The sequence below is a fragment of the Corynebacterium aurimucosum genome, from assembly GCF_046895345.1.
Lineage (GTDB): Bacteria > Actinomycetota > Actinomycetes > Mycobacteriales > Mycobacteriaceae > Corynebacterium > Corynebacterium aurimucosum_G.
Genome location: NZ_CP160096.1, coordinates 1,027,403 through 1,083,194, shown reverse-complemented (window position 1 = coordinate 1,083,194; position 55,792 = coordinate 1,027,403). Strand labels below are relative to the sequence as shown.

Sequence of the window (55,792 nt, the reverse complement as noted above, 5' to 3'; positions counted from 1 at the left end):
TACGGCAAGGTCACGATGGTTACTGAGGCCCTCGCGCTGCAGGCCATTGGCCGCCCTGAGCAGAACCCGATTGATGATCTCGCCGGTTTGGCGGACACCGCAGCCAAGCTGCAGGGCCGTACCATCGCGCGCGTGACCACCGCGGGTGAGCTGAACGATAGCCAGCGGGCAGCACTCGCTGAAAAGCTGGGCAAAATTTATGGTCGTGCGATGTCCATCCACTCTGAGGTTGACACCAGCCTCCTCGGTGGTATGACCATCCGCGTCGGCGACGAAGTCATCGATGGCTCGACGGCAGGCAAAATCGCCCGCCTTCGCGCGCAGATGGCATAAGCCGAAACGACAGAAACGATTAAGTAATTGCTGGAAGATACTACCGAGAGCAGGAAGAACATGGCGGAGCTGACGATCTCCTCCGACGAGATCCGTAGCGCGATTGCGAACTACACCTCGAGCTACTCCGCGGAGGCCTCCCGTGAGGAGGTCGGCGTGGTCATTTCGGCAGCTGACGGTATTGCGCAGGTTTCGGGCCTGCCGTCCGTCATGGCGAATGAGCTGCTCGAGTTCCCGGGCGGCGTGATTGGCGTCGCACAGAACCTTGACACCAACTCCATCGGTGTCGTGGTCCTGGGCAACTTCGAGTCGCTGAAAGAAGGCGACGAGGTCAAGAGGACCGGCGAGGTTCTCTCCATCCCTGTGGGCGAGGAATTCCTCGGCCGCGTAATTAACCCCCTGGGCCAGCCGATTGACGGCATGGGCCCGATCACCGGTGAAGAGGACCGCGTCCTCGAGCTGCAGGCACCGTCCGTGCTGCAGCGTCAGCCGGTGGAAGAGCCGATGCAGACCGGCATCAAGGCTATTGACGCGATGACCCCGATTGGTCGCGGTCAGCGTCAGTTGATCATTGGTGACCGTAAGACGGGTAAGACCGCTGTCTGTATCGACACCATCCTGAACCAGAAGGCTAACTGGGAATCCGGCGACAAGAACAAGCAGGTCCGCTGCATCTATGTCGCCATCGGTCAGAAGGGCTCCACCATCGCTGGTGTGCGCCACACCCTGGAGCAGCACGGCGCTCTGGAGTACACCACCATCGTGGCGGCTCCGGCATCCGACGCCGCCGGCTTCAAGTGGCTGGCACCGTTCTCCGGTGCAGCTCTGGGTCAGCACTGGATGTACCAGGGCAACCACGTCCTGATCATTTACGATGATCTGACCAAGCAGGCTGAGGCCTACCGTGCGATTTCCCTTCTGCTGCGCCGTCCGCCGGGCCGCGAGGCTTACCCGGGCGACGTCTTCTACCTCCACTCCCGTCTGTTGGAGCGTGCTGCAAAGCTCTCCGACGACATGGGTGCAGGTTCCATGACCGCACTGCCGATCATCGAGACCAAGGCGAACGACGTCTCCGCCTTCATTCCGACCAACGTTATTTCTATTACCGACGGCCAGGTCTTCCTGGAGTCCGACCTGTTCAACCAGGGCGTCCGTCCGGCAATTAACGTCGGTGTGTCCGTCTCCCGTGTTGGTGGTGCTGCGCAAACCAAGGGTATGAAGAAGGTTGCCGGTAACCTGCGTCTTGAGCTGGCTGCCTACCGTGACCTGCAGGCCTTCGCGGCCTTCGCATCCGACCTGGATCCGGCCTCCAAGGCTCAGCTGGAGCGCGGTGAGCGCCTCGTCGAGCTGCTCAAGCAGTCCGAGTCCTCCCCGCAGCCTGTCGAGTACCAGATGGTGTCCATCTTCCTCGCAGACCAGGGCATCTTCGACGTCGTTCCCGTCGAGGACGTACGCCGCTTCGAGAAGGAGCTGCACGATCACCTCAACTCTGCAACCCCGCAGGTGTTCGAGCAGATCCAGGGCGGTACCGCTCTGACCGACGAGTCCAAGGATGCACTTGTTGCAGCAGCTAAGGACTTCATTCCGTCATTCCGCACGACCGAGGGCAACAACCTCGGTACCGAGGCTCCGGTTGACCCGCTCGCCGCAGATGACGTGAACAAGACCGAGCTCAACGTCTCCCGCAAGACGGCCAAATAGAGTTTCGCACGCTCTAAGAATTAACCGTCTAGAAAAAGAAGGGAGGAGCGAACACCATGGCTAATCTTCGTGAACTGCGTGACCGTATCCGGTCCGTCAATTCCACTAAGAAGATCACCAAGGCACAGGAGCTCATTGCTACCTCGCGCATTACCAAGGCTCAGGCCAGGGTAGAAGCGGCACAGCCTTATGCACGTGAACTATCCAGCGTGCTCAACAAGCTGGCGGCGCACACGTCCCTGGATCACCCGATGCTCCGGGAACGCGAAGATGCCAAGGTAGCCGCCATTCTCGTGGTTTCTTCTGACCGCGGTATGTGCGGTGGCTACAACAACAACATCTTCAAGAAGGCGGCCGAGCTGGAAGCCCTGCTGAAGGGCGAGGGTTTCGAGACCGTCCGTTACGTGACCGGCAACAAGGGCGTTGGCTTCTACAAGTTCCGTGAGGCCGAGGTCGCAGGCAGCTGGACTGGGTTCTCGCAGGATCCAACCTGGGAGAAGACGCACGACGTGCGCCGCCACATCATCGACGGCTTCGTCGCCGGTTCGAATGGCCAGGCCAAGACCCGCGAGGGTATTCACGTGGAAGGCGAGACCGTTCGCGGTTTCGACCAGGTACACGTTGTGTACACCGAGTTCGAGTCCATGCTGACCCAGACCGCGCGTGTGCAGCAGCTGCTGCCGGTGGTACCGGTTATTGAGGAAGAGGACTACAACCTGGGTGAGTCCGCGCTTTCCGACGCCGAATCGACTAATCAGATCACTCCTGATTACGACTTCGAGCCGGATGCGGACACCCTGATGGAAGCGCTGCTTCCGCAGTACGTTTCTCGCCTCCTGTTTGCGATGTTCTTGGAGTCCTCGGCCTCCGAGTCCGCCGCACGCCGTACCGCAATGAAGTCTGCAACCGACAACGCTACCGAGCTGGTCAAGGACCTCTCGCGCGTGGCCAACCAGGCCCGTCAGGCGCAGATTACCCAAGAAATCACAGAGATCGTCGGTGGCGCTGGGGCGCTCGCCGAAAGCGCAGAAAGTGACTAGATTATGACTACAGCTCTGCAAGAGCAGAACACACAGTCGTCGGCTACCGCCGGCCGTGTGGTGCGTGTCATCGGTCCGGTCGTCGACGTGGAGTTTCCGCGTGGCGGGCTGCCGGCACTGTACAACGCACTGACCGTCGAGGTGACCCTCGAGGCTGTTGCAAAGACCGTCACCCTTGAGGTCGCTCAGCACCTCGGTGACAACCTCGTCCGTGCCGTGTCCATGGCTCCGACCGACGGCCTCGTCCGCGGTGCAGCCGTGACCGACACCGGCAAGCCGATTTCCGTCCCGGTGGGCGATGTGGTCAAGGGCCACGTCTTCAACGCCCTCGGTGACTGCCTTGACCAGCCGGGTCTGGGCCGCGATGGCGAGCAGTGGGGCATCCACCGTGAGCCGCCGGCATTCGACCAGCTGGAGGGTAAGACCGAGATCCTGGAGACCGGTATTAAGGTCATCGACCTGCTGACCCCCTACGTGAAGGGCGGCAAGATCGGCCTCTTCGGTGGTGCAGGTGTGGGTAAGACCGTTCTTATCCAGGAGATGATTACTCGTATCGCACGCGAGTTCTCCGGTACCTCCGTCTTCGCAGGCGTCGGCGAGCGTACCCGTGAGGGCACCGACCTCTTCCTCGAGATGGAAGAGATGGGCGTTCTCCAGGACACCGCACTTGTCTTCGGCCAGATGGATGAGCCGCCAGGAGTCCGTATGCGCGTGGCTCTGTCCGGCCTGACCATGGCGGAGTACTTCCGTGATGTGCAGAACCAGGACGTGCTGCTGTTCATCGACAACATCTTCCGTTTCACCCAGGCCGGTTCTGAGGTGTCGACCCTGCTGGGCCGTATGCCTTCCGCCGTGGGTTACCAGCCGACTCTGGCTGATGAGATGGGTGTGCTGCAGGAGCGTATTACCTCTACCAAGGGTAAGTCCATTACCTCTCTGCAGGCCGTCTACGTGCCGGCCGATGACTACACTGACCCGGCTCCGGCCACCACCTTCGCCCACCTCGACGCCACCACCGAGTTGGACCGTGGTATTGCTTCGAAGGGTATTTACCCGGCAGTGAACCCGCTGACCTCTACCTCTCGTATTCTGGAGCCGTCCATCGTGGGCGAGCGCCACTACGAGGTGGCACAGCGTGTCATCGGTATTCTGCAGAAGAACAAGGAGCTCCAGGACATCATCGCCATCCTTGGTATGGACGAGCTGTCTGAGGAAGACAAGATCACCGTTCAGCGTGCTCGTCGTATCGAGCGCTTCCTGGGCCAGAACTTCTTCGTCGCAGAGAAGTTCACCGGCCTGCCGGGCTCCTACGTGCCGCTGGCCGATACCATCGACGCTTTCGAGCGCATCTGCAACGGCGAATTCGACCACTACCCGGAGCAGGCTTTCAACGGCCTGGGTGGCTTGGACGACGTCGAGGCTGCGTACAAGAAGCTGACCGAGAAGAAGTAGGGAGAGGCACATGGCTGACATCACCGCCGAATTGGTTTCGGTCGAGCGCCTGCTGTGGACCGGAAAGGCCACCATGGTGACGGCTGAGACCACCGAGGGTGAGATCGGCGTGCTTCCTGGACATGAGCCCATGGTTGGTCAGTTGATCGACAATGGTGTTGTGACCATCCACCCGGTGGACGGCGAGCGTCTCGTCGCTGCCGTCCAGGGTGGCTTCCTCTCCGTGTCCGAGAACAAGATCACCGTCCTCGCTGACTGGTCCATCTGGGCCTCCGAGGTCGATGAAGCACAGGCACAGGAAGACCTGAAGTCTGAGCACGAGCTGACGAGGTCTCGTGGCGACGCCGCATTGCGCGCCGCCCGCCGCTTCAGCAGCTAACGGATGAGCGGAGAGGGAAACGACGGGCAGCAATGACCGCCCTTCCCACTCTCACCTAGGAACCCCACAACCTCGATAAGAGGCGGTGGGGTTCCTTCGTGATCTGAGCCAGGAGGGGTACCTCAGGGCTAGCAGGAACTGGCAAGAACTAGCATTGCCTGCTCCAACGGCGGTACAATCAACCCATGAATTCTCAGGTGCTTCAGGGGCTAACAATTCTTTTAGGTCTGTGTGCACTGGTCCTTCTGGTTCTCCTCATCCTGGCGGCGGTGCGCTTTTTCACCGTGCGCTCCCGCGGCACGAGCATCCTTTTGCGCCGACTCCCTTCGAAGGACTCTTATGCATGGCGTCATGGTCTCGTTCGCTATGACGGTGAGTATATGAAGTATTTTAAGCTTCGCTCTGTCATGCCCCGCGCCAACAAGCGCTTTAATCGCCTCGACATCGAACTGGGCAGCATCCGCCCTATGGACGATGACGAGGCTTCTTTTATGCCCTCCGGCCACCAGATCATCCAGATCAGCGTCGATGGGCAGGACTATGAGATTGCCTCCGATGCGCAGGGAATTATGGCGCTGAACGCCTGGGTGGAATCTGCTCCGTCGAAGCGCCAAGAAAAGTTGGACTATCACCAGATGCGCCAGCGGGCTACCCGTTTACCTAAGAAGTAGCGCTCAACGATAGGGTAGAGGGCATGCGTCTTGTCATCGCCCAATGCTCCGTAGACTACGTCGGTCGCCTCGACGCCCACCTTCCGATGGCGGATCGGCTCATCCTTATCAAGGCCGATGGTTCGGTGTCCATCCATGCGGATGATCGCGCCTACAAGCCTCTGAACTGGATGACACCACCATGCACCTTTGAAGAGTCGGCGATTGAGGATATCGACGGCGAAGACACAGGAGAAAAGCTGTGGCTGGTGGAGAACCCGAAGGGTGAGCAGCTACGCATCACCATTGCTGAGATCCACCAGGACATCACTATGGAGCTGGGGGAAGATCCGGGCCTAGTCAAGGATGGCGTGGAAGCGCACCTGCAGGAGCTTCTGGCCGAGCACATCGAAACGTTGGGGGAGAAGTACTCCCTCGTGCGCCGCGAGTACCCCACGGCTATCGGGCCGGTGGACATTATGGCCAAGAATGCCAAGAACGAGTTTGTCGCCGTTGAGGTCAAGCGTCGCGGGGGCATTGATGGCGTCGAGCAGCTTTCGCGCTACCTCGAGTTGCTGAATCGCGATGACCTGCTAGCACCCGTGCATGGCGTCTTCGCCGCGCAGGAAATCAAGCCCCAAGCACGGACCCTGGCAGAAGACCGCGGTATTCGTTGCGTTGTCCTGGATTACCAGGAGCTGCGCGGCATCGAATCCAACGAGCTGCGGTTGTTCTAGTGCCACGCCGCAATCGCAGAATCCGCGAAGAGCCGCGTTCGCTACCGCGCGATGGAAGTGCCTTCCTCGGATCGCAGACTGTACCTGGGCCGCGCTGGACTAATGGGGAGCCCTTCGTCATGAGGCACGTTGGCAGTGCCGCCGCGCAGAAGTATTACGTGTGCCCGGGATGTAACCAAAATATCCCTCCCGGGGTGGCTCATATCGTGGCCTGGCCACGGGACACCGGTGGGCGCGGTGAAGACCGCCGCCACTGGCACCGGCACTGCTGGGACCGGCGGTAGGATGGCGGGCATGATTGTTGCCTTTTCCGTAGCTCCCACCATCGTGGGGGATGAAAGCGCTGAAATGTCCGAGGCCGTCGCCGAGGCTGTGCGCGTCGTTCGCGCCTCTGGCCTGCCTAATGAGACCAACTCCATGTTCACCATCATCGAAGGTGAGTGGGACGAGGTCTTCGCGGTCATCAAGGAGGCCACCGATGCCGTGCGCGCCGTGTCGCCGCGCACGAGCTTGGTGATTAAGGCCGATATCCGCGAAGGCGTGAGCGGGCAGATAACCCAAAAAGTAGATTCCGTTAATCGTTACCTGGAGGAGAATAAGTGACTGGACCGTACGTAGGAGGAGCCCTCGACCTGGGCGCCATCAAGCAGCAGGCAGAGGCCAAGGCGAAAGCACAGGAACAGGGTACTACTGGTGCCTTGGCAGGTGTGCAGCCCTTCTTCGAGGTCACCGAGCAAAACTTTGAGAATGACCTGGTGCGCCGCTCTGCGGAGGTGCCAGTTATTGCTCTGATCGGCTCCCCGCGCTCGCCTGCCTCCGAGCAGCTCAAGAAAGACTTCGAGGAGATGGCGGCCGCCGGTGGGTGTCAGTTCATCGTGGGCTACATCAACGCCGATGTCGTGCCCCAGGTAGCGCAGGTCTTCGGTGTGCAGAATCTGCCTACCACCGTCGCCATCGCCGCCGGCCAGCCCGTTACCAATTTCGAGGGCGGGCAGCCGCGTGAGAACTTGGAACAGTGGGTAGCGGCGATCGTCGACAAGCTCGGCCCTCAGCTCAAGGGTCTGTCCGAGCAGGCTCAGGCAGGGGAGAGCCGCGAGGAAGAGACAGCGGACCCACGCCTGAGCATGGCGGAGGAAGCTCTCAACCGGGGTGATTTCGATTCCGCTATTGCTACCTACGAGGAGATCTTGGCAGCCGAGCCAGGCAACGTGGAAATCAAGCAGGCTCGTGATACCACGCTGCTGCTCAAGCGTTTAGACCCGGCGAACCGTAGCGAGGATCCTATCGCTGCGGCGGATGCCGCTCCGGAGGATATGTCCAAGCAGCTCGATGCCGCCGACGCCGAGGTTGTCGCCGGAGCTCCCGACCGCGCCTTCGAGCGCCTCATCGAGGCCATGAAGCGCACCGCCGGGGATGAGAAGGAACAGCTCAAGACCCGTCTGTTGGAGCTCTTCGGGCTCTTTGATTCTGGTGACCCGCGCGTGCTGGCCGCGCGCACGAAGCTGGCTAGTGCATTGTATTAATTGCCCTTCCGTGTGGAGTCCCACGAGCAGCTGTAGCCTTCACGGGCGCTTGTTGCACCTCACACTCAACCCTCAGGATTGACTGATTAAGTCCTCTCCTGAGGGTCTTTTTGCACCCACACCGGTGTGTGAGTTGTGTCATGCTAAATTGATGTGAGTGACATAACGCATACTTTGTTTTTAGCTCTTTCAGGAGGACTCTCATGCGCAAGCTCCTCGGCGTCATCGGCGCCGCCTCTCTTGTTTTTACCCTGACCGCCTGCGGAAGCGATAGCTCCGATAGCGCCGGTGGCGCGAACTACGTTCGCGTGCCCGGTACCGAGCCGCAGCAGGGCCTGATCCCCGCAATGACGAATGAGAATGGCGGCGGACGCATCGTCGACATGCTGTATTCCGGGTTGGTGTACTACGACGCCGAGGGCAACGTGCACAACGAGATGGCGGAGTCCATCGACAAGGAAGGGGAGAAGACCTACAAGGTCACGCTCAAGCCTGACCTGAAATTTTCCGACGGTTCCGCTGTGACCGCGGATACCTTCGTCGATACGTGGAACTACGCGGTGGCCAATGAGCAGCTCAACGAAAGCTTCTTCTCCTCCATCAAGGGATACGGGGAAGGCGTCAAGGAGATGGAGGGCCTTAAGGTTATCGATGAGCGCACCTTCACCATCGAGCTCACCCAGCCGGAGAGCGATTTCCCAAGCCGCTTAGGCTACAACGCCTACTTCCCGGTTCCAGCGGCTGCGCTGGGGGACCCCCAGGCTTTCGGCGAGACTCCAGTGTCCAATGGCCCCTACAAGATCAAGGAATGGAACCACAACCAGAACCTGATTATCGAGCCCAACCCGGAGTACAAGGGTGACCGTGCTGCACAAAACGACGGCATCGAGTTCACCTTCTACGCCGATTCCAACGCCGCGTACATGGACCTGTTGGCGAATAACCTCGATGTCCTCGAAGCCATTCCTTCGTCTGCCTTCGGAAGCTATGAGCAGGACTTGGGTGACCGCCAAGAAACCAAGCCGGCGGCAACCTATCTGGAGATGTCCATCCACATGGAGACCCCGCACTTTAGTGGGGAAGAAGGCGCGCTGCGCCGCAAAGCAATCTCGATGGCTATCAACCGCGAGGAAATCGCGGAGACCATTTTCCACGGCACCCGCACACCGGCCCGCGAGTTCACCTCACCGGTCCTGAATGGCTACAACGACAGCCTGCCCGGTTCGGAGAACCTAGACTATAACCCGGAGGAGGCGAAGAAGCTCTGGGCGGAGGCCGATAAGAAGTACGGTGCTTTTGAAGGCTCGTTCCCCATTAACTACAACACCGATGGCGACAACAAAGATTGGGCCGATGCCGTAGCCAACAACATCAGCAACGCGCTGGGAATTCAAGCCGTGGGGAACCCCTACCCGGACTTCAAGTCCTTCCGCGATGCCTACCGCAGCGAGCGTATGGACGGTGCCTACCGCACGGCGTGGTTCGCCGACTATCCCTCCATGGGCAACTTCCTAGGGCCGAACTTCACCACGGGTGTCGCCTCTAATGACTCGAAGTACTCCAACCCGGAGTTTGATGAGCTCATCGTCAAGGCCAACGGCGCCGCGAACCAGGAAGAGGCCGCGAAGCTCTACAACCAGGCGCAAGAGCTTCTGCTGCGTGACCTTCCTTCTATCCCGCTCTTCTACCCGAATGTGGTCGGCGGCTGGTCGGAGAACGTCGAGGACGTGACCTTCAACTGGAAGTCCTTGCCGGTGTATTACGCGGTGAAGAAGAACTAGCGCTCTGGTCTTATTGGCGCACTGTAATTCGATTAAAGTACGGAGGCATGACCTCTGTACTTTTTCTTTGTAACACCAACCGCGGTAAGTCCCAGATGGCGGCTGCCTTAGCCAGGAAGCATGCGCCCGATTGGGAAGTTCACTCCGCAGGAGTAAAGACCACTGAACAGCATCGTGAGCAGGGCGTTAATGCTGAGGCGCAAGCGTCGCTAACTAAGGTCGGCGCCGACATGGCAGGTACGCCGACGTTGATTGACCGCGACCTTGCGTCTTCAGTGGACCACGTCATCGTCGTCGGGGATGCCGACTATGACGGAGTGGCTGAGCGTTGGGAGATTGAGGACCCGTCCGTACGCGGCCTAGAAGGCGCGGAGCGAATGGATGCGCTTCGCGATGACATTGATGCTCGCGTACGAGCTTTCCTTGATGCACACGCGCAGGACTGAAAACCAAAACTGCCCGAGTTGCCAAAGATCCCCGCTGAGATTGAATCCCAGCTCTTACTTTTGGCAGATCGGGCAGTTGTGTCTCTCAGGCCTTGCTTGCGATGAGGGTGAGCACGCGCCGAGCCAGGCTCGGCACTGGGCCGCGCAGCTTAGCCGCGGTATGCGTACCACTGCACCGAGTTCGCCGGCAGGTGTAGCTGTACGTGGTTGCCTTCGGAGCGCACGCGGTGGGCAAGATCGTTGCCAGCACCCTGGTAGACGGCATCGTCGGTGTTGATGACCAGCTCCCATTCGCCGTCGCGCGGCACCCAGAGGTCATAGTTGGGCACCGAGCTGCCGGAGAAGTTGCACACCGCCAACAGCGCGGATCCATCCTTGCCGTAGCGCACATATCCGAGCATGTTGTTGTTAGCATCATCGGCCTTGACCCACTGGAAGCCGTCCTGGGTAAAGTCCTGCGTCCAGAGTGCCGGGTGCTGCTTGTACACCGCGTTGAGGTCGCGCACCAGGCGCTTAATGCCGTGGTGCCACTCGTTGCCCCAGCCCTCCAAGTTGGACCAATCCACGGAGTGGCCTTCGGCCCATTCGGTGGTCTGGCCAAATTCTTGGCCCATGAACATCAGCTGCTTGCCTGGATGGGAGAACATATAGCCGTACAGAGCACGCAGGCCTGCCGCCTTATTCCAGTCATCGCCCGGCATGCGCTCCCACAAGGAGCCCTTGCCGTGCACAACTTCGTCGTGGCTAAACGGCAGCACATAGCGCTCCGAGTAGGCGTAGACCATGGAGAAGGTGAGCTCGCCGTGGTGGTAGCGTCGGTGAATCGGCTCGTGCTTGAAGTACTCCAGGGTGTCGTTCATCCAGCCCATGTTCCACTTCAGACTAAAGCCTAGGCCGCCCTCATGCGTTGGGGCGGTCACGCCTGGCCAGGAGGTGGATTCTTCGGCGATGGTGAGTACGCCCGGGTGGGTGCGGTTCAGTGTGGCGTTGGTTTCCTGGAGAAACTGGACGGCCTCGAGGTTCTCGCGGCCGCCGTAGATATTGGGCAGCCACTCCTCGCGGGAGTAGTCCAGGTAGAGCATGGATGCCACGGCGTCGACACGCAGGCCGTCGATGTGGAACTCTTCCGCCCAGTAGAGGGCATTGGCCACGAGGAAGTTGCGCACCTCGTTGCGGCCGAAGTCGAAGACATACGTTCCCCAGTCGGCCTGCTCGCCGCGGCGCGGATCCGGGTGCTCGTAGAGTGCCTGACCATCAAACCGGCCCAGCGCCCACTCATCCTTGGGGAAGTGAGCTGGTACCCAGTCGACGAAGACGCCGATGCCGGCGTTATGCAGGTCGTCGATAAGCGCGCGCAGCTCATCCGGAGAGCCCCAGCGTGCCGAGGGAGCGTAGTAGCCGGAGACCTGATAGCCCCAGGAACCGCCGAAGGGGTGCTCGGCCACGGGCAGCAGCTCCACGTGGGTAAAGCCGTGTTCCAGCAGGTAGGGGATGAGCTCTTCGCGCAAGGTGTTGTAGTTGGCGCCCACTTTCCACGAGCCAACGTGCAGCTCGTAGACACTCATAGGGACGTCGAGGTCGCCGTTGCGGTTCTTCATCCACTCCTCATCGCTCCATTCGAAGCTGGAGCGAGCCACCACGGAGGCGGTCTCCGGCGGGGCGATGGTGCGCTTGGCCAGGGGATCTGCTTTATCAATGCGTGGGGAGTTCTTGCCGTGGACGGCAAACTTATAGCGCTCGCCTTCGCCCACGCCGGGGATGAAGACCTCCCAAATGCCCGTTGAGCCAAGGCAACGCATGGGGTATTGGGTAGGGTTCCAGCCGCAGAAGTCACCGACCACGGCCACACCTTCAGCATTGGGTGCCCACACAGCAAATGCGGTGCCTTCGACTACGCCCATGTCGGTGGTGTAGGTCTTGAGATTGGCGCCGAGCACTTCCCACAAGCGTTCGTGGCGGCCTTCGCCGATGAGGTGCTGATCCAGGGTGCCCAGAGTGGGCAGGAAGTGGTAGCCGTCTGCCACCTCGATGGCGGGCTGGCCCGGGTAGGTGATACGCAGGCGGTAGTCTGCTTCCTCTGCGAGTGGGGCCTCCCAGATATCATCCCCAACCGCGCGCATAGCAATCGTGTCGGTTGCGGTGACGAGCTCGACGGCTTCGGCACCGGGGCGGCGGGTGCGGACGGTTCCATCGTGCCAGCCATAGAAATTATGGGGCGCGTGGTGACGGCAGTGGTTAAGGCGTTCGAGGTCTGAGGCCGGGATGTTCATACAGACCAAATTACCGAACAACGACTGCCCGCGGGGCCTAAAAGAAGCCCCGCGCTACCCATGAAGGGGGTATGGGTTCAGCGCGGGGTGGTCAATGCTTCAAAAGCCTAGGGGCGGTAATCGTTGACACGGCGCCACGCAATGCGTTCCTGCAAGTCATGGTCGGCCGGGGGAAGGATGAAGACATGGGCGACGTCGCGAAGCGGCTCCAGACGCACGAAGTTGCGGTCGGACCACTCGTAGGCGGCACCACTGATGGTGTCCTGCACCGTGAAGTGATCGCCTGGGTGGCGGCCCACGGCAGCCAGGTCCACAAAGACCGTGGCCTCTTGTGCATTGCGCGGATCCAGGTTAACCACCACGAGCACCACGTTGCCGGTGGTGGGATCAGCCTTGGAGTAGGCGATGATGGCCTCGTTATCGGTGTTGTGGAAGCGCAGCGTGCGTAGCTGCTGGAGGGCCGGGTTCTCGCGGCGGATGAGGTTGAGCAGGCGGATATAGGATTCCAGGGAGTCACCGGACTTAACGGCGGCCTGGAAGTCGCGCGGGCGCAGTTCGTATTTCTCCGAGTCGAGATATTCCTCGCTGCCCGGCTTGACTGCTTGGTGCTCGTAGAGCTCGAAGCCCGAGTACACACCCCACAGCGGGGAGAGCGTGGCAGCCAAAGTGGCGCGGATGGCGAACATGGCGCGCCCGCCGGTCTGCAGGGATTCGTGGAGGATATCCGGGGTATTGACAAAGAGGTTGGGGCGGCAAATATCGGCCTGCTCTACGTGCATTTGCGCGAATTCAGTGAGCTCGTGCTTAGAGGTTTGCCACGTGAAGTACGTATAGGACTGCGTAAAGCCAGCCTTAGCCAGACCGAACAGGCGCGGGGCGCGGGTAAAGGCCTCGGAGAGGAAGATGACCTCCGGGTGGGTAACGTGCACCTTGGAAATCAGCCAATTCCAGAAGTTGGCCGGCTTGGTGTGGGGATTATCCACGCGGAAGGTGGTGACACCAGCCTCGATCCAGATCATGACGATGCGGTAAATCTCCGCGTAAATGGCATCCGGGTCGTTATCGAAGTTCAGGGGGTAGATGTCCTGGTACTTCTTCGGCGGGTTCTCCGCGTAGGCAATGGTGCCGTCAGCCAACACCGTGAAAAACTCCGGGTTGGTCTTAGCCCACGGGTGGTCTGGGGAGGCCTGTAGGGCTAGGTCCAGTGCTACCTCTAGGCCCAAGTCGGCTGCTTTCTTGACCAGCTCCTTGAAGTCCTCCATGGTGCCCAGGTCCGGGTGCGTGGTGGAGTGGTCCTGAATAGCCCAGGGGGAGCCCACATCACCGGGCTCAGCCACCACGGAGTTGTTGCGCCCCTTGCGGTGCACCTTGCCGATGGGGTGGATGGGCGGGAAATAGACGGTATCGAAACCCATGGCAGCCACGCGCTCGAGCGCCTGCGCTGTGGTCTTAAACGTACCGTGCACGGGGTTGCCCTCGTCATCCCAGCCGCCGGTCGAGCGCGGGAAGAGCTCGTACCAAGAGTTGTAGAGGGCCTCGGGGCGCTCTACCAGGACCTCGTGGATGTCACCTTCCACAAGTAGGTGGCGCAGCGGGTGGCGGTGGAGAATTTCTGCGGCCTTATCGGAGAGCGCGGTGCGCACGCGCTTATCGACGTCCACCGACTCATCCTTCAGCTCCTTCGCCGCCTGAAAGAGCAGCTCCGCCTTGTCACTCGGGCATTGGATTGCCGCTTCCTCGAAGAGTTCAGTCCCGTGCAGCAGGTCGTTGTTAAGTTCTTGCGCGGATTGGCCGGCCTCCATCTTCTTGACCACCGCGTTGCGCCAGGTGGACATCGGATCCGACCAGGCATCGATGCGGAAGAACCAACGCCCAGTGGTGGCTGGGCTAAATACGCCGTGGACTCGGTCTGGATTCTCCGGGTCCACCGTCATAGTAACGGCGGAGGTAGATGGGGATTCGGTGTTCCACACCGACAGCGTCGCGGCGACGGCATCGTGGCCCTCGCGCCACACCAGCGCGGTGACAGGAACGACCTCTCCGACCACGGCCTTCGAGGCTGCGTTACCGGAAAGGGAGGGGCGGACATCGTCGATACCAAGGCGTTGTGTCATGCCCATAGAATAATGCAGCTGTGTCAGTTTCACCGGGGAAGAAGGATTTCGGCCACAATGGTGCCTGTGAACACTCCAGAGCAAATGAGCCAGCAAGACCCTGAACTGATGGAAACCGACGAAGATTGGTTGATTGACTTCCGCGGCGTCGAACTCCGGCGTGGCGGCCGCACGCTCGTGGGGCCCATCGACTGGCAGGTGGAGCTTGATGAGCGCTGGGTCATCATCGGCCCCAACGGCGCGGGCAAGACCTCCTTGGTTCGAATGGCTGCCGCCGAAGAGTTCCCGTCCGCTGGTGTCGCTTTCCTCATGGGCGAGCGCTTGGGCAAGACAGATATGCGCGATCTGCGTGCCGCCATCGGTATTTCCTCCGCCGCCGTCCAACACCGCATCCCGGACAACGAGCGTGTGGATGATCTCGTTGTGTCTGCCGGCTATGCGGTCCTCGGCCGCTGGCGTGAGGATTACCAAGACATGGACTTCTCCCGTGCCGATGACATCTTGGAACAAGTCGGCGCCGCGCACCTAGCAGAGCGGACCTGGGGCACGCTCTCCGAAGGTGAGAAGAAGCGAGTCATCCTCGCCCGTGCGCTCATGGCCAACCCGGAGCTGCTCATCCTGGATGAGCCTTCCGCCGGTATGGACTTGGGTGGCCGTGAGGACCTCGTGGGCTACTTGGGGGACCTAGCACTCGATGCGGATGCCCCGGCAATTGTCATGATTACCCACCACGTCGAGGAAATCCCCTATGGATTTACCCATGCGATGCTCCTGGATGAGGGTAAGGTCGTGGCCAAAGGACTCATTAACTCTGTCCTGACGTCGGAAAACCTCTCCAAGGCCTTCCACCAACCCATCCAGGTGGATCGCATCGGGGAGAGGTACTTCGCCCGACGAGTCCGCTAACCCCTAGTACATAACTTTTAGTACAAAACCTCAGTACGCCTTCTCGACGTATACCTCTCGAATTCTGCCCCCCAGCCTGCAGACACGGAAAGTTGCATGAGTCAGTCCATCCACGACAGCCTTGACGCCATCGACCCTGGCGAAACAACGGGCTTTAACGGGGCACGTCTGGCCGCTACTGTCCTCTTATTGCGCGATACGACTGAAGGGTTGCGCGTGTGGATCCAAGAACGCGTACACACCATGCGTAACTACCCTGGCCACGTTGTTTTTCCCGGCGGCGGGGTAGACCCGCGTGACTTCCCACCGCGTTCCTGGGATTCCGGCGAACTGTGGGCAGGTCGCTCGGTAGTCTCCATGGCGCGGCGCATGGGCGTGACCAAGTACAAGGCGCATGCCCTTGTCTTCGCTGCTGCCCGGGAGCTTTTCGAAGAAGCCGGTACGCTGCTGGCCATCCGCGATGATGGCTTGGTTTCCGACGCCTCTCGCTACCACCGTGAGCGCGAGCTGTTAGAAACCCACGAGATTTCCTTCACCGACTTCCTCGAACACAACGGCATGCGTGTCGACGCCGACATGCTCTTGCCATGGTCGCGCTGGGCCGGGGAAGATAACAACCACTGGTTCGACACCTTCTTCTTCATCGGTGTGCTGCCCGAGGGCCAAGAACCCGATGGGGATACAGGCGAAGCCGACGACGCCGGCTGGTTCGACCCACAACTGGTCCTCGATGGCTGGCGCGCCGGGTTGGTGCGCCTAGCCATCCCCACGTGGGCGCAGCTCAAGCGTTTGACCTCCTACGCCACGGTCAAAGAGGTCTTAGATGATGCCTCCTTCTCCGACCTGCGTCCGATTATCGGCGACCCGCGCGATGACGAGCGCTACCGCGAATACTTCACCACGTTCCCCGTCGACCGCATTTAAGTCGGCCTCGGCCGCCATCAACCGATACAGAAGAATCCTGCATGAGCTACACCCTGGACGAAGTTGCCTTCCTACGCGCGAATGCCGCTGCGATCGACGCCGCCGCAGCAGACCTGGAAGGGACCAAGAAGGCGCACCTGAGGGACGTCGCCAAGCTGCAGGCCTACTTCGGTGACTATGGGCGTGCTGTGGCCGAACTCATCCAAGCCCGCAGCTCCGGCAAGCTGCCGGGCCAGTGGCTCATCGACCACGACTCCGCCCAGCAGGCCACGCCACCTGCGGTAGCTGCTTATCGCGCGCAGTTCCTTCAGGAACGCAACGTGGACGTGGTCCACGACCTCACCTGCTCCATCGGCACCGAAGGCCAGGCCTATCGCCCCGGCGCTTACGTGGGCAGCGACCTCGACGCCTCGCGCGTAGCCATGGCGCAGCACAACATTGAGCACCCAGTCTTTCGTGCAGACGCCCTGACCACCACAACCACCGCTCAGGTCTGCATCGCCGACCCCGCCCGGCGCCAAGGTGGCAAACGTATTACGCGCCTGGACCAGCTCCTGCCACCGCCGGCAGATCTGCTGGCCACCCACGGCGAGATGGCTATCAAGTGCGCGCCGGGAATCGATCACTCCGAATGGGAAGGCCTGGCTTGCGTGGTCAGCCTTGGCGGAGGGGTGAAGGAAACCTGCCTGTATACCCCGGGCCTGGGAACGGGGAAGAGGGCAGTGGTCCTCAACACCACGCCCGAAGGACTACACACGGACGTTATCGAGGATGACCGCAACGAAGACGAGCTGCCTGAGGCCGGGCCCATCGGGCGCTTCCTCATCGACCCCGACGGCGCCATCGTGCGCGCCGGGCTGGTACGCCACTACGCCGCGCGGGAAGACCTGCACCAGCTGGACCCGCGCATTGCCTACCTCACCGGTGACCGCCTGCCGCAAGGCACGTCCGGATTTGAATTCATCGAGATGGTCTCCATGAAGAAGCTCAAGGCGGCCATGGCGGCCCACGATGTCGGCTCGCTGGAAATCCTGGTACGCGGGCAAGACGTGAACCCGGACCAACTGCGTAAGAAGCTCAAACTGAAAGGCTCCACGGCCAAGACTCTCGTGGTCACGCGCATTGGAACGAAGGGAGTCGCGGTGTTGTGCGGACCGCGAGTAGTATCGACCAAAGGTAATTACGCACCCTAATAGTTTCAAAATTTACGGAAGGGGAAGTGCCCACATGCCAGTCATTGTGGCTCTGGTCAAGCACGTACCGGATACGTGGTCAACCAAGACCCTCGAGGCGGACCACACACTGGACCGCACTTCGGTGGATAACGTCATCGATGAGGTCAACGAGTACTCCGTCGAACAGGCACTGCGTCTGCGCGACGATAACGCCGATGCCGGCTACGAGGTCGTGGCCCTTACCATGGGCCCGGCCGCTGCCGATGAGGCTCTGCGCAAGGCTCTGGCCATGGGTGCGGACCACGCCGTGCACGTGACGGACGACGCCCTCGCCGGCGCCGACGCCCTGGCTACCGCCTGGGTTCTCAACGCCGCCATCAACCAGGTGGCGGAGAAGTTCGGCGAGGTCCAGGTCATCACCCTGGGAAATAACTCCTCGGATGCCTCCACCGGGCTCATCGCAGGTCTCTTGGCCGAGTACCGCCAGCTGCCCGCGCTCACGGAGCTCAAGGCGGCCTCCCTGGCTGGTGCTACCGCTAGCGGCACTCGCGAGGATGCTCACGGCCACTGGGAGCTATCCGCCAACCTGCCAGCCATCCTGTCCTTCACTGACAAGGCCGATAAGCCGCGCTTCCCGAACTTCAAGGGTCTAATGGCCGCCAAGAAGGCTGAGGTCACCACCCTCGCCGTGGCGGACCTGGGCATTGATGGCGTGCCGTCCACCACCACTGTGACCGCCTCCGCGCAGCGCCCGGCCCGCACCGCCGGTGAGGTCATCGTTGAAACTGATCCGACCGTGGCTGCCGCCAAGGTCGCGGACTTCCTGGCCGCCAAGAATCTCATCGAGGGTTAAGGAGAAAAGATATGTCTCACGTTTATGTCCTAGTTGAGCACGAAGCAGACCAGCTCAGCCCCGTTACCGGCGAGCTCATCACCGCCGCCCGCGCGCTCGGCACCGTCTCCGCCGTCGTCGTGGCCAAGGATGGCGCCACCGCCGCCTCCTTCGACGCCGAGCTGGGCAACCTCGGTGCAGCCCAGGTAGTCCAGGCCACCGCCGGGGACTATGAGCAGCGCATCGTCACCCCGGAGGTCGACGCCCTTCATGCCTTGGCCGCCAATAACCCGGCGCCCATCGTGCTGGCCGCCACCCCGACCAACAACGAGATCGCCGGCCGCCTTGCTGCGCGCCTGGGCTCGGGTGCCCTGGTCAACGTCGACGGCATCAATGCTGACGGCACCGCGCACCACACCATCTTCGGCGGCTCCTACGAGACCTCCTCCACGGCCACCGGCTCCGTGGTCTATACCCTGCGCCCAGGCTCCGTGGCCACTGAGCTGCAGCCGGTCACCGCAGCACCCGCGCCCTTCGAGCTGCCTGCCGCCACCGCGAAGGATGTCACCGTCACCTCCTTCACCCCGGCGGAGAAGACCGCTCGTCCGGAGTTGACCTCCGCCAAGGTCGTCGTGGCCGGTGGCCGCGGCGTGGGCGATAAGTTCGCTGATGTGGTGGAGCCGCTTGCCGACGTCCTCGGTGGCGCCGTCGGTGCCACCCGCGATGCCGTGGACGAGGGTTTCTACGACCCGGCCCACCAGATTGGCCAGACCGGTGCGACCGTCTCCCCGAAGCTCTACATCGGTCTCGGTATTTCCGGTGCCATCCAGCACACCTCCGGCATGCAGACCTCGGAGACCATCGTCGTGGTCAACCAAGACCAGGACGAGCCTTTCTTCCAAATCGCTGACCTCGGCGTGGTGGGCGACCTCCACGAGATCGCCCCGGCGCTGGTCACCGAGCTCGAGTCCCGCAAGGGGGCCGGCAACTAATGCCTCGCTACCTCGATTACGCGGCCACCCAACCCATGCGCCAGTGCGCCATTGAGGCGTGGACAAAGGCAGCCAGTTCCCTCAACCCGGGCGCGTCCTATGCCTCCGGGCGCAAGGCACGCTCCGTGCTGGACGACGCCCGCGAGACCGTCGCCGAGCTTCTCGGCTGCGAACCCATCGAGGTCATCTTCACCTCCTCCGGCACGGAGGCCGATAACATCGCCATTCAGGGCCTCTACCGCGCTGCGCAAAGCGCAGCACCGGAGGCGGAGAAACGAATCGTTTCGACCCCCATCGAGCACCCCGCCGTGCTCGAAACCGTGGAGAAGCTTCGCGCTGAGCACGGCGCCACCGTTGAGCTTCTCCCGGTTGATTCCACCGGCCACGTCAGCGATTTAAGCGCCCTGGATACCCCGGCCGCGGTGGCCACCTGCATGTGGGCCAACAACGAGACCGGTGCCATTCAGCCGGTCGCGGACATTGCGCAGCGCGCCGCTGCGCAGAACACTCCCGTGCACATCGATGCCGTGCAGGTTGCCGGCAAGCTGCCCATCAGCTTCCACGAGCTGGGCGCTACCACGCTCGCAGCCAGCGCTCACAAGTTCGGCGGTCCCCGCGGCATCGGCCTGCTGCTCGCACGCCGTACCCCAGCGCCACTGCCATTAGCCTTCGGTGGCGGACAAGAGCGCGGCATCCGCCCCGGCACCGTCGATGTCGCTAGTGCGAGCGCGCTCGCCGCAGCTCTGCGCGAGTCCGTCGCGGACATGGAGCAGGAGGATACCCGCCTGACTGCACTTCGCGACAAGCTCAAGGCCGGCATCGAGTCGAGCATCGACAACGTCATCATCAACTCCGCCGAGCCCACCTTGGCCTCCCACCTGCACGTGTCCTTCCCTGGCACGGATGGCGACAGCCTCATCATGCTTCTTGACGCCGCCGGCATCGAAGCCTCCGCCGGCTCCGCCTGCCACGCCGGTGTCAACCGCATGTCCCACGTACTCGAAGCCATGGGCATCGACGAGGAACACGGCCGCGGCAGCCTGCGCTTCAGCCTGGGGCGCCTCACCACCGACGAGGACATTGACGCCGTGTTGGCAGAGCTTCCTGAAATCATCCGCCGAGCACGCTCGGTCTAGGACACAACAGGTCTGGGCCTAGGCAAAAACGATCACCAATCACGAAGCGAACAGGCACATTTCGCAATCTTCGACGTTGTGCCACGGAGTGAATAGGCCGTCAGGTTTCTTCCTCCTAGTCGATGGTTAATCCGGTACGAAAGCGTTGTCCGACGTCGCCACCGACCGCGATCTCTTGCGGAGGAATCCGGTGGACTCGTGGCCGTCGCCCTACAGCTTGGAGGGCATGGTGGCGGCGGGGCGTCGAAAAGCATGCCTAAGTTGTACCCGACGCTCGGGCGACGTACCCCGATTCGACGCTGGTTGAAAACTACCTGTTGTGCTTTCACGCAACCCGTCTTATTCTGGGCGCAACGATTGGTTCAGACTCGCGGAGCCTAGTCAGCAATTACTGGAGATACTGATGACTTCCTCAATAACGTTGACCTCGCATGAAGGTGCTCAGTTCGCTTTACCGTTTGGCGAAGGGACTATCCGTTTCGGTGACAATGCTGAGCAGGTGGTAGCGGTCCTCGGGGAGCCGGAGAATCACCCGAGTGAAAGCCCCTTGTACTACTCCCAAGCAAATATTCAGGTTCACATCGGTGACAACGGTGTCGAGTTCATTGAGTTCGCAACCAACCCTGAAAAAGACGGTGTCACGGTGGAATGGGAAGGCCATACCCTCTCCCACATGAACGCCATCGAATGCGCCGAGCTGTTGAAGAGGCTCAACGACGGGGCTCGGCTTGACGATGATCAAGCTCCAGAGTCTTATGCTTTCGAGAAACTGGGGCTTAGCGTATGGCAACCGTACGCGCTTGCCGATGCTCTCGAGGAACTCGAGGAAGAGCGAGCTGGGGGCGCCGAGGGTGACGAACTCGAGTACTTTGAAGAAGAAGCCAAGATGGCAGAGTGCTTTGACGCGATCGGCCTGGGTTCTCGCGACTACATGAACCAGTACTTCTAGGCTCGCCTTTCTCCAGACCCGCGCCACGCTTCGCGGAGACGAGCGAGAGCGTAACAAATTATTGCCTCACCCGACATCGAACATACGGTTCCAGTGCGGGAACCCAATCTTGCGCTCGAGCACCTCTTGTCACGCGTCAAGCGAAATGAGCGACCACACGTCGTCGGGGGTGAGCTCGAAAGAGTAGCGGTGGGGGGCGTCGCCAAGCACTGCCCAAGTACTAGCAGTTGTAGCACGCGACAACGCAAGCCAGTGGCCCCTGCCTGTGAAGTGGGTGTGGTGGGGCCGGTGAGGGCACGTTGCGTAAGAAATGTGACAAACGAGTTGAATGTTGCGCGTGTTGCATCTGTGACTGATGTTGTTGAAACGGTAGTGTGGCGCGCATGAGCCATGTACGTCGCCTTGTTACCGCCGCCGTTACCGCAGTAGCGGCCGTTGCTTTATCCGTTTCCACTGCTGTTGCCATCCCGTCCTACGCACCTTCCGGTGTGGATGTCTCTGGCAATAACCACATGTCCCTGCGTGGGATCGACTGGGACGCCGTGAAGTCCGACGGCCAGTCCTATGCCTTTGTGAAGGCCACCGAGGGTGTTGGGTTTGTCAACAATCACTTCGTGCGCGATGCCAATGCCGCAGCAGCGGCTGGCTTGAAGGTCGGCGCTTACCACTACGCGCGCCCGGCTGGCGATGCCAAGCAGCAGGCGGCCAGTTTTGCCTCCCAAATCGCGCTGGTGCCGACGCAGACCCTGCCGCCGGTGCTCGACATCGAGGTTGATGAGGGCCTGAGCGCTAAGCAGCTGGAGGAGTGGATTGACACCTTCATGAAGGAGGTGAAGTCCCTGACCGGGCGCACGCCGATGCTGTACACCTACAAGTACTTCTGGATGGGCCAGATGGGTAATACCACGCGTTTCTCCGAGTACCCGCTGTGGTTGGCGGCCTACCAGGACACCGCGCCGGACCCGGTCGGTGGCTGGGACAAGCTGGCCTTCTGGCAGCGCTCGGGTTCTGGTCGCGTGGCCGGTATTGAGACCGATGTGGACATGAACCTCTTTAACGGTACTGAAGCCCAGCTGCACTCCTTCTCCGGTGGTAACTACATTGACTTCGGTGGCATCTTGAATGACCTGGTTATCCCAGGCGTGGACCTTGGTGATGACGCCGGCGTGCTGATTGCCGGAATCCTGGCCCTAGCAGCGGGCGCGGTAGCCGTTCCTGCCGTAGCGGATGCTGCGAAGGATGCGGGGTTGGACGTGGATCCGACCGGGCTTATCAAGCAGGCGGAGAAGCTGCTCAACACTGGCGCTATTAGCACCGACGACCTCAAGGACATGTCCAATAACGACGCCAGTATCGGTGACCTGGCCATCTTCTTGGATAACGCGCAGCACCTGCAGGACGTCGACGCTGATAACCTAAGCCAGCAGGATGTGGAAACTGCCGACCGCGCCGCGCGCAGTGCAGGCCACGCCGCAGGTGTGTCTATCCCGGCCATTGACTCCAAGCAGGTAGCAGACCTGCTCAATAGCCTGCGTTAATCACTTCCGGGAGCCGGGGTATCGCGCCGCGGAGTCGCGCCCTTAAAAAAGCGGCGGGTCCACGACTCGTCGCGAAAGTGTGCGGGCACCGCACCGGAGAGTAACGGCTTGGCCAGGGCAGCGGCTTCGGGGGAGCCGTCTGCGGGTAGCTCGGTGTCTGAGCCGATGAGGATGATGTTGCCGTAGCGCCGGCCTTTGAGCATGGGAGGGTCGGCGATAACCGCGACGTGTGCGAAGACTTCTGCCATCCCGGCCAGTTCGGCCTTCGCACCTTGGAGATCGGAATGGTCACCGCAGTTGGCCACGTAGAGGCCACCAGGGGACAAGGTAGCGTGGGCGTGCTGGAAAAATTCTTGGGTGGTGAGAGGCTTCGGGGTTGTATCACCCGCGAAGACGTCTCGGATGATGACGTCGAAGCGGTTCGGCGGGAAGCCCTCAGTGACTGCGCGTGCCTCGCCGGCACGGATTTTCACGCGGGGTGCTGCCGGGATATCGGCCAGCTCACGAATGAGCTCGGCAAGCTTCGCGTCGAGTTCGACCACAGTGTTGTGGGAATCCGGCCACAGGTCAGCGAAGTAGCGTGGTAGCGAGCAGCCGCCACCGCCTAGGTGGAGTAGGCGTTTGCCGGGTGCGAGATTCTCCACCGCGGCAGCGATCCAGCGCATGTACTCGAACTCCAGGGTGCGCGGCTCATCGGGGATGAGATGTGAGGAAGGCACGCCGTTGACGTTGAGGATGAATGCGCCGTCGCGGAAAGGATCCGGCTCGACGACGAGCTCGCCAGTGGATATCTCATAGGTTCCTGCGATGGAGTTGGTGGTGTTGCGCTTTCTGCCCATAGTGCCTCTTAGCTTAGGGAATAGGCTGCGTGGTTCGCGTGTTGGGGTATGAGGTACACCGCGACTAGCCTTGGTGGACAACAAAGCAACGAGAAGGGGAGAGCATGCGAGTACTGGTAGCCATGTCCGGCGGCGTCGATTCCTCAGTCGCCGCTGCGCGTGCGGTGGAAGCAGGCCATGACGTCATCGGCGTGCACTTGGCCCTGCACAAGGATGCGCAGCAGACCCGTGAGAAGGCACGCGGATGCTGCTCCCTCGAGGATTCCGCCGATGCCCGGCGTATCTGCGACAAGCTCGGCATTCCCTTCTATGTATGGGACTTCTCCGAGGAGTTCAAGGAAGCCGTCATCGGGGATTTCGTGGACTCCTACGCCCGCGGTGAGACCCCGAATCCGTGCTTGCGCTGTAATGAGAAGATCAAGTTCGCAGCCTTGCTGCGCAAGGGCATGGCGCTGGGCTTCGATGCAGTCGCCACAGGCCACTACGCCACCATCGACTCTGATGGCTACATGCGCCGCTCCCTGGATGAGAACAAGGACCAGTCCTATGTGCTGGGGGTTATCACCAAGGAGGAACTCGACCATTGCTTCTTCCCCATCGGGGATACTCCGAAGCCGCAAATCCGCGAAGAGGCCAAGCGCCACGGATTCTCCACTGCGTCCAAGCCTGATTCTTATGACATCTGCTTCATCCCGGACGGCAATACCCAGGCCTTCCTGGGCCGTTCCATTGGTCTGCGCCCCGGCATGATCGTGGATACTGAGGGCAATGAGCTCAAGGAACACGACGGCGCGTGGAACTACACTATCGGCCAGCGCAAGGGCTTGGACATCAAGACGCCGACTGCCGACGGCTCCCCGCGCTACGTCACCGACATCGATGCCGCTACCGGCACCGTCACCGTGGGATCGCGCGCGGACTTGGCCGTGACCCGCATTGAGGCGGACCGCCTGAAATACTTGCACCCGGCGATGGAGGGTGACTTCGATTGCGAGGTGCAGGTGCGTGCCCACGGCTCCGTCGTTCCCTGCCGCGCCCACGTGGACCGCGAGGCTGACCGCATGACGCTGGAGCTTAACGAGCCACTCTCCGGTGTAGCACGCGGCCAGGCCGCGGTGCTCTACTTGCCGAGCCCGGATGAACTGGGTGATATTGTGCTCGGTTCCGGCACCATCTGCGGGACTGAGTAGATGACGGGATTCGCTCTTGGCCCCATGCCCGGTACCTCCATTGCGGAGGCCGCAGACATCATCATGGGGGAGACGGAGCTGCCCGCTATTCCACAGCTGCCCGAGCGTGGGTTGGGCTCTGATTCGGTGGGCCGCACGGTGAGCATGCTGGAGGCTATCTCCATTGACCGCGGCCCGCGTGCGTGGCGCATGACGGCGCGCCCGCAGCTTCTCACGCGCCGCACGTGGGACCGCTTGGAGCGCGACCTCGACGAGGTCCAAGAGGTCTGGGGCGAGACCGTGCCGCGCGTCAAGGTGCAGGCACTTGGCCCCTGGTCGCTCGCGGCGAGCATTGAGCTTTCCGACGGCCACCGCGTCCTCACCGACCGCGGCGCCTTCAACGAGCTGGCCGAGTCTCTGCTTCATGGTGTCCACACCCACGCCGCGGATGTCGCGCGCCGCTTCCACGGGGATGTCGTCGTCCAACTCGACGAGCCCTTGCTTGCTGACGTTGTGGCCGGGCGCATTCCTGGCACCACCGACTTCGACACGATCCCTGCTGTTCCCGACGAGGTCGCGCTTGATCTCCTGCAGTCCTTCGACGCGGATTACCTGCACGCCCCGCCGCTCTGGTCGGTGGCGCGTGCCGCGAGGGCTTTCCTCACGGATCTTCGCGGTCTAGACACCCCGCGCCACCTCGACGGCCTGGGTGAGCATTTGAATGCCGGCCACCGCATCGGGCTGGGCATTGACGGTTCCGATGCTCGAGCGGAGGCCATCGCGTTGGCCCGTCACCTCGACCGCATCGGTATGCCACGCGAACTCCTCGTCGATCATTTCGACGTCTACCCAGTCAAGGCTTCCGCTAGAACCCTGCGCTCAGTATCCGAGACCGCCGACATTCTTACCCGCGATGCCGGTGACCTTTAACCCAGCTTCTAATCGACTCGTCCCAGGCTGTCCGTAGCGGTGAAGTAGGCCTCCATATACGGGATGACGAACTGGAGCCTGCCGTGGGCGGTGGGTTCGATGAGGTCGGCGTCGATAAGCCTTTGGCGTGTGGCCGATAGTGAACGCACCGTCCGGTCCTGGTGCGCCGCAATGTTCTTGATTTCCGCCGTGCCGTCCTCCATGACTGCGCTCATCGCTTCGAGGAAGAGCCGCTGCGCCGGCGGAAGCGTCAGGGTAGCGGGCTGGTGGACTTGGGCCCCTAGAACTGAGATCGCCTCGGCTGACACCGCCGCGACGTCACGTTCCTCGATGCGGCTGCCGCCCTCACGCTGCGCCTTTCCCCAAGCCAGTGAACCCACTAGCTGCACCATGTAGGGGTAGCCGCGGGACAGTCGCACCGCAGCCGCTACAGCATCGTCGGTGAACTCGAGCCCCGACTGCGCGGCGGTCTCGGTGAACGCTACCTCGGCATTAGCAGGGGAGAGCGGCCCCAGAACGAACTTCTGCGCGCGGCGCAGGAAGGTGACACCCGGCAGATCCAGCAGGCGGTTGACTCCCTGTGGAAGGCCCGCAGCCACAATAGCGACGTCGAGCTCATCGCGCACTAGGTCTTGGTACGCCACGGCGAGGGAGGTGAGGTCCTCCGCGTCGGCGTCTTGTACCTCGTCGATAGTCAGCAGCACGCCTGAGTCTTTGAGCAGACCTAAAAGTTCGCGCAGGCGGGTGTTGAGCGTGGGTTTATAGGCTTCCTCGCTGTTGTGCTGGATGCCGATGGTTGCCAAGCCACCGATACCCACTCGGTTGACTTTGTGTTTGTCTGCTGGAGCCAGCTTGTCCATAATGCGCGGGATGGTGGTATCGACCAGTTCCTCCACCATGGAGCTGCGTCCCGAGGCTCGCAGGGTAATCCACCCGCGACTAGCGGCGATATCTTCGAGTTCGTTCAGGAGCACCGTCTTGCCGATACCGCGGGCGCCGCTAATGATAAGCGAGCGGCCAGGCGTTCCCGGCTGGGAGTCAAGCGCAGCCCGAAAGGTGTCGAGCACTGCCGTGCGCCCGACCCAAAAGAGTGGTGGCACGCCGAAGGTGGGGCGGAAGGGGTTCTCATGTGGGGACATAGTGCCCATCGTAGCGCAATGGGAGATTTGGGAGACTTTATAAAGAACGGAGATTTGGGAGACTTTTGACGGTTAAGGCAAGCTGTCCAAGTCAATCGAGTCGGGCCACGCGGCCATGAGGCGAGTGTCTCGACTAACGAGAGGAGCTTCGAAGATGTTGGACACTGCTACATAGGCCGAATCATAGATAGAGAAGGTGCGTCGACGGCTCCAAACGTGGTTGGCGATGTCACCGACGCTTATCAACTCAATGTTGAATTCCATGACATCGTTGGCCAGAAAACTTGCCGTAGCGCTGTCGATTGCCTCTGCTCGCTCCAACCTTTTCAACACGTTGAGGCACTCCAAAGGCATGTGGCTCGGGGCAATAAAATCGGCCTCGGGGTAAGCAGTGATAAGCCGTTGAAGCGCATCGCGTTTCAAGAGGAACTCGATCGCTGCTGAGGCATCGATGACTAACAGCGTCATGAAGCGTCCCGTGCTTCACGTATTGCGGCCACCACGTCAAAGTCCTTCTTGAGTTCAATGGGTTCACGCTGCGAGAGCTCTTCCAACTTTTCTTCCAAGGTTGGGCGAGAAGCAACCTTTTCAAGGGTCTCTCGCAGGTAGCTAGAGAGGGAAATGCCCTTACGGTCGGCGCGCTTTTTGAGAATGTTGACGACGTCAGCATCGACATCACGGATCTGAACATTGATGGCTTTCGGGTTTGTCATACCCGCCATAATAGTGCATGCAATATGCATGCACAATGGATAACCTTAGGAACTTTTTGCCTCGCCGGCCCGCCAGGCCACCGCGGCGGCGTACACAGCACATGCGGCGACGAGGCCATACCACCAGAAGAAGTGGAGGCCGTCATACCAGGGCATGGCAAGTCCGATAACGGCGACGGCGAGGGAATCGTTGTTGACGAAGGCGGCGCGTTTGGGGGCTTTCACGAAACCACTCCAATCTTTTTACGAAACCTCCTGCCAGCCAAAAAATAGCCGCGAACGAAAAAATGACCCACTCCCTTCGTTTGGAGGGGTCATTTTTTCTTGGTCTCAACGTCGTTTTAGGTCCAATTTCGGCTCTCGCCCACGACCTCTAGGCCACGGGCTTCGTCCTCGTTGTTGAGGGCCAGCCGGTGGTGGCTTCGTTCGCTGGGTGGCGGGGTCTTGTAGCGCTCCATGGCGGTCTTGTTGCTGCGATCGCGCAGGACTGGCTGCGGGTAGTTGTTGGGGTCTGAACCGAGAGGGGTGCGCCCGGTCGGGGCCGTTTGGAACGCAGTTGCTACGTCAGAGCCCGAAGGCTCCGCCGCTGACGAGGATCGCTATGCCGAGGCCGATGAGAACGATGGGAAAGAGGATGTGCTCCCAGCGTTCGAGCACTTCCGCGATCGGGGGGCGGGTAGCGACGTACTTTGCCAGGGCCACCAGGACCGCAACGAGCGCGAGGAAGATAACGCAGTAGGCGACTACTGCGAGAGGTTCCACGCTGAGGAATACAGGGGTGTAGACGCCGATGTTGTCGCCACCGTTGGCAAAGGTGACGCCTGCGACTGTCCCCACGCCGACCTTCTTGCCGGCAACCTTGGCCTCGTCGTCATCGTCGTCGTCTCCGCGCCAGGCCTGCCATGCGGCCCAGAGGCCGAGGCACAGAGGGATGAGACCGAAGTACGGGATGGCTGTCGAGGGCAGGAATGCTCCGGCGCCCATGGTCACTAGAACCGCGGCACCGAGGATGCCGGCGAATCCGAGGTACTGGCCGGCCAGAATGCGGGCGGTGGTGCCGCGCTGGCCTGCCCCTCGCGCGAAGAAGAGGGAGAGCACGATGATGTCGTCGATGTTGGTAGCTGCGAACAGGCCTATCGCCTGCAAGGCCGAGGTGAGGATCATGCGTCCTCCCCAGCTGCGTAGCACCCGGGAAGCGAGCAGGCGGGATCGATGCACGGGGCGTCTTCGTCTACTGCCAAGGTGGCATCGACCAATGTAGTCAGCGCCTGTGCCAGGTGCGGATCGGCGATCTCGTATCGCGTCCGACGCCCCTCGGGCTCGGAGACGACAATCCCACAATCGCGCAAGCATGCGAGGTGATTCGACACATTCGAGCGTGTCAGGTCCAGATCTCGGGACAGTTCCGCCGGGTAAGCGGGGTGGTCGAGCAGAGTCAAGATGATCCGGGATCGAGTGGGGTCGGCCAGTGCACGACCCAGACGGTTCATCACGTCGAGACGAGAAGCAATAGTCAGCATGCGCTGAACTATACAGTGCTCGCTGAACTAGTCAAGTTCCGGGTAGCGTTGCAGCTGTGTGCGCTGCTCAAGAGGCAGTGGAAGTAGCAGAGATGGCAGAGATTCCGGCAAAGTTGCGAAAGCAGCGTCGCCAGCTCGAGATTCAAGTGGCGCACGAGCCTGGCGTAGTTCGCGAGATCCGTTTTGAGGGCCCAAGCAATGACCCGAACGGGACAAAACTCGATGACCTCATCATCTTGAACTGGGAAGGCTCGAACAAACTTATCTACCTCATCCGCAGCCTTGACTCGATTCCCGTTTGCAGCGGGGACACTTCAGGGTCCGACGACGGTTCGCGCCGCCAGCGCGCTTCTGAAGGGTGGCAGTTACGGTGGGGGCGACGTTATGGATGTGGACCGTGCGGGGAGCGGGGGCAGTCATACCGTCAGTTTGCGGGAGGGCTTAGATTGTGTTTGCGGGCTTCGAGTCCATAGCCCGCCAAGCCACCGCGCCGGCGTACAGCGCACATGCGGCGACGAGGCCGTACCACCAGAAGAAGTGGAGACCGTCATTCCAGGGCAAGGAGTTTCCGATGACGATTAGAACGAGGGCCGTAATCGCTACGGAAATAGCGCGATAGACCGTCTTTCCTGGGGTGGTGAAGGCCTTCCATGCCGACCGAAGGAGAGATGCAATGATAATGATCATGCTGAGGGGGAGCAACATGGTGACTCCTTAGGATACGAGCTTGTCGAAAAGAGCTTGGGCCAGGTCTTCGGTGCCGGCGAGGGAATCGTTGTTGGCGAAGGCGGCACGCCTAGTGTCCGGATCGATGATGAGCATCGTGGAATAGCCATAGGTGCCGCCGTTGTGCCAGAACCCAGGTTTGTCTTCGCTGGGCGGCTGCCAGCCGTAGGCGGTATCGCCGTTGTCCATGAACCACTCGGCGAACTTGGCCATGTCACTTGCCGTGGAGCGGATCGCTCCCGCGGGTGCGGAGCCTTCCATCTCCCACGGCTCAGCGTGGCGGCCGGTGGGGGTGAGGCCGCGTGGGGCGCCGTCAGGCACAGAGCCCGGTGTCATGAGGTAGGTTTCCGTCATACCGGCTGGCTCGAAGATGCGTTCTTTGAGCATCTGCTCATAAGGCTGCCCAGCGACGGTCTCCAGAATGTGTCCTAGGAGGCCATATCCAAGGTTGGAATAGGACTCTTTCCCGCGGTCTTCCAGCTTAGACCTCGTGGCGGCTGCCATAATGTCGTGGACGGTTTCGCCCTCGTAGGGGTTTGCTCCGGTGATGACAGAAACGAGGTTGCTGAGGAAGTTCGTGCTGGCCGTGGGTGGCAAGCCTGAGGTGTGGTCGAGCAATTCTCGGACAGTGACATCAGCGACGGGCGAACCACCGACGTTGAGGACCTCGCCCACAGTGGTGTCGGGGCTAAGCCTTCCCTCCTTGACGAGCTGATGGGCAAGCTCGCCGGTGAGCATCTTGGTCACCGAGCCGATTTCGACTTCGGTGTGTTCGTCGTTGCCCAGACCCGCGAACGTAACCTTGCCATCGTGGAGGGTGAAGACAGTGAGGTTGTGGAAGCCGGTTTCGGAGTGTTCTTTCAGCTGGGGGGATAGGGTATTATCGCCGGTCTCGTCTTGAGCCAGGGCTATTCTTCGTGGACCTGCGGCAAGGAGGACTGCGGCAACAGCAATGGCGGTAATGGATGCTAAGACAATCTGGCGCATTAGTGAGCCTCGCTTGCGGTGATGATGGTGAGCAATGGGATAACGCGGGCGGGGCGAATGGAGTACTCGCCGCTCGTCTTTGTGGTCCAGCCGGCGTTGGTTAAGGCACTGAGATGGTGATAGGCGGTGCCAGTGGAGGTAACAATTCCTTCCTCGACGAGCTCAGCGGCGGTAGCAGGGGCGGCGAGAAGGCGGCGCAGCATGTCACCGCGGATGGGGTGTGCAAGGGCGGAAAGGCGTTCGAGGTTTTCCGTCCACTCTTCGTCGCTGACGAAGTGAGTGGGGCGTTGCCATTGATAGGCATAAGTGCGCTTGCCGACGTTGATGTTTCCTCCGAAGATGACGGAGCCATCGGGAAGCTGATCGTTGGGCGCGAGGGCGTCAACGAGCCAGTAGGTCGAATTTTCTGTGGTTGGTTGGGTGGCGGCCGGTGAAGCGGGGTCGGTGTTTTCGGCGCTGGCGCGTCCCTCAAGCGCGGCGACGCGCGCTTCAAGTTCGGCAAGGCGTGCTTCGACTGTTATTTCCATGTGTTCTAGAATTCCAGAACTCTAGAACACTGGCAAGGGGAGTAGGGCTTAAGAAATCATCGGCCATGCGGTAGAGACGTCCGAGGCATCGCGCCCGCGGCCCTCCAAGTACTTCTTGAAGGACTCGCGGTCCTTGTACCACTCCACGGCCTGGTATTCCATGAGCTCGTTGGTATCCATCTGTGCTAGCTCGGGGAAGTGCTGGCGCACCTGCTTCCAGGCCACGCGGGCGGCCGCCAAAGCGTCGGCAGTCGCCTCATGTGCGTTGCTCAACTCCACGCCGTAGTGTGCGGAAACCTCTCCCAAGGTGCGCTTGCCTTTGCGCCACTTGTCCTTAACACGATCGATGACGAAAGGATCGAACACCGGACCGTTGACCGTGAAGTCCCCGGTCAACGCGCGCAGGACGGAGAGATCGTAGGCGGCGTTGTAGACAATGAGCGTGAGCCCCTCCTCCCAGGCCTGATAGATGGAATCGACCGTTTCCTTGAGCACCTCCTCGTGCGGGCGACCCTCCGCGCGGGCCTTCTCGGTAGTGATTCCGTGGATCTTGGCGGCTTCCTCGGGGATTTCCACGCCGGGGTCAGCGAGCATTTCCCGCTTGTCCACTTCGCGCCCGTCGATACGCACCAGGGCGGAGGTGACGATGCGGGCTTCTTTGGGCTTTACGGAGGTGGTCTCAAGGTCGAAGGAGAGCATGCGGGTGGCGTCGAAGTTCATGGACAACACTCTAGCGCCCGGCTCGGACATGCACTGTGGAAGTACTGCAGAATGACGGACAAACCTTTGCAGAATGACGATCTAACCCTTGCAGAATGACGGACGAACTCTTGCAGAATGACCAACTGCAGGTAGAGTGCTATTTATGGAACGGTATATTAGGCGCGGCATGGAAGGTTTTGCCCGAGAAGCATTGACCTTCTCACCCGTTGTCCACGTCACGGGCGCGCGGCAGGTTGGCAAGTCGACGTTGACAAGGCATCTCGGCCTTGAACGTGCGGTGTATGTAACGCTGGATGATCCTGCTGCTCTCTCACTAGCGGAAGAAGATCCGACGACCTTTGTGCAGCAAGGTGGTGACGCAACGCTGATTATCGATGAGATTCAGCGGCTTCCCGAGCTCACACTGCCGTTAAAGGCTGAAGTGGATAGGAACCGCCGGCCAGGTCGATTTATCATTACTGGTTCATCAGATTTTGCTCGGGGCGTGGGTAGGAAGGATTCTCTGGCAGGAAGAATTATTGACCTCCATTTGCACCCACTGAGCCAACAAGAGATTTGTGAAACGGTCAGTGACGGAGCATTTGTGGATAGGCTCGATGATCTTGTCGGGTTGCCTGTGCGTTCTGTTCCTACGGAACAAGTAGATCGAGCTGGCTTGGTGGACAAAGTGCTCAAAGGCGGCTATCCGGTTGCATTAGATCTGCAAGATCGGATGCGCCGAGCTTGGTACGAGTCTTATGTATCACATGTGACGGTGATTGAAGAAACCCTATCCCGGGAAAGCGCACAGCCGGGGAGGCTGCAATCGCTGTTGCGTCTACTCGCAGCGCATCAGGCGGGAGAGTTGGTCCCGGCGAAACTCGCACGTGAAGCGGAAATCCCAGCGTCCACTGTTCGCTCCTACCTCGATACTTTGTCAAGGCTGTTTCTTTCCTCGCAAGTGAAAGCGTGGAAATCAAATCTGACTTCGAGAGAGATCTCCAAACCTAAAAGTTGGGTCACTGACTCGGGTTTGGCTTCCTGGCTAGCAGGGCAAACTCGAGACATGCTCATGAATCCTCTGGTGCAGTCGCACTTAGGGCATTTGGTCGAAGGGTTTGTTCTTCAAGAGCTTTCTGCCCAGCAGGGTTGGGCAGAAAACCAGCATCAGCTTCTTCACTGGCGTGATAGTGCCGGGATGGAAGCGGATGTTGTCATCGAATTCGCGGACAATAGCATCGCTGCGCTTGAGATTAAATCCGGTGCGACAGTCAAGGCAGGACAGGTTCGGCATCTGCGTGCGCTAAGCGAGAAACTAGGGCCCCGTTTCCGTGGCGGATTTGTCTTGGCCCCGATTTCCTATGTGCAGCCCTTGGGGGACAAACTATGGGCGTTACCGATGTCATATCTGTGGCGTGGATAGGGCGTTTGGCCAGCTACATGCTATGTCCGGCGGCCCCGCTACACTAGTGACTCGTGAGTGAAGCAGTAGATATCCAACGCGAATGGTCCGAGCTTGCCCAGGAAGTGCGCAAGCACCGCGAGTTGTACTACAACGGTGAGCCGTCGATTCCGGATGCGGACTTTGACGCGCTCTTCCAGCGTTTGTTAGCGCTGGAGGCAGAGCACCCGGAGCTGCAGACCCCGGATTCGCCTACCCAGCAGGTAGGCGCAGCCCCGGAGGGCGCTGTAGATATCGAGCACCTGGAACGCCTGTACAGCTTGGACAATGTCTTCAGTACGGATGAGCTGCAGGACTGGCTGGACCGCACCCCGGCCGAGGCGTATTTGACCGAGCTGAAGATTGATGGCCTGTCCATTGACTTGGTCTACCGCGAGGGCAAGCTCGCCACGGCCGCCACGCGCGGTGATGGTCGTGTGGGCGAGGACATCACTGCCAATGCGCGCGTCATTCCTGATATTCCACACGAGCTGACAGGAACCGAAGAATATCCGGTGCCCTCCCTGGTGGAAGTTCGCGGCGAAGTGTACATGCGCCCGGATGAGTTTGAAGAGATCAACGCAGCGCGCCGCGAAGACGGCAAGCCCACCTTTGCCAACCCCCGTAATGCGGCTGCCGGCGGGCTGCGCATGAAGGACCCAGAGGACGTCAAGAAGCGCCGACTCCACATGGTTTGCCACGGCATTGGTGCACGTGAGGGGTTCCAGCCCACCTCGCAGCACGATGCTTACAAGGCCCTGGAGGCTTGGGGCTTCCCGGTTTCTCCCTATACCCAGCGGGTAACCACCGCTAAAGAGGTTCAGGAGCGCGTGACCTATTGGGAGGAGCACCGCCACGACGCCTACTTTGAGATGGATGGGCTCGTCATCAAAGTCGATGACCTGGCCAGCCAGCGCGCCTTGGGCGCGACCTCCCGCGCGCCGCGATGGGCAATTGCCTACAAGTACCCACCAGAAGAGGTGACCACCAAGCTGCTCAACATCGAGGTCGGCGTGGGACGTACCGGACGCGTGACGCCTTTCGCCATTATGGAGCCGGTCTTCGTTTCTGGTTCGACGGTGTCCATGGCCACCCTGCACAACCAATTCGAGGTTAAGAACAAGAACGTTCTCATCGGGGACACCATCATCATCCGCAAGGCCGGAGAGATCATCCCCGAGGTCTTAGGCCCCGTCCTGGACAAACGCGATGGCAGCGAGACCGAATGGGTCTTCCCGGAGAATTGCCCTGCCTGCGGCACGAAGCTGGCGCCACAGAAAGAAGGCGACCAAGACTGGCGTTGCCCGAATACACGCAGCTGCCCGGCCCAGCTAGCTGCGCGCCTGGAATACCTCGCTTCCCGCAAGGCGCTCGATATTGGCGAGCTGGGGGAGAAGGCAGCCGCGGATCTGATATCCTCCGACGTGCTCAAGGATGAGGCGGACCTCTTCGATCTTGATGAAGAAGCACTCCTCAAATCCTCGGTTTATACCACCCAGAAGGGTGCGCTCAATGCCTCCGGCAAGAAGCTGCTGGAGAATCTCAAGACGGCCCGTCAGGCTGAGTTCTGGCGAGTGCTGGTAGCGCTGTCTATCCGCCACGTTGGCCCCATCGCGGCGCGTGCGCTAGCCACCCGCTTTGGTTCCATGGAGGCGCTGCGCGCGGCATCGGTGGAGGAGCTGGCAGATACCGATGGAGTGGGCAGCATCATCGCGGAATCATTCAAGCAATGGTTCGAGGTGGACTGGCACGACAACATCGTGCAGAGGTGGACCGCCGCTGGGGTCACCATGGAAGAAGAAGTCAGCGATAAACCGGCGCAAACGCTTGAAGGCATCACCGTCGTGGTGACCGGTACCTTGGAGAACTTCACCCGCGATTCCGCCAAGGAAGCCATCATCACCCGTGGCGGAAAGGCGTCCGGTTCGGTGTCCAAGAAGACGAACTACGTCGTGGTTGGAGAGAATGCCGGATCCAAGGAACAGAAAGCCCGCGATCTGGGGCTGACCATCTTGGATGAGGAGGGCTTTAACCGGCTTCTCGAGACGGGCGGGGCATGAAGCTAGCCGCCTTCGACTTGGATGGCACCATCTACTTTGACGGGCACATGCCCGACGAGGTGCCGGAAGCGATTGCTCGGTGGCGCGCTGCGGGCAATCTTGCGGTCGTGGCCACGGGTAAATCGCCCCACTCGGCGCGGCGTGCCCTTGAGCCCTTTGGCATCGAGTTCGACTATTACTTGCTATGCAATGGCACCGTTATCATGGATGGCTCCTATGAACTGCTCTATGAAAGCCACGTGCCGCCAGAGGTAGTCCGCGCTGTATATGAGCGGGTTCGCGATATTCCGGCATTGGATCTTTACTGCACGCGCCTGGAAGGTCCGGATGGGCACCTCGTCCGCAACGTGGCCGGTGTGCACAACCCCATCATCAGCGAGCCTGTACCGGTCGCGCCCGAGCGCATCGAGGAAGAAGTCTTTCCCCTCGTCGCTGCGTGGACTCCGGACGATCCAAGCCTGCAGAAAGAGATCGCGCAATGGGTCACGGACCGCTTTCCGGTAGGTACCGCGATGAACCGCAACTTCTTCGACATCATGCCGCCCGGCCACGACAAGGCTTTTGCCTTGACCTGGCTGCTTCACCACCTAGACGTTGAGCGCTCTGACATTGAGCTCATCACCTTCGGGGACGGGCACAATGACTTACCCATGCATGCGCTTGCCGACGTCTCCCTCACCTTCCCCTGGGCGCAACCCGAAATCCAGAAGGCGTGCACTGCGGTGGTGGACTCGGCCGCGAAAGGTCTAATAGACTGCGGGGCATGAAGATTGCGGCTTTGGACATGGATGGCACCGTTTACGTCAACGAAGACATAACTGAGGCCACACAACAAGCCATCGCTGAGTGGCGCGCCGCTGGCAACCTCGCGATCTCCGCGACGGGCAAGTCCATCGCCAATGCGCGCAACACCCTTGAGCCATTCGGGGTGGAGCTGGACTACCACGTGCTCTACAACGGCACCGTCATCACAGACGGCGATTACTCCGTCCTCCACGAGGAGCACTTGCCTAGTGATATCGTCCAAGCCGTCATCGACCGTTTCACTGGGCTGCCATTGAATATCTACCTCACAGGCTTGTCTGGAGCCGACCAGGTGGTGTGGGATGGGCTGGCTGGCCGTGAATCTTCGATGGTGGCGAATACGGAAGTGGTGGATCCGGGGGACGTCGCCAAGCGCAGCACCGTTCTCATGTCCCTGTGGATTCCGGGCGGCGCCGAGTTGCGCCGCGAAGTCGACGAGTGGGTCCGTGCGAATTGTGCAGTCGAGTCATCCTTCAACTGCGACTTCTACGACATCATGCCGCCTGGACACAATAAGGGCGAGGGGTTGACGCGGCTGCTTGGACACCTCGGCCACGAAGGAGCTGAACTCTACGCCTTCGGCGATAGCTTCAACGATCTCTCGATGCATTCCATCGCTACCGAGTCCTTCACGTTCCCAGGAACACACATCACCGACGAGGTAGACCACGTGGTTCCTGACGTCGCCGCGGGCCTCAGCTTATTGCTCGATCGCTAGGTCGAGCTAGGTGAGGAAGGCCCCCAAGATGGCGCCCAAGTCACCCAAGTGCTCGACCTCGGAAGCGAGATAATCGGGCCCGCCAACGCGGCCCATCACCACGACATAGTTCGTGCCTACGAGGGGAGCGGCCGCCAGTGCGGATTCGATGAGGGTCCACGACTCCGGGATCCACGTGTCCTTCTCCGGATTGAGCACGCGGGCGGAGGTGATGTTGAGGTCGGTGGGGATCGAGCCATCGTCGGCAGGCGCGGCGTCAGAGGCGGCAATGCGGCTGATCTTCTCATCGTTCGCAATGACGATGGCCCAATTGGAGGTCAGTGCCTTGGGAATGGCGGCGCAGACTTCCTTCATCGCGGCGGTTACGTTGCGCTGCGAGGCAACCTTTGCCAGCACATGGATCTGCCCGCGGCGGTCAACGCGGCCGCTGAACGGACGGATGGAATCAATTTCTACGCCTTCCACGGCCTGGGCTGCCGTGATGATCTCATCCGCCATGGTTGTCTGGGGAAGATCTAAGACAATGTCGTCCATGACCGTCCCGTCGGGGAAGTTTTCTACGATGTCGACGGAGCGGATATTGGCCTCGATGCTGCCCATCGCGTTGGCAAGAAGGCCAAGGTTGCCGGGGGTGTCAGGGAGAAGGACACGGACGAGGTACGACATATCGTTCTTTCTAGGGGAGCTAAGCGGTTAAGCAAGGGATAATAGGTTCTACTAACCCAATCGATGGTACCCAAGGTATCGAATACTATTCAATAGTATTGAGTATCACTTAGGGGAGGAGTGGTGGTGGCATGGCATCGGCCGTGCAGTACCATGGGGGCCTAGCTATCAACCGTCTCAATGAATAAAAGGATGGAGTTCGCGTGTCTGATATTTCGCGTGACGAGGTCGCGCACTTGGCAAAGCTGTCGCGATTGGCCCTGAGCGAGGAAGAACTGAAACAGTTCGCCGCGCAGATCGACGAAATCGTGGATTCCGTGTCCGCGGTTGGCAAGGTCGGGGCTGAAGGTGTGGAGCCGATGTCGCACCCGCACTCCGTACATGCCCCAATGCGCGAGGACGTTGTCGTGCGAACCCTCACTGCCGAGCAGGCCTTGGACCAGGCCCCCGCAGCTGATGAAGACCGCTTCATGGTTCCGCAGATTCTGGGTGGAGGAGACGAATAAGAATGGCACAATTCATTGCGCCCACCGAGGGCATTACCGCGCTGACCGCCGCCGAACTGGCTGAGAAGATCCACTCCCGTGAGCTCACCTCCCGCGAAGTTACTCAGGCATTCTTGGATCGCATCGCGGAGACCGATGGCGAGCTCAACGCTTTCCTGCATGTTGGCGCCGAGGAAGCACTGGCGGCTGCCGACGCCGTCGACAAGTCCCTCGACGCTGGCGAAGAGCCGGCTTCCGCGTTGGCCGGTGTGCCGCTGGCCCTCAAGGACCTGCTGGTGACTACCGACGCCCCCACGACCGCTGCCTCCAAGATGCTGGAGGGCTGGGTGTCACCTTATGACGCTACGCTGGTGACCAAGCTGCGCGAGGCCGGCATTCCGATCTTGGGTAAGACGAACCTCGATGAGTTCGCGATGGGTTCTTCCAACGAGAACTCCGCCTATGGCCCGGCTCACAATCCGTATGACACCGAGCGCACCCCGGGTGGTTCCGGTGGTGGAACCGCGGCGGCCCTCGCGTCTGGTCAGGCTCCGCTGGGTATCGGTACTGACACCGGCGGCTCGATCCGTCAGCCGGCCGCTCTGACCAACACCGTGGGCGTGAAGCCGACGTATGGCACGGTGTCTCGCTATGGCCTCATCGCTGCTGCAAGCTCCTTGGACCAGGCGGGCCCGACCGCGCGCACAGTCCTCGATACCGCGTTGCTGCACGAAATCATTGCCGGCCACGACTCCTTCGACGCGACTTCTGTGGACAAGCCGGTTGCTCCGGTAGTAGCGGCCGCCAAGGAAGGCGCCAACGGAGACCTTTCCGGCGTCAAGGTCGGCCTGATTAAGCAGTTCGAGCGCGACGGCTGGCAGCCGGGTGTGATGGAGGCCTACCACGCCGCGGTTGAACAGCTGAAGTCTCAGGGCGCAGAGATCATTGAGGTTGACTGCCCGCACTTCGATGACGCTCTCGCGGCGTACTACCTAATCATGCCGTGTGAGGTCTCCTCCAACCTGGCCCGCTTCGACGGCATGCGCTACGGCCTGCGCGTCGGCGATGATGGAACCCACTCCGCTGAAGAGGTCATGTCCCTGTCGCGTGCGGCTGGTTTCGGGCCGGAGGTCAAGCGCCGCATCATGCTGGGTACCTACGCACTGTCCGTCGGCTACTACGACGCCTACTACCTCCAAGCGCAGCGTGTACGTACCCTCATCGCCCAGGACTTTGAGCGCGCTTTCGAGCAGGTCGACGTCCTTGTTTCCCCAACCACCCCGACCACGGCCTTCAAGCTGGGGGAGAAGGTTGAGGATCCGATGGAGATGTACAACTTCGACCTCTGCACCCTGCCGCTGAACCTTGCCGGCGTGTGCGGCATGTCTGTGCCCTCCGGCTTGGCGTCCGACACTAACCTGCCGACCGGCCTGCAGATCATGGCACCGGCGTTCAAGGATGACCGCCTGTACAAGGTAGGCGCTGCCTACGAAGCGGGACGCAAGTAGCCCGCCGAACCGTATCTGGTAGCGCGCCTGAGCCGGTGATCTTTCACGGAAACGTGGGAGGTCGCCGGCGCTCGTCGTTTTATTCGACGGTGCCAGGCCTGGGGTTTGCGGCTTTGCTTCGTCGTTTGATTCGACGGTGTGGGTTCGTAGTCTTTCTCTTTTCCTTTCAGTTACCTTGGTCAGGTTTCGTCGTTTGATTCGACGGCGGGGTGGTTTAGAAGGGGATGTCGTCGGTGCCGGCATCTGTGTCGGTGTTGTCCGCGTCCTCGGCTTCGGCTTTGGCTTGGGCTTGCTGTTGTTGTGCGTAGTCGTCGAGTTCTTGTTTTAGGTGTTGGGCGTCTTCGCGGATGCGTTTTCTGGTGTTGGTGATGTGTTGGGCTACTGTTTGCGCCCAGCGTTTCTGCTTTGGCGCTAAGGGTCCATCGGCTTCGGTAATTGTCCAGGTGCCGTCTTCGTAGAGCCAGATGGCATCCCCGCTGTAGGGGTCCAGCAGGTATTTCAAGCTGCCATCGGTTTTCATGTTGTGATGGCTTTGGCATAAACACGCTAGGTTCTTCGGGTGGGTTGGCCCGCCTTCGGCCCAGTTGTGTCGGTGATCCAACTGGCTGAGAAAAGCAGGCTCGTCGCAGCCGCCGACCCGGCAGGTACCGTCGCGTCCTTCGACAAGTTTGCGCATAATCAGGCCGGGTTGGTAGCCGTCGGCTTCTTTTATGTCTTCGGTTAAATCTCGTATCTTGTCATGCGGCATGGGCTCAGCCCGCCAGCCGAAGCCTTCAATAAAGGTCGGTGCATTCTCAATATCGCGGGCTTGGTAGGTGTGTAGTATCACGGTGGCTGGTGGCTTAATCTCCCCGGAAAGCAGTTTGATGACTGCTTCAGGAATGGTGATGTCTTCCTTGGCTGCGGTCTGGTGGATGAAGGCATCAAGTTTCATGCCGGTATCTTCCCCAACCTGCAGTTCCAGCCAGGCAGACGTACCGTTAGAAGAAAACCTGTAGGAGTCTTTAGGGCGGGTATCGCGATAGGCGATGGAATCATCCAGAGTTTTACACAGGTCGCGGACTTTGCGTCTGATTTGGCTACGCGTAGGAAAAGCTTGATTCGGTTTAGAAGGGGTAAAGAAGTCAGCCAGGATAGTGTCGATGAAGTCTAGGGTTTCATCAGCCAAGGCTGTTAGTGCTGACATGGGTTGATCGATAGCGATGAGGGACTCGATGTCGAGCAGGCAGTGGGTGTCTTGTATGGCTTTGACTTTCGGCAGACTCTCCAGGCGATGGATAGCGCGCAGTCCGGATTTAATGTGGCCTTCCGGCAGTGACCAGGCAGCCACCAGGGATAGTGCGGTGGGATATCGGCATCAAGACTGGGCATGGCCCCGACCCAGGTTTTATAGGTGGCTCTTCGTGCTTGAGCACGAGCCATCGCATGTGGATTATTAGGGTTGGTGGTGGAAAAGAAGAAGGTTGGTGGACGTGTGACAGTGGTCATGGTATCTCCCCCGAGATCAACATGTATTAGAAGAAATGTTCTAACCATGATTCTAGTACCACACACTGGCCTTGGCTATAGCTAGACGTGAATTCATGTCAAGTCGTTACTATAAACGGGGGTGTCAACCCCAGGTTTAGACTGCACGTTCGACGTCGTCTGGGGCGGTGCGCTCGCATGTGAAACGTGAAACGCCCCTCCGGCCGTCAAAGACCGCGCGAAAGGGTGTGGGATGGGGATCTACTTGGCGTCGGAAAGCGCGTAGGCAGCACCAGCGCTTGCGGCAGTGACGGCCAGGACTGCCGGCCAGGAGCCAATCTTCTTAGCCAGCGGGTGAGAGAGGCCAAACGCGCCGGTGTATAGGGCTGCCAGGCCAGCGGTAGTGGCCGGATTCGTCTTAGTCCACCAACTCCGGCCCGCCCAGATACCAGCCGCAGCGAGCACAACGCCGCCAAGCGGACGGATTCCCGTCTCCCGGGCTGTGAGCCAACCGCCAATGAGTCCTAGTGTGACGGTCGCGGCCGTCGACACATCCTGTGGTTTCTTGATGTCAATCATTCCCATGCGCTTCAGTTTAGGCCGCGTGCGAGGATGGTGGCTAGACTTCGCTCCATGAAACTCGCAGCAACCCCCACATCAGAAAAGCAGGCTTGGCTCGCCATGGCTGCGCTGTCACTGGGCTTCTTCATGTCGTTGCTCGATCAATCGATGATTGCCGTTGCGCTTCCCGACGTCCGCCGCGAGTTCAACGCCGACGTCAATCAGGTGCTGTGGGTCTCCGCTATCTATTTGCTCGCCGTGGTCGTGCCCCTCCTGTTTACCGGAAGGTTAGGGGATATCTACGGGCAGAAGCGAATGTTTCAGCTAGGCAATGGGCTCTTTGGCCTTGGTGCGCTACTTTGTGCGCTGGCGCCATCCGTAGAGTTTCTCATCGCCGCACGGTCGCTACAAGGCCTAGGTGCCTCCATTCAGATGCCGCAAACCATGGCAGTGATCAACCGCATTTTCCCTCGTGAGCGGCGCGGCCGTGCGCTGGGCGCCTGGGGCGTGGTGGGTTCGCTAGCCACTCTTGCTGGACCGCTTGTGGGAGGCTTCGTCGTAGCCGCGTTTGGGTGGCAGGCAGTCTTTTGGATCCACATTCCCATTGTCATTGCAGCGATTGTCCTTTCCGGCCTGTGGGTGCCTGCCTTACCGACGGCGACCGGGAAGATTGACTTCGTGTCGGTAGGGGCGTCGTTTGTCGCGTTGACCTGCTTCGTCTTTGCCGTGCAACAAGGCCCAGAGACGGGCTGGCCGTGGTGGATTTGGGCCCTCTTAGTCGCCGGGATTGTCGGCATGGCCATTTTCGTGCGCCTGCAATCTTCCCGTGGGGCGGCAGCGCTCGTTCCGCTTGAGTTGTTTAAGGACCGTAACTACTCCGTGGGCACTGTAGCCATCGTGTCCATGGGCTTTATGGCGGCGTCGATGATGATTCCGATCATGATGTGGTTGCAGGTCGAGCAGGGGATATCGGCGGGCGATGCCGGAATGATCGTCACGCCGATGGCTCTGGTTTCCTTGTGTGTGTCACCGCTAGCGGGCATTTTGGCAGATAAGCTGCATCCACGACGATTGGCGCTCACGGGCTTCGGCATTTTGATTGCCACTTTCACCGTGCTGTGGTTCCTGATGCACGCGGGTGTTTCGGGGTGGTGGTTGAGCCTGCCATGTGCGGCCTTGGGTGCGGGACAGTCCTTTATTTGGGGATCCAATGCCGCGACGACGATGCGTGATATTGATGCACATCTGATGGGAGCCGCTTCCGGTGTCTATAACACATCGCGACAGGTGGGTTCAGTGATTGGTGTGGCCGGCATATCAGCAGTTATGCAGGTCGCCGGTGCGGCGGACTCTCTGGTCGCTATCGTTGTGATCCTTTTTGTCGGGTGTATTGCTTCGCTCTTCTTCAGGGATACCCTGCACGCTGGCGTGGAAACTGCGAGCCTATAGGGAAGCGAGTAGATTGGAACTCATGCGTCTTGCTGTACTGACATCCGGTGGTGATTGCCCCGGTCTGAATGCTGTTATCCGCGCGGTCGTTCGTACCGCTTCCAACGAGTTCGGCGATACAGTCGTCGGCTACGAGGACGGCTGGGTTGGTCTGATGGAAGACCGCCGCCGTGACCTTTATGACGACGCTGAGATTGACCGCATCCTTCTGCGCGGCGGAACCATACTTGGTACTGGCCGCCTCCACCCAGATAAGTTCAAGGCTGGGCTGGATACCATCAAAGCCAACATGGCTGATGCTGAGGTCGATGCGCTCATCGCCATTGGCGGTGAGGGAACGTTGAAGGGTGCCAAGTGGCTGTCCGATAATGGCATTCCAGTCGTCGGCGTGCCGAAGACCATTGACAATGATGTCAATGCAACGGACTACACCTTTGGCTTCGACACCGCAGTCTCCGTCGCTACCGATGCGATCGATCGCCTCCACACCACCGCTGAATCCCACGATCGCATCCTCATCGTGGAGGTTATGGGCCGCCACGTCGGTTGGATCGCGCTGCACGCTGGCATGGCCGGCGGTGCGCACTACACGGTGATCCCCGAAGAACCGTTCGATATCGCCGATATCACCAAGGCAATGGAGCGCCGCTTCCAGATGGGTGAGAAGTACGGCATCGTCTGCGTCGCTGAGGGCGCTCTGCCCAAGGAAGGCACCATGGACTTCGAAGAAGGCGGCGTGGACCAGTTCGGCCACCAGACCTTCAACGGAATTGGCCAGGTCATCGGTGATGAGATCAAGAAGCGCACCGGCTACGACGTGCGGACTACTGTCCTCGGCCACATCCAGCGTGGCGGTACGCCAACTGCCTATGACCGCGTGCTGGCCACTCGCTACGGCACCCACGCCGCCCGTGCTGCGCACAATGGACAGTCCGGAATGTGCGTGGCTCTCCATGGCGAAAACATCGACCTCGTGCCTCTCGAAGACGCAGTGGGCAAGCTGAAGGTGGTTCCGGCCAAGCGTTATGCCAACGCACAAGCCCTGTTTGGTTAAACACCACTAGGGCCCACCCTTAGTTAATAAAGGAATTATGACAAGCGTATTAGCTTTCCTGGCTGATCAGCCGGTTCTGTTGGTGTTCCTGCTGATTGGCCTCGGCATGGCCCTCGGCGGTATTAAGACACGGGGCATCAGCTTGGGCGCGGCAGCCGTGCTCTTCTTGGGCATCGCTTTCTCGGCCGCTGCCTCCGCCGTAGGCGTGGAAGCTTCCGTACCTCCCATTTTGGGAATGTTTGGCTTGGTGCTCTTTGCCTTTGGCATTGGCAACAACTCCGGCGTGTCCTTCTTCAAGTCGCTGAAAACTGCGACTGGCCCCGTGCTTTCCATGATTGGCGTCTTTATCGTCGCCGCCCTCGCTGCTTGGGGGCTGGGGGCCTATGTCTTTGGGTTGTCGAGTGCCACTATCGCCGGTACCTTCGCTGGAGCGGTGACAAATACCCCTGCTTTGGCGGCGGCCTCGGAGGCTACGGGCGATCCGGGCTCAGCAACGGTGGGCTATGCGGTGTCTTATCTGTTTGGCGTCATCGGTATGCTCGTGGCGACTGTGCTGGTGCTTCGCGACGCCGGTAGTGACGACGACACCCTGTCACCCGTCACGCGCCAGCACATGCAGATTCTGCGTGAGACCTCCGTTGCAGAGCTCGCGGACATTGGCAATGGGGAAGTGCAGGTCACCCGTTTACGCCGAGTAGGCAGCAACGTGATCGTCCTGCCGAAGTTTTTTGATGTGCTACACCCAGGGGATGTCGTCACGCTCGTTGGTGCGCCCGAGGACCTCGACAACATTATTGAGCACGCTGGGCGTGAGTCCCCGCAGATCCTCAACGATGACCGCCACGAGCTAGATTTTCGCCGCATCACGGTGTCAGAGCACAGCTTGGCGGGCCTGACGATTGCGGAGCTGAACAACCAGCTGGCGGATCGCTGGGGCGCACGAATCTCGCGTGTTCGTCGCGCCGACAACGACCAAGTCGCTATCCCTGAGCACATCGTAGAGCTGGGGGACCGCGTGCGCGTCGTCGGTTCAAAGAAGTCTTTGCAGGAGATTTCTGCTTTTCTCGGTGATTCCTCCCAAGGCTTGACGGATATCAACCCGGTCTCCCTCGGCTTAGGCATGGCTCTCGGCGTTTTCGTGGGCCACCTCGAAATCCCGCTTCCAGGCGGCTCTTCCTTTAGCCTTGGCGCTGCCGCGGGTGTCCTCATCGTGGCGCTGATCATGGCGCGCATCGGGCGCATTGGCAACACGGTCACCGCACTGCCGCACTCGGCCAACACGATTCTTTCCGAGCTCGGTCTGCTGCTCTTCTTGGCGCAGGCCGGAACGAATGCGGGTGGGGAGATTGCCGGCGCCTTTACCGGTGGTTCGTGGTGGAAAATTCTCCTGCTCGGTGCAATCATCACCACGCTGGTGGCCACCGGGTTCGCCTTTGTGATGCGGCGTTTCCTGCACGTTGGTGCAACAAAGACCGCGGGGGCCATGGCTGGCGCACAAACGCAACCGGCGGTGCTCGCTTTCGTGAACAATCGGACGAACACTGACCAGCGAGTTGCCTTGGGCTATGCCATGGTGTATCCGGCGGCGATGATAGCCAAGATTCTTATTACCCACGGCATCACCTTGTTGGGTTAGGCGGTTGCGCACGGTATCGCGCTGACATACTAAGATGGCACGCATGACTGCTGCGATGTATGACCTGATGGACTATGACGAGGTCCTTGAAAAGTTCGATCCCGTTATGGGCATGGAAGTTCACGTGGAGCTCAATACGGAGACCAAGATGTTCTCCACCTCGCCCACGAACTTCAACGCAGCCCCCAACTCCAATGTGGACCCGGTGTCCCTCGGCCTGCCAGGCGCCTTGCCCGTGGTGAACTCCAAGGGCGTGGAAGGCGCCATCAAGATTGGTCTGGCACTGAACTGCAAGATTGCGGAGTCTTCGCGCTTTGCCCGCAAGAATTATTTCTACCCGGACCAGCCGAAGAACTACCAGATTTCCCAGTACGATGAGCCGATTGCCTACGACGGCTACCTCGACGTCGTTCTCGACGACGGCACCGAGTGGCGCGTAGAGATTGAGCGCGCCCACATGGAGGAAGACACCGGCAAGCTCACCCACCTGGGTGGCGCCGATGGCCGTATTCATGGCGCAACCTCCTCGCTGGTGGACTGTAACCGCGCGGGCATTCCTCTCATTGAGATTGTTACCAAGCCAATTATGGGTGCTGGCGAGCGTGCTCCCGAGGTAGCTCGCGCCTACGTGACGGCGCTGCGTGAGCTCGTCGCCGCTCTCGGCGTTTCTGATGCCCGCATGGATCAGGGCTCGATGCGCGTTGACTCCAACCTCTCGTTGCGCCCAGTGGGCCAGGAGGAGTTCGGCACCCGTACCGAAACCAAAAACATTAACTCCTTGCGCTCGGTTGAGCAGGCGGTGCGCTTTGAGATGCAGCGCCAGGCGCAGGTGCTTGTCGACGGGGGCGAGATCGTCCAGGAAACTCGCCACTACCAAGAAACGGATGGCTCCACCTCGAAGGGCCGCCCGAAGGAGACCGCGGAGGACTACCGTTACTTCAACGACCCGGACCTGCCACCGGTGATTGTCTCCCGCGAGTGGGTTGAGGAGATCCGCCAGACCCTGCCTGAGATGCCATGGATTCGCCGTGCCCGCATCCAAGAAGAGTGGGGCCTCAAGGATGAGGAGATGCGTGACCTGGTCAACGCTGGCGCGCTCGATCTCATCATCGAAACCGTGGAAGCCGGCACCACCCCGGACGAGGCTCGCTCCTGGTGGGTGTCCTACCTGACCGGTAAGGCTAATGAGGCCGGCGTTGAGCTGAGCGCTCTCGGCATCACACCGGAACAGGTGGCCCGCGTCGTGGAGCTGGTCAAGGAAGGCAAGCTGACTACCAAGCTGGCTCGCCAGGCGGTCGATGGCGTGCTGGCTGGGGAGGGTGACGTCGACGAGGTCGTCGCCAAGCGCGGGCTCGAGGTCGTGCGCGATGACGGCGCGATCGAGAAGGCCGTCGATGATGCTCTGGCCGCTAACCCGGACATCGTGGAGAAGTACAAGGCCGGCAACAAGAAGGTCACTGGCGCCATCGTGGGTGCGGTCATGAAGGCCACCCAGGGTAAGGCTGACCCGGGACAGGTCAACAAGCTGATTGCGAAGAAGCTCTCCTAGGTGATCAACCTAGTTGGCAAAAATTTCCATTAGGCGAGGTCAGGCGGCTGCGGGGTACCGTGGTCGCCATGACTATTTCTACCAAAGCTCTGCAGAAGACCGGCCCGAACGAGCCTTTCGAGGTCGTGACCATCCAACGCCGTGACCCCCGTGCCGATGACGTGGTCATCGACATTAAGGCCGCCGGCATCTGTCACTCGGATATCCACACCATCCGCAACGAGTGGGGCGAAGCGCACTTTCCGCTGACCGTCGGCCATGAAATCGCCGGCGTGGTCTCCGCCGTAGGGGAGGAGGTCACCAAGTTCAAGGTGGGTGACCGTGTCGGCGTGGGTTGCCTGGTCAATTCCTGCGGCGAATGCGAACAGTGCCAAGCCGGGATGGAGCAAAACTGCCTGAATGGTGGCGTGGGAACCTATAATTCCACGGATGTCGATGGCACGGTTACCCAAGGTGGCTACGCAGAAAAGATCGTGGTGAATCAGGACTTCGTTCTGCGCATCCCCGATTCCCTTGATTTTGACGTGGCAGCGCCTTTGTTGTGCGCTGGTATTACTACTTACTCTCCGCTGGCGCGTTGGGACGTTAAGGCAGGCCAGAAGGTAGCCGTCGTGGGCCTGGGCGGCTTGGGGCACATGGGCGTGCAGATCGCCGCCGCCAAGGGCGCGGATGTCACCGTCATCTCGCGCACCTCGCGCAAGGCAGAGGAGGCCAAGAAGCTGGGGGCGAGCCGTACCTTGGCCACCACCGAAGAAGAAGACTTCTCCAGGAACCACCGCGGCGAATTTGACCTCATCCTCTCAACCATTTCCGCAGAGTACAGCCTCGAGGACTACCTGCGGATGCTCAAACCCCGCGGCATCATGTCGGTGGTCGGCCTACCGCCGGAGGCGCTCCCGCTGCGCCTCAACCGTCTGGTCGGCGGCGGCAAGGTGCTCACCGGAAATAATATCGGTGGCATCGCGGAAACTCAGGAAATGCTGGACTTTTGTGCTGAGCATGGCCTAGGTGCGGTGATCGAAAAGGTCGGCGTCGACGAGGTGGACGCGGCCTACGAGCGCGTCGTTGCGGGTGACGTGAAGTTCCGATTCGTCATCGATACCGCTACGTTTGCCGAGCATTAAGAGGTGAGCCGCCTCATGCTTTAGCGGCCATTGGAGCAAGCTCTCCACGGCCGCACACATGTTTTCCTGTCATGATGGAGTACCGTGGTAGTAGTGTGCCGCCGTACTCCATCAAAGGTATGGCGCGTTTTTATGCGCTAAACCTGAAGCATAAAAAGAAGAAACTAGAAACAGATAGGAAAACGTGTCTTATAAAAACGTCGTGGGCATCGCTTTGTCCTTCATTGGCTTGCTCGTGGGTGCGGGCTTTGCCACGGGTCAGGAAGTTGTCCAGTACTTTACGTCCTTCGGTATTCCTGGCATGTGGGGAATCCTGGTCGCCGGCTTGGTCATGACACTCGCCGGCACGGTCTTCCTCCAGCTAGGTAGCTACTTCCACGCCAGCGAGCACAACCAGGTGTTCAGGAACATCACCCACCCGATCATTTCGCGCATTCTGGATGTCGCGGTAATCCTCACGCTGTTTGCGGTGGGCTTCGTCATGCTGGCCGGTGCCGGCTCCAACATGCAGCAACAGTTCGGCTGGCCCGCCTGGGTGGGCTCGCTGCTCATGCTCGTCCTGGTTCTTATCACGGGCATGCTCGATGTCGATAAGGTGTCCCAGATCATTGGCCTTCTCACGCCGACTCTCATTATCGCAGTACTCTTTGCCGGTACCTACACGCTGCTACACATGCCGGACAATGTCGACGCTGCGATTGCTGCCTCTGAGGCGATTGAATCCCCAATCCCGCATTGGCTTATCTCCGCGCTGAACTACAACGGCCTGGCCCTCATCCTGGCGGTATCAATGTCCCTGGTGATCGGCGGCGATAATATCAGCCCGCGCGAGGCGGGCGTCGGCGGCATCGTGGGCGGCGCGGTGTACGCGGTGCTCATGGCCATTGCCGGTTTCTCTTTGCTCATGAATGCGGAGAACGTTGGCGATTCCGATATTCCGATGCTGACCCTGGTAGACAACATCCACCCAACACTCGGCGTCATCATGGCCATCATCATTTACCTGATGATTTTCAACACGGCCATCGGCATGTTCTACGCGCTGGGTAAGCGTCTGTCTTCTGGCAAGGAATCGAAGTACCGCATCATCTTCATCGCCGGCTGTCTTGCTGGCTTTGCCGTCTCTTTCGCCGGCTTCAAGTCGTTGATGCAGTATGTCTACCCGGTCTTGGGCTACATGGGCATCGTTCTAGTAGCCATCCTGGTTATTGGCTGGCTGCGCTCCCTGGGCAAAATCAAGGATGAGGGTATGCGCCGTGAGCGCATCCGTGCACTGCTGCACCTCAAGCTGCACCCCGATTCGGAGTACGACGCCGCGCGTTACGACGACGAGATCGGCCAGCAGATCGCTGACTCCAACATGGATGATGAAGCCCTGTTCGAGGATCTCGTCTCCGAAGTGGTCGAGGAGCTGGACTCGGATGAAGAGCTAGATTTCGACAAGGAAAAGTGGGAGGAAAACCGCAACGACCACTCCTACTACACCGAGCGCGAGGGCGTGGAGCAGGACCGCAGCGACGAAGAAATCAAGGCGTGGGTCGAAGAGACCGGCGCGGTGGGAGACCCCGCGGAGGATGACGACCTCCCCGAGGATTCACAGAAGAACTAGTGGAGCAAGAGCTTCGCTGTTAGTGCAATCATGACGCAGCCGATGACGATGTTGACTACGCGCCACGTCGTCGGCTTGGCCAGCACGTGGGAGAGCTTGTAGGCACCAAAGCCCAGGGAGGGGAACCACACGGCGCTGGCCAGAATCGCTCCACCGGCGAAAACCCAGCGCTGGTCGCCATATTGGTTCGCAATGGAGCCCAGCATGACCAGCGCGTCGACGTAGGCCAAGGGGTTTAGCCACGTCAGCGCCAGCGCACCGAGGACCGGCTTGACCCACGATTTCGAGCGCACGCGGGGCCGAATTTTGGTGAGCACGGAGGTTCTCGGTGCTCCCGAAATGCCCGAGTTCTCATCAACGACCTGCGCCACTGGTGCGGTTTCCTCAATGACCAGTGAGTCCTGTTCCTTCTTAAACGCGTCGCGGAAGCACGTGAACCCAAAGTAGATGAGGTAGGCCGCGCCCAAGTATTTGACCACGATGAGCGCGGTGGGGAAGCGCTCGACGAGGACGCCAACGCCGGCGGTACCGCCGGTGATCAAAATGACGTCGGAAAGCAAGCACGCCAACAGGATCGCGCCGACATGATCGCGCTTAATGCCCATCTTGATGATGTAAGCATTCTGCGGTCCGATGGCGATGATGAGGGACAGGCCCAGCGCAAATCCTGCAAGCAATACTGACATGCCATCTAGTCTGCGTATAGCAGCATATGAAGTCCAGTTAAATGTCCTACAGCTGGTTTAAAATAGCTTCATGAACCCGCTCCATACTGAGACTCTGCTGGCCATCATCGATGAAGGATCCTTCGAGGGGGCTGCGGCTGTGTTGGGAATCACGCCTTCGGCCGTCAGCCAGCGCATCAAAGCGCTGGAAGTTTCGACCGGCCGCATCCTTCTGCGCCGCGGCACTCCGGTCACCGTGACTGAAGCAGGGGAGATCGTCGCCCAAGCAGCACGGCGCATGGCGCTGGTCCAAGCTGAGGCGGATGCGCGGCTGACCGAGCGCCTGTCCCGCGTTCCGCTCACCGTTGCTATCAACTCGGATTCTCTGGCCACGTGGTTTCGTCCCGTTATCCAGCGCACTGCCGAGCGGGGTGAGGCGGCGTTGCGCATCCGCATCGAGGATGAAGCCCGCACGCTCGCGATGTTGCGCCGGGGTGATGTGCTGGGGGCGGTCACGCGCGAGCAAACCCCGGTCTCCGGATGTGAATCCACGTACCTCGGCACCATGCGCTATTTTGCCGTTGCCGCGCCTGCTCTGGCGGAGACTTTCGAAGACTGGGAGACCCTGCCCATCGTGGGCTTCGGTCCGAACGACGCCACCTTGGATGACGCCATGCGCGAGCGCTTCATTGATTCCCATGTTCTGCGTGCGCGGGTGTCCCAAATTCCGTCTTCGGAGAGTTATGTCGAAGCAGTGCGCTATGGCCTGGGATGGGGCTTAGTGCCGCGCCTGCAGGCACAACCCCTGCTGGAGACCGGAGAGCTGGTGCTTCTCGACGACTTCCCGCTCGACATTGACCTCTACTGGCAACGCTGGCGGTTGGAGTCGGAGTTGCTTGCGGACCTCACGGCGGATGTCTTGGACGCAGGCCATGCAGTTTTAGCTTCGCGCCGCGCCGATAAAGATGCACCATAAGGGGGCTGTACTGCCTTAAGTTGGAGGCATGAGCGATAAAACTCCTGATAAAGCCACCGACTTTGATGACGATATCCCGACCTACACGGGGAAAGACTCCGTGAAGGACAGCACGTCTAAAGAAGAAGCTACCGATAAACCGAAGAAGAGCAGCCTCTTCCAGCGCCCCGGACGTGCCGAGCCGCAGGTGATTAAGCCGAAGAAGGCCGAGGAGCCTGCCGTTGAAGCAGAGCCTGAAGCTAAGACCGAAACTTTTGAGGGTGCTTCTCGCGACTCCCTGTCTTTCGACAGTGCTGCAGCAGAAACCGAGACCACCGCCTTCCCGCGCGCGGAGGTGACGGCAGAGTCCGAAGCGGAGACAACTGCTATGCCGGTATCCACAGCCGCTGAAACCACAACTGAGCCTGTGGAAACTGAGAGCTATGAAGAGGTACCAAGCACGGTTGCTGTTGTCGACCCCGCCGCGGACTCCGAGGCGGCAGCCGTGGAAAAGAAACCGGAGCCAGCACGCCGTGGCACCATTGACTTCGGTCTGCTCTTCGTGCGCTTGGCGCTCAGCGTTTACCTGCTCGTGGCGGGTGCTTCTACCTTCTTCAAGCTCGGCGGTAACGAGGGACTGTCTGGCTTGGAGAAGGAGTTCGGCGAGTACACCATGGCTGCAGCCTTGGCCATCGGCGTGCCGACTGTTCAGCTCATCGCCGGAGCCTTCCTGCTGCTGGGCCTGGTGACACCGCTGGCGGCCATGTTCGGCCTTATCGTCACGGGCTTCTCCGCTATCCACGGCCTCAACGCCTCCGGTGCCGGGTTGGATGTCTTTGCCTGGAATGAGAGCGTCTGGCTGGGGCTCGTCCTCTTCGTTATCGCGGTGGCCCTGCAGTTCACCGGTCCGGGCTTCATCTCTCTGGACTTTAACCGCTCGTGGACTCGCCGCCCATTGGCAACGTCCTGGATTTTCGTCGTCATTGGCGTGGCCGCGCTCGTTGCCATCTGGTGGTTTGGCGCGGGCGTTAACCCGCTGAATTAGGCGCTGTTAGCACGTTTCTACGCTTCCAGCCTGCAGCTATATACAAACTCTTGTTATTTTCCGTTGCGTAAAGTAAGTTGCTTTCCGTAATGGAAAACAATGACTTTGGTGCCGCAGGAGGGGAGCTTTAGTTTTGTCCAATCAGGATGTTCGGGACGCACTCGCATTTGAGGAACAACAACGGCTGGCCGCGGCCAAAAGGCCACCCGTCTGGCTAAGTCTGTTCGCAGCGGCGGCATACGGCGCGTGGTTTGCCTACATGTGGATCAAGGATGACGTCCATCCTCTCGTTCTTGTTGGTGGACTGCTTCTTGTACTCGCGCTCTTGGTGAGTCTTGCCTTCTTTTATCGCACGGGGGTGAGGGATTCAATGCGCCAGAAGGTGGATCTGCACGCCTCCCGAAGCGTGACCTGGCGCTACTACGCAGGATTGGGATTTATGATTCTGCCGGCTCTCTTCAACCCTTTCGTCGAAGGGCACGTTATTGCCTCGTGCGGTGCGGGTGTGCTGTGCGCCTTGGCGGTCTTTTGGACGTTGCACACCGGTGCGCTGAATAGGATGCCGCGATGAGTGAGATCGATCCGATAATCCACCCGCTCAACCGCTTCAAAATTTGCGCCACACTCAATGCCTTCGGCGCCACGCAGGGCGGGGAGGTAAACCGTGAGATGAAATTCGCCATGTTGCGCGACCGCACGGAGCTTTCCGACGCCTCCCTGTCCAAGCAGCTCGGAGCTCTAGAGCAAGCTGGCTACGTGACTCGCTTCCGCGAATATGGCACCAGCCGTGCTAAAGATTCAGTGTGGGTGGCCTTGACAGAGAAGGGCAAGAGCGCCTTCGACGGCCATTTGGCAGCACTCAAGGCTTTAGCCGAGGGCTGAGGGCCCGTGTTGCCAAAGTTTTCCCATTTTTTGCAATGGCGGCGCATAACTTTGGCAGGTAGGGCAGTTTTGCACCCCGAATCTGCGCTTGGCTTAGCTGGATGGGGCCGCAGCGAATTCAGCATGTGGCTTGTCTGCCTTATTGCCCTGAATCTTGAGACAGATGGCGTAGAGAATCCAGCTGAGGAGTGCCAGCCACACGAAGTCATCGACCAAGAACTTCTGATACAGCGGCATCGCGTGGACATCGATGCTGTCACCGAACCACCATTTGGGCGGGACGGTCAGGAGCATGCCCACCCAGGCGGCCAGTACGGCCAGCAGGCTGCCGGCGACCCAGGTGGAATTGCGCCACGACCAGGCGCGGTAAACCAGAACCGGCACGATGAGGGACAGCCACACCCAGTGGTGGGACCACGAAACGGGGGAGATGAGCAGCATGGTCGTGGCGGTGGTGAGGTGGGCGTCGACAAGCAGGCCGCGCCGCATCTGCGCCAGGATGAGGGTGGAGCCAAGGCCGATGATCGCGAGCGCAGCCACGAGCCACAGCACGTTAATGAGGGTGCCGTGGTTGTCCATGGCCTCCTGGGAGGTAAAGAGGCGCTGGATGACGCCCTTGAGCGAGGAGTTGGACTGATAGTCCGTAGCCACGCCGAAGTCTGCGCCCTTGCCCATATCGAGAAGCTTTGAGCTGAAGAATTCGACAAAGGCCTCCCAGCGGTAAGCCGCGGCCAGCAGGGTAGCAACGACGGCGGAAGCGAAGGCTGTGAGGATCGGCTTCCATTCGCGTCGCAGCAGAAAATACAGCAGCATGGCCAATGGAGTGATCTTGATGGCCGCCGCAAGACCTATCAGCCAGCCTTGCGGAAGCTTGCGCTTGCGGGGGACGAGATCGAAGATGACCAACGCCATGATGACGATGTTGATTTGCGCAAAACCGTTGTTGAGGCGGATGGGCTCAAAGAACATGGCCGCGGCCCACGCGATCGCCATGGTGGGCCACAGGTGCGGCACCTTGAGCGCGCGGAAGATCGCGTAGAGGCAGGCAAAGACCAAGGCGTCCGAGAGGAGGATCATGATATCGCCTGCCAGGGCGTCGCTCATCCAGTCAAAGGCAGTCAGCGGCACCATGACCAGCGCCCCGAAGGGCGGATAGATAAAGGGGAGCGCCAAATCCCCGGCGTACATGGGTTCCGAGTAGACCGAGCGTCCCTCCATGAAGGCGTGCACGCCCTCACGGTAAATGATCATGTCCACGGGGAAGTCCGTGTGGAGGACGTGGCGGATGACGCCCACCAGGCCAACGATGAGCCCGGCGGCGGTCAGCAGTGTGCGCCTTGCGGCGTTAGTGGCGAAATTCATCGCCCCATACTCTAATTGACGTAGCCATCCACCATGCGCACCGCACCACGGTCAGCGGACGTGGCCATGTTGGCGTAGGCGCGCAGAGCCTTGGTGACCGGGCGGTTGCGGTCCTTCGGCGTCCAGGGCTTCTCGCGCTGTTCCTCGGTGGCGCGACGGCGTTCCAAGACCTCTTCGTCCACGTCGAGGGAGAGCTGGCGCTCGCGGATGTTGATGGTGATGGGGTCACCGTTTTCGACCAGTCCAATGAGGCCGCCGTGGGCTGCCTCAGGCGAGATATGACCGATGGAGAGGCCGGAGGTGCCGCCAGAAAAGCGGCCATCCGTAATCAAGGCGCAGGCCTTGCCCAAACCGGAACCCTTGAGGAAGGAAGTCGGGTGCAGCATCTCCTGCATGCCGGGACCGCCGGCTGGTCCCTCGTAGCGAATGACGATGACATCGCCGGGCTGGACTTCCTTCTTGAGAATGATGGAAACAGCCTCTTCCTGGGACTCCACCACGCGGGCGGGACCAGTAAAGGTCCAGAGCTCTTCCTCCACGCCAGCAGCCTTGACGATGGCCCCGTTGGGAGCGAGGTTGCCGCGCAGGACGACCAGGCCACCGTCGGAGGAGAAGGCATGCT

At 60.4% G+C, this 55,792-nt stretch carries 57 protein-coding genes (2 of these 57 cut by a window edge); 38 read left to right on the top strand and 19 right to left on the bottom strand.

What is annotated here, in order from left to right; all coding sequences use genetic code 11:
• The 12 genes from ABZS45_RS05270 to ABZS45_RS05215 all read left to right on the top strand — a co-directional run.
• Positions 1 to 333, top strand: partial view of a F0F1 ATP synthase subunit delta gene (locus ABZS45_RS05270; RefSeq protein WP_412100946.1) — the 3' portion only. Its footprint begins 483 nt before the window's first position; 333 of the gene's 816 nt are visible here — the last part of the coding sequence; its start codon lies beyond the left edge, outside the window; it ends in the stop codon at positions 331 to 333.
• Positions 334 to 393: 60 nt separating this feature from the next.
• The gene (atpA, locus tag ABZS45_RS05265; protein ID WP_412101143.1) at positions 394 to 2,034 is read left to right on the top strand and encodes a F0F1 ATP synthase subunit alpha; all 1,641 of its coding nucleotides are present in this window, start codon (positions 394 to 396) and stop codon (positions 2,032 to 2,034) included.
• Between the two features lie 56 nt (positions 2,035 to 2,090).
• On the top strand, positions 2,091 to 3,074 hold the full coding sequence (locus ABZS45_RS05260; RefSeq protein WP_412100945.1) for a F0F1 ATP synthase subunit gamma: 984 nt from the start codon (positions 2,091 to 2,093) through the stop codon (positions 3,072 to 3,074).
• Positions 3,075 to 3,077: 3 nt separating this feature from the next.
• A complete protein-coding gene (gene atpD, locus ABZS45_RS05255) occupies positions 3,078 to 4,526 on the top strand; it encodes a F0F1 ATP synthase subunit beta (RefSeq protein WP_010187062.1) in 1,449 nt (482 codons plus the stop codon).
• Between the two features lie 10 nt (positions 4,527 to 4,536).
• Positions 4,537 to 4,905, top strand: a complete 369-nt coding sequence (locus tag ABZS45_RS05250; protein WP_412100944.1) for a F0F1 ATP synthase subunit epsilon — start codon at positions 4,537 to 4,539, stop codon at positions 4,903 to 4,905.
• A gap of 185 nt (positions 4,906 to 5,090) precedes the next feature.
• Positions 5,091 to 5,576 (top strand): DUF2550 domain-containing protein, encoded by a 486-nt coding sequence (locus ABZS45_RS05245; protein WP_412100943.1) that lies wholly within the window; start codon positions 5,091 to 5,093, stop codon positions 5,574 to 5,576.
• A 23-nt stretch (positions 5,577 to 5,599) separates the two neighbouring features.
• A complete protein-coding gene (nucS, locus tag ABZS45_RS05240; protein ID WP_070443823.1) occupies positions 5,600 to 6,292 on the top strand; it encodes an endonuclease NucS in 693 nt (230 codons plus the stop codon).
• On the top strand, positions 6,292 to 6,576 hold the full coding sequence (locus tag ABZS45_RS05235; RefSeq protein ID WP_083276401.1) for a hypothetical protein: 285 nt from the start codon (positions 6,292 to 6,294) through the stop codon (positions 6,574 to 6,576). The genes nucS and ABZS45_RS05235 overlap by 1 nt, the downstream gene beginning before the upstream one ends.
• Positions 6,577 to 6,586: 10 nt before the next feature.
• Positions 6,587 to 6,895, top strand: coding sequence for an MTH1187 family thiamine-binding protein (locus ABZS45_RS05230; protein WP_412100942.1), 309 nt, complete (start codon positions 6,587 to 6,589; stop codon positions 6,893 to 6,895).
• The gene (locus tag ABZS45_RS05225) at positions 6,892 to 7,815 is read left to right on the top strand and encodes a tetratricopeptide repeat protein (RefSeq protein ID WP_412100941.1); all 924 of its coding nucleotides are present in this window, start codon (positions 6,892 to 6,894) and stop codon (positions 7,813 to 7,815) included. The genes ABZS45_RS05230 and ABZS45_RS05225 overlap by 4 nt, the downstream gene beginning before the upstream one ends.
• Before the next feature lie 203 nt (positions 7,816 to 8,018).
• Positions 8,019 to 9,596 carry a peptide ABC transporter substrate-binding protein gene (locus tag ABZS45_RS05220; protein WP_412100940.1) on the top strand — a complete coding sequence of 526 codons (1,578 nt, stop codon included), beginning with the start codon at positions 8,019 to 8,021 and terminating at the stop codon, positions 9,594 to 9,596.
• A gap of 47 nt (positions 9,597 to 9,643) precedes the next feature.
• Entirely contained in the window at positions 9,644 to 10,042 is a 399-nt protein-coding gene (locus tag ABZS45_RS05215) for a low molecular weight phosphatase family protein (protein ID WP_412100939.1), read from the top strand.
• A 149-nt stretch (positions 10,043 to 10,191) separates the two neighbouring features.
• Here ABZS45_RS05215 and glgB read toward each other — a convergent pair whose 3' ends face one another.
• Positions 10,192 to 12,312: a 1,4-alpha-glucan branching protein GlgB gene (gene glgB, locus ABZS45_RS05210; RefSeq protein WP_412100938.1), complete on the bottom strand. Its 2,121-nt coding sequence runs from the start codon at positions 12,310 to 12,312 to the stop codon at positions 10,192 to 10,194.
• A 107-nt stretch (positions 12,313 to 12,419) separates the two neighbouring features.
• Positions 12,420 to 14,426 carry a maltotransferase domain-containing protein gene (locus tag ABZS45_RS05205; protein WP_412100937.1) on the bottom strand — a complete coding sequence of 669 codons (2,007 nt, stop codon included), beginning with the start codon at positions 14,424 to 14,426 and terminating at the stop codon, positions 12,420 to 12,422.
• Between the two features lie 57 nt (positions 14,427 to 14,483).
• Between ABZS45_RS05205 and ABZS45_RS05200 the strand changes: the two genes are divergently transcribed.
• The 8 genes from ABZS45_RS05200 to ABZS45_RS05165 all read left to right on the top strand — a co-directional run bounded on the left by ABZS45_RS05200 (position 14,484) and on the right by ABZS45_RS05165 (position 22,878).
• Positions 14,484 to 15,332, top strand: coding sequence for an ABC transporter ATP-binding protein (locus ABZS45_RS05200; RefSeq protein ID WP_412100936.1), 849 nt, complete (start codon positions 14,484 to 14,486; stop codon positions 15,330 to 15,332).
• Positions 15,333 to 15,428: 96 nt separating this feature from the next.
• Positions 15,429 to 16,256, top strand: coding sequence for an NUDIX hydrolase (locus ABZS45_RS05195; RefSeq protein WP_412100935.1), 828 nt, complete (start codon positions 15,429 to 15,431; stop codon positions 16,254 to 16,256).
• A gap of 41 nt (positions 16,257 to 16,297) precedes the next feature.
• A complete protein-coding gene (locus ABZS45_RS05190) occupies positions 16,298 to 17,449 on the top strand; it encodes a THUMP-like domain-containing protein (RefSeq protein ID WP_412100934.1) in 1,152 nt (383 codons plus the stop codon).
• A gap of 34 nt (positions 17,450 to 17,483) precedes the next feature.
• Positions 17,484 to 18,284 carry an electron transfer flavoprotein subunit beta/FixA family protein gene (locus ABZS45_RS05185; RefSeq protein ID WP_412100933.1) on the top strand — a complete coding sequence of 267 codons (801 nt, stop codon included), beginning with the start codon at positions 17,484 to 17,486 and terminating at the stop codon, positions 18,282 to 18,284.
• An 11-nt stretch (positions 18,285 to 18,295) separates the two neighbouring features.
• Entirely contained in the window at positions 18,296 to 19,255 is a 960-nt protein-coding gene (locus ABZS45_RS05180) for an electron transfer flavoprotein subunit alpha/FixB family protein (protein WP_412100932.1), read from the top strand.
• Positions 19,255 to 20,391, top strand: a complete 1,137-nt coding sequence (locus ABZS45_RS05175; protein ID WP_412100931.1) for a cysteine desulfurase family protein — start codon at positions 19,255 to 19,257, stop codon at positions 20,389 to 20,391. Before ABZS45_RS05180 ends, ABZS45_RS05175 begins: the two co-directional genes overlap by 1 nt.
• Positions 20,392 to 20,794: 403 nt before the next feature.
• On the top strand, positions 20,795 to 21,340 hold the full coding sequence (locus ABZS45_RS05170; RefSeq protein ID WP_412100930.1) for a hypothetical protein: 546 nt from the start codon (positions 20,795 to 20,797) through the stop codon (positions 21,338 to 21,340).
• Positions 21,341 to 21,723: 383 nt separating this feature from the next.
• Positions 21,724 to 22,878, top strand: a complete 1,155-nt coding sequence (locus ABZS45_RS05165) for a glycoside hydrolase family 25 protein (protein ID WP_412100929.1) — start codon at positions 21,724 to 21,726, stop codon at positions 22,876 to 22,878.
• Here ABZS45_RS05165 and ABZS45_RS05160 read toward each other — a convergent pair.
• A complete protein-coding gene (locus tag ABZS45_RS05160) occupies positions 22,875 to 23,717 on the bottom strand; it encodes a spermidine synthase (protein ID WP_412100928.1) in 843 nt (280 codons plus the stop codon). The genes ABZS45_RS05165 and ABZS45_RS05160 overlap by 4 nt on opposite strands.
• Positions 23,718 to 23,821: 104 nt before the next feature.
• On the opposite strand from ABZS45_RS05160, the gene mnmA reads away from it, so the two are divergent.
• Complete coding sequence (gene mnmA, locus ABZS45_RS05155; protein ID WP_412100927.1) at positions 23,822 to 24,907, top strand: tRNA 2-thiouridine(34) synthase MnmA; 1,086 nt, start codon at positions 23,822 to 23,824, stop codon at positions 24,905 to 24,907.
• Complete coding sequence (locus tag ABZS45_RS05150) at positions 24,908 to 25,816, top strand: methionine synthase (RefSeq protein ID WP_412100926.1); 909 nt, start codon at positions 24,908 to 24,910, stop codon at positions 25,814 to 25,816.
• A gap of 8 nt (positions 25,817 to 25,824) precedes the next feature.
• Here the strand turns inward: ABZS45_RS05150 and ABZS45_RS05145 are convergent, their stop codons facing one another.
• From ABZS45_RS05145 to ABZS45_RS05100, 10 genes are all read right to left on the bottom strand, one after another.
• Complete coding sequence (locus ABZS45_RS05145) at positions 25,825 to 26,955, bottom strand: AAA family ATPase (protein WP_412100925.1); 1,131 nt, start codon at positions 26,953 to 26,955, stop codon at positions 25,825 to 25,827.
• 72 nt (positions 26,956 to 27,027) lie between these two features.
• Positions 27,028 to 27,423 carry a type II toxin-antitoxin system VapC family toxin gene (locus tag ABZS45_RS05140; RefSeq protein WP_412100924.1) on the bottom strand — a complete coding sequence of 132 codons (396 nt, stop codon included), beginning with the start codon at positions 27,421 to 27,423 and terminating at the stop codon, positions 27,028 to 27,030.
• Positions 27,420 to 27,668 (bottom strand): FitA-like ribbon-helix-helix domain-containing protein, encoded by a 249-nt coding sequence (locus ABZS45_RS05135; RefSeq protein ID WP_412100923.1) that lies wholly within the window; start codon positions 27,666 to 27,668, stop codon positions 27,420 to 27,422. The genes ABZS45_RS05140 and ABZS45_RS05135 overlap by 4 nt, the downstream gene beginning before the upstream one ends.
• A 45-nt stretch (positions 27,669 to 27,713) precedes the next feature.
• On the bottom strand, positions 27,714 to 27,893 hold the full coding sequence (locus ABZS45_RS05130) for a hypothetical protein (protein WP_412100922.1): 180 nt from the start codon (positions 27,891 to 27,893) through the stop codon (positions 27,714 to 27,716).
• A 339-nt stretch (positions 27,894 to 28,232) separates the two neighbouring features.
• Positions 28,233 to 28,832, bottom strand: a complete 600-nt coding sequence (locus ABZS45_RS05125; protein ID WP_412100921.1) for a cadmium resistance transporter — start codon at positions 28,830 to 28,832, stop codon at positions 28,233 to 28,235.
• Entirely contained in the window at positions 28,829 to 29,188 is a 360-nt protein-coding gene (gene cmtR / locus ABZS45_RS05120) for a Cd(II)/Pb(II)-sensing metalloregulatory transcriptional regulator CmtR (RefSeq protein ID WP_092147900.1), read from the bottom strand. The genes ABZS45_RS05125 and cmtR overlap by 4 nt, the downstream gene beginning before the upstream one ends.
• 441 nt (positions 29,189 to 29,629) lie before the next feature.
• The gene (locus ABZS45_RS05115; protein ID WP_412100920.1) at positions 29,630 to 29,893 is read right to left on the bottom strand and encodes a hypothetical protein; all 264 of its coding nucleotides are present in this window, start codon (positions 29,891 to 29,893) and stop codon (positions 29,630 to 29,632) included.
• 9 nt (positions 29,894 to 29,902) lie between these two features.
• Complete coding sequence (locus tag ABZS45_RS05110; RefSeq protein WP_412100919.1) at positions 29,903 to 30,901, bottom strand: serine hydrolase domain-containing protein; 999 nt, start codon at positions 30,899 to 30,901, stop codon at positions 29,903 to 29,905.
• Positions 30,901 to 31,428 carry an ArsR/SmtB family transcription factor gene (locus tag ABZS45_RS05105; protein ID WP_412100918.1) on the bottom strand — a complete coding sequence of 176 codons (528 nt, stop codon included), beginning with the start codon at positions 31,426 to 31,428 and terminating at the stop codon, positions 30,901 to 30,903. The genes ABZS45_RS05110 and ABZS45_RS05105 overlap by 1 nt, the downstream gene beginning before the upstream one ends.
• Positions 31,429 to 31,476: 48 nt before the next feature.
• Entirely contained in the window at positions 31,477 to 32,148 is a 672-nt protein-coding gene (locus ABZS45_RS05100) for a 3'-5' exonuclease (protein WP_412100917.1), read from the bottom strand.
• 145 nt (positions 32,149 to 32,293) lie between these two features.
• Here ABZS45_RS05100 and ABZS45_RS05095 point away from each other — a divergent pair, with 145 nt between their 5' ends.
• Genes ABZS45_RS05095 through ABZS45_RS05080 form a run of 4 tightly spaced genes read left to right on the top strand, consistent with a single transcriptional unit; the run spans position 32,294 to position 37,153 of the window.
• Complete coding sequence (locus ABZS45_RS05095) at positions 32,294 to 33,553, top strand: ATP-binding protein (RefSeq protein ID WP_412100916.1); 1,260 nt, start codon at positions 32,294 to 32,296, stop codon at positions 33,551 to 33,553.
• 53 nt (positions 33,554 to 33,606) lie between these two features.
• The gene (gene ligA, locus ABZS45_RS05090) at positions 33,607 to 35,631 is read left to right on the top strand and encodes an NAD-dependent DNA ligase LigA (RefSeq protein WP_412100915.1); all 2,025 of its coding nucleotides are present in this window, start codon (positions 33,607 to 33,609) and stop codon (positions 35,629 to 35,631) included.
• A complete protein-coding gene (locus ABZS45_RS05085; RefSeq protein ID WP_412100914.1) occupies positions 35,628 to 36,398 on the top strand; it encodes an HAD family hydrolase in 771 nt (256 codons plus the stop codon). The genes ligA and ABZS45_RS05085 overlap by 4 nt, the downstream gene beginning before the upstream one ends.
• Positions 36,395 to 37,153 carry an HAD hydrolase family protein gene (locus ABZS45_RS05080; protein WP_412100913.1) on the top strand — a complete coding sequence of 253 codons (759 nt, stop codon included), beginning with the start codon at positions 36,395 to 36,397 and terminating at the stop codon, positions 37,151 to 37,153. The genes ABZS45_RS05085 and ABZS45_RS05080 overlap by 4 nt, the downstream gene beginning before the upstream one ends.
• A gap of 6 nt (positions 37,154 to 37,159) precedes the next feature.
• Here ABZS45_RS05080 and ABZS45_RS05075 read toward each other — a convergent pair whose 3' ends face one another.
• Positions 37,160 to 37,819: an amino acid-binding ACT domain protein gene (locus tag ABZS45_RS05075; RefSeq protein WP_412100912.1), complete on the bottom strand. Its 660-nt coding sequence runs from the start codon at positions 37,817 to 37,819 to the stop codon at positions 37,160 to 37,162.
• A gap of 203 nt (positions 37,820 to 38,022) precedes the next feature.
• On the opposite strand from ABZS45_RS05075, the gene gatC reads away from it, so the two are divergent.
• Both gatC and gatA read left to right on the top strand, forming a co-directional pair.
• On the top strand, positions 38,023 to 38,325 hold the full coding sequence (gene gatC, locus ABZS45_RS05070; RefSeq protein ID WP_412100911.1) for an Asp-tRNA(Asn)/Glu-tRNA(Gln) amidotransferase subunit GatC: 303 nt from the start codon (positions 38,023 to 38,025) through the stop codon (positions 38,323 to 38,325).
• A 2-nt stretch (positions 38,326 to 38,327) separates the two neighbouring features.
• Positions 38,328 to 39,812, top strand: coding sequence for an Asp-tRNA(Asn)/Glu-tRNA(Gln) amidotransferase subunit GatA (gene gatA / locus ABZS45_RS05065; RefSeq protein ID WP_412100910.1), 1,485 nt, complete (start codon positions 38,328 to 38,330; stop codon positions 39,810 to 39,812).
• A gap of 214 nt (positions 39,813 to 40,026) precedes the next feature.
• On the opposite strand, the gene ABZS45_RS05060 is transcribed toward gatA, so the two are convergent.
• A complete protein-coding gene (locus ABZS45_RS05060; protein WP_412100909.1) occupies positions 40,027 to 41,142 on the bottom strand; it encodes an HNH endonuclease signature motif containing protein in 1,116 nt (371 codons plus the stop codon).
• A gap of 398 nt (positions 41,143 to 41,540) precedes the next feature.
• A complete protein-coding gene (locus tag ABZS45_RS05055; RefSeq protein WP_412100908.1) occupies positions 41,541 to 41,864 on the bottom strand; it encodes a hypothetical protein in 324 nt (107 codons plus the stop codon).
• Positions 41,865 to 41,912: 48 nt separating this feature from the next.
• On the opposite strand from ABZS45_RS05055, the gene ABZS45_RS05050 reads away from it, so the two are divergent.
• From ABZS45_RS05050 to ABZS45_RS05025, 6 genes are all read left to right on the top strand, one after another.
• On the top strand, positions 41,913 to 43,289 hold the full coding sequence (locus ABZS45_RS05050; RefSeq protein ID WP_412100907.1) for an MFS transporter: 1,377 nt from the start codon (positions 41,913 to 41,915) through the stop codon (positions 43,287 to 43,289).
• Between the two features lie 22 nt (positions 43,290 to 43,311).
• On the top strand, positions 43,312 to 44,343 hold the full coding sequence (locus ABZS45_RS05045; protein ID WP_412100906.1) for an ATP-dependent 6-phosphofructokinase: 1,032 nt from the start codon (positions 43,312 to 43,314) through the stop codon (positions 44,341 to 44,343).
• A 37-nt stretch (positions 44,344 to 44,380) separates the two neighbouring features.
• Entirely contained in the window at positions 44,381 to 45,979 is a 1,599-nt protein-coding gene (locus ABZS45_RS05040) for an aspartate:alanine exchanger family transporter (protein ID WP_412100905.1), read from the top strand.
• Between the two features lie 43 nt (positions 45,980 to 46,022).
• Complete coding sequence (gene gatB / locus ABZS45_RS05035; protein WP_412100904.1) at positions 46,023 to 47,528, top strand: Asp-tRNA(Asn)/Glu-tRNA(Gln) amidotransferase subunit GatB; 1,506 nt, start codon at positions 46,023 to 46,025, stop codon at positions 47,526 to 47,528.
• Positions 47,529 to 47,596: 68 nt separating this feature from the next.
• On the top strand, positions 47,597 to 48,652 hold the full coding sequence (locus tag ABZS45_RS05030; protein ID WP_412100903.1) for an NAD(P)-dependent alcohol dehydrogenase: 1,056 nt from the start codon (positions 47,597 to 47,599) through the stop codon (positions 48,650 to 48,652).
• Between the two features lie 184 nt (positions 48,653 to 48,836).
• A complete protein-coding gene (locus ABZS45_RS05025; RefSeq protein ID WP_412100902.1) occupies positions 48,837 to 50,261 on the top strand; it encodes a hypothetical protein in 1,425 nt (474 codons plus the stop codon).
• Here the strand turns inward: ABZS45_RS05025 and ABZS45_RS05020 are convergent.
• Positions 50,258 to 50,947 (bottom strand): LysE/ArgO family amino acid transporter, encoded by a 690-nt coding sequence (locus ABZS45_RS05020; protein WP_412100901.1) that lies wholly within the window; start codon positions 50,945 to 50,947, stop codon positions 50,258 to 50,260. The genes ABZS45_RS05025 and ABZS45_RS05020 overlap by 4 nt on opposite strands.
• Before the next feature lie 70 nt (positions 50,948 to 51,017).
• Between ABZS45_RS05020 and ABZS45_RS05015 the strand changes: the two genes are divergently transcribed.
• The 4 genes from ABZS45_RS05015 (at position 51,018) to ABZS45_RS05000 (ending at position 53,808) form a co-directional block, all read left to right on the top strand.
• On the top strand, positions 51,018 to 51,902 hold the full coding sequence (locus ABZS45_RS05015; RefSeq protein WP_412100900.1) for a LysR family transcriptional regulator ArgP: 885 nt from the start codon (positions 51,018 to 51,020) through the stop codon (positions 51,900 to 51,902).
• 28 nt (positions 51,903 to 51,930) lie between these two features.
• Entirely contained in the window at positions 51,931 to 52,926 is a 996-nt protein-coding gene (locus ABZS45_RS05010) for a DoxX family protein (protein ID WP_412100899.1), read from the top strand.
• 133 nt (positions 52,927 to 53,059) lie between these two features.
• Positions 53,060 to 53,497 (top strand): hypothetical protein, encoded by a 438-nt coding sequence (locus ABZS45_RS05005; RefSeq protein WP_412100898.1) that lies wholly within the window; start codon positions 53,060 to 53,062, stop codon positions 53,495 to 53,497.
• Positions 53,494 to 53,808, top strand: a complete 315-nt coding sequence (locus ABZS45_RS05000) for a transcriptional regulator (RefSeq protein ID WP_412100897.1) — start codon at positions 53,494 to 53,496, stop codon at positions 53,806 to 53,808. The genes ABZS45_RS05005 and ABZS45_RS05000 overlap by 4 nt, the downstream gene beginning before the upstream one ends.
• Before the next feature lie 93 nt (positions 53,809 to 53,901).
• On the opposite strand, the gene ABZS45_RS04995 is transcribed toward ABZS45_RS05000, so the two are convergent.
• Together ABZS45_RS04995 and ilvD are read right to left on the bottom strand one after the other, a co-directional pair.
• Positions 53,902 to 55,170, bottom strand: coding sequence for a glycosyltransferase 87 family protein (locus ABZS45_RS04995; protein WP_412100896.1), 1,269 nt, complete (start codon positions 55,168 to 55,170; stop codon positions 53,902 to 53,904).
• 11 nt (positions 55,171 to 55,181) lie between these two features.
• Positions 55,182 to 55,792, bottom strand: partial view of a dihydroxy-acid dehydratase gene (ilvD, locus tag ABZS45_RS04990; RefSeq protein WP_412100895.1) — the final stretch only. The gene runs 1,243 nt beyond the window's last position; only the last 611 of its 1,854 coding nucleotides appear in the window; its start codon lies off the right edge, out of view — the gene reads right to left on this strand; its stop codon occupies positions 55,182 to 55,184.

Bases quoted from the DNA above. Each gene is read 5' to 3' on its own strand.
- ABZS45_RS05150 (WP_412100926.1), top strand. From the start codon at position 24,908: ATGACGGGATTCGCTCTTGGCCCCATGCCCGGTACCTCCATTGCGGAG.
- gatB (WP_412100904.1), top strand. From the start codon at position 46,023: ATGACTGCTGCGATGTATGACCTGATGGACTATGACGAGGTCCTTGAA.
- ABZS45_RS05080 (WP_412100913.1), top strand. From the start codon at position 36,395: ATGAAGATTGCGGCTTTGGACATGGATGGCACCGTTTACGTCAACGAA.
- ABZS45_RS05170 (WP_412100930.1), top strand. From the start codon at position 20,795: ATGACTTCCTCAATAACGTTGACCTCGCATGAAGGTGCTCAGTTCGCT.
- glgB (WP_412100938.1), bottom strand. From the start codon at position 12,312: ATGAACATCCCGGCCTCAGACCTCGAACGCCTTAACCACTGCCGTCAC.
- atpA (WP_412101143.1), top strand. From the start codon at position 394: ATGGCGGAGCTGACGATCTCCTCCGACGAGATCCGTAGCGCGATTGCG.
- ABZS45_RS05010 (WP_412100899.1), top strand. From the start codon at position 51,931: ATGAGCGATAAAACTCCTGATAAAGCCACCGACTTTGATGACGATATC.
- ABZS45_RS05105 (WP_412100918.1), bottom strand. From the start codon at position 31,428: ATGGAAATAACAGTCGAAGCACGCCTTGCCGAACTTGAAGCGCGCGTC.
- ABZS45_RS05185 (WP_412100933.1), top strand. From the start codon at position 17,484: ATGCCAGTCATTGTGGCTCTGGTCAAGCACGTACCGGATACGTGGTCA.
- ABZS45_RS05055 (WP_412100908.1), bottom strand. From the start codon at position 41,864: ATGGGAATGATTGACATCAAGAAACCACAGGATGTGTCGACGGCCGCG.
- ABZS45_RS05015 (WP_412100900.1), top strand. From the start codon at position 51,018: ATGAACCCGCTCCATACTGAGACTCTGCTGGCCATCATCGATGAAGGA.
- ABZS45_RS05190 (WP_412100934.1), top strand. From the start codon at position 16,298: ATGAGCTACACCCTGGACGAAGTTGCCTTCCTACGCGCGAATGCCGCT.
- ABZS45_RS05140 (WP_412100924.1), bottom strand. From the start codon at position 27,423: ATGACGCTGTTAGTCATCGATGCCTCAGCAGCGATCGAGTTCCTCTTG.
- ABZS45_RS05075 (WP_412100912.1), bottom strand. From the start codon at position 37,819: ATGTCGTACCTCGTCCGTGTCCTTCTCCCTGACACCCCCGGCAACCTT.
- atpD (WP_010187062.1), top strand. From the start codon at position 3,078: ATGACTACAGCTCTGCAAGAGCAGAACACACAGTCGTCGGCTACCGCC.
- ABZS45_RS05165 (WP_412100929.1), top strand. From the start codon at position 21,724: ATGAGCCATGTACGTCGCCTTGTTACCGCCGCCGTTACCGCAGTAGCG.
- ABZS45_RS05085 (WP_412100914.1), top strand. From the start codon at position 35,628: ATGAAGCTAGCCGCCTTCGACTTGGATGGCACCATCTACTTTGACGGG.
- ABZS45_RS05180 (WP_412100932.1), top strand. From the start codon at position 18,296: ATGTCTCACGTTTATGTCCTAGTTGAGCACGAAGCAGACCAGCTCAGC.
- cmtR (WP_092147900.1), bottom strand. From the start codon at position 29,188: ATGCTGACTATTGCTTCTCGTCTCGACGTGATGAACCGTCTGGGTCGT.
- ABZS45_RS05040 (WP_412100905.1), top strand. From the start codon at position 44,381: ATGACAAGCGTATTAGCTTTCCTGGCTGATCAGCCGGTTCTGTTGGTG.
- ABZS45_RS05000 (WP_412100897.1), top strand. From the start codon at position 53,494: ATGAGTGAGATCGATCCGATAATCCACCCGCTCAACCGCTTCAAAATT.
- ABZS45_RS05195 (WP_412100935.1), top strand. From the start codon at position 15,429: ATGAGTCAGTCCATCCACGACAGCCTTGACGCCATCGACCCTGGCGAA.
- ABZS45_RS05020 (WP_412100901.1), bottom strand. From the start codon at position 50,947: ATGTCAGTATTGCTTGCAGGATTTGCGCTGGGCCTGTCCCTCATCATC.
- ABZS45_RS05050 (WP_412100907.1), top strand. From the start codon at position 41,913: ATGAAACTCGCAGCAACCCCCACATCAGAAAAGCAGGCTTGGCTCGCC.
- ABZS45_RS05260 (WP_412100945.1), top strand. From the start codon at position 2,091: ATGGCTAATCTTCGTGAACTGCGTGACCGTATCCGGTCCGTCAATTCC.
- gatA (WP_412100910.1), top strand. From the start codon at position 38,328: ATGGCACAATTCATTGCGCCCACCGAGGGCATTACCGCGCTGACCGCC.
- ABZS45_RS05220 (WP_412100940.1), top strand. From the start codon at position 8,019: ATGCGCAAGCTCCTCGGCGTCATCGGCGCCGCCTCTCTTGTTTTTACC.
- ABZS45_RS05205 (WP_412100937.1), bottom strand. From the start codon at position 14,426: ATGACACAACGCCTTGGTATCGACGATGTCCGCCCCTCCCTTTCCGGT.
- ABZS45_RS05215 (WP_412100939.1), top strand. From the start codon at position 9,644: ATGACCTCTGTACTTTTTCTTTGTAACACCAACCGCGGTAAGTCCCAG.
- ABZS45_RS05115 (WP_412100920.1), bottom strand. From the start codon at position 29,893: ATGTTGCTCCCCCTCAGCATGATCATTATCATTGCATCTCTCCTTCGG.
- ABZS45_RS05100 (WP_412100917.1), bottom strand. From the start codon at position 32,148: ATGAACTTCGACGCCACCCGCATGCTCTCCTTCGACCTTGAGACCACC.
- ABZS45_RS05175 (WP_412100931.1), top strand. From the start codon at position 19,255: ATGCCTCGCTACCTCGATTACGCGGCCACCCAACCCATGCGCCAGTGC.
- ABZS45_RS05045 (WP_412100906.1), top strand. From the start codon at position 43,312: ATGCGTCTTGCTGTACTGACATCCGGTGGTGATTGCCCCGGTCTGAAT.
- mnmA (WP_412100927.1), top strand. From the start codon at position 23,822: ATGCGAGTACTGGTAGCCATGTCCGGCGGCGTCGATTCCTCAGTCGCC.
- ABZS45_RS05125 (WP_412100921.1), bottom strand. From the start codon at position 28,832: ATGATCCTCACCTCGGCCTTGCAGGCGATAGGCCTGTTCGCAGCTACC.
- ABZS45_RS05145 (WP_412100925.1), bottom strand. From the start codon at position 26,955: ATGTCCCCACATGAGAACCCCTTCCGCCCCACCTTCGGCGTGCCACCA.
- ABZS45_RS05030 (WP_412100903.1), top strand. From the start codon at position 47,597: ATGACTATTTCTACCAAAGCTCTGCAGAAGACCGGCCCGAACGAGCCT.
- ABZS45_RS05110 (WP_412100919.1), bottom strand. From the start codon at position 30,901: ATGCGCCAGATTGTCTTAGCATCCATTACCGCCATTGCTGTTGCCGCA.
- ABZS45_RS05160 (WP_412100928.1), bottom strand. From the start codon at position 23,717: ATGGGCAGAAAGCGCAACACCACCAACTCCATCGCAGGAACCTATGAG.
- ABZS45_RS05230 (WP_412100942.1), top strand. From the start codon at position 6,587: ATGATTGTTGCCTTTTCCGTAGCTCCCACCATCGTGGGGGATGAAAGC.
- ABZS45_RS05135 (WP_412100923.1), bottom strand. From the start codon at position 27,668: ATGACAAACCCGAAAGCCATCAATGTTCAGATCCGTGATGTCGATGCT.
- ABZS45_RS05095 (WP_412100916.1), top strand. From the start codon at position 32,294: ATGGAACGGTATATTAGGCGCGGCATGGAAGGTTTTGCCCGAGAAGCA.
- ABZS45_RS05245 (WP_412100943.1), top strand. From the start codon at position 5,091: ATGAATTCTCAGGTGCTTCAGGGGCTAACAATTCTTTTAGGTCTGTGT.
- ABZS45_RS04995 (WP_412100896.1), bottom strand. From the start codon at position 55,170: ATGAATTTCGCCACTAACGCCGCAAGGCGCACACTGCTGACCGCCGCC.
- ABZS45_RS05250 (WP_412100944.1), top strand. From the start codon at position 4,537: ATGGCTGACATCACCGCCGAATTGGTTTCGGTCGAGCGCCTGCTGTGG.
- nucS (WP_070443823.1), top strand. From the start codon at position 5,600: ATGCGTCTTGTCATCGCCCAATGCTCCGTAGACTACGTCGGTCGCCTC.
- ABZS45_RS05200 (WP_412100936.1), top strand. From the start codon at position 14,484: ATGGTGCCTGTGAACACTCCAGAGCAAATGAGCCAGCAAGACCCTGAA.